56 protein-coding genes and 1 pseudogene (1 of these 57 only partly in view) are annotated in these 55,290 nt (G+C 73.7%); 19 read left to right on the forward strand and 38 right to left on the reverse strand.

Annotated elements, in window-relative coordinates:
* Positions 1-134, forward strand: a pseudogene (locus DEH69_RS04400) (ABC transporter ATP-binding protein); the annotation flags it as partial.
* Positions 131-2,698 (forward strand): ABC transporter permease, encoded by a 2,568-nt coding sequence (locus DEH69_RS04405; RefSeq protein ID WP_113685548.1) that lies wholly within the window; start codon positions 131-133, stop codon positions 2,696-2,698. The pseudogene DEH69_RS04400 and the gene DEH69_RS04405, both read left to right, overlap by 4 nt.
* Before the next feature lie 660 nt (positions 2,699-3,358).
* Here DEH69_RS04405 and proC read toward each other — a convergent pair.
* From proC to ilvD, 6 genes are all read right to left on the reverse strand, one after another.
* Positions 3,359-4,162 carry a pyrroline-5-carboxylate reductase gene (proC, locus tag DEH69_RS04410; protein WP_113685549.1) on the reverse strand — a complete coding sequence of 268 codons (804 nt, stop codon included), beginning with the start codon at positions 4,160-4,162 and terminating at the stop codon, positions 3,359-3,361.
* 16 nt (positions 4,163-4,178) lie between these two features.
* Positions 4,179-4,949 carry a class I SAM-dependent methyltransferase gene (locus tag DEH69_RS04415; protein WP_113685550.1) on the reverse strand — a complete coding sequence of 257 codons (771 nt, stop codon included), beginning with the start codon at positions 4,947-4,949 and terminating at the stop codon, positions 4,179-4,181.
* 178 nt (positions 4,950-5,127) lie between these two features.
* On the reverse strand, positions 5,128-5,385 hold the full coding sequence (locus tag DEH69_RS04420) for a hypothetical protein (RefSeq protein WP_113685551.1): 258 nt from the start codon (positions 5,383-5,385) through the stop codon (positions 5,128-5,130).
* On the reverse strand, positions 5,382-5,696 hold the full coding sequence (locus DEH69_RS04425) for a helix-turn-helix domain-containing protein (protein WP_113685552.1): 315 nt from the start codon (positions 5,694-5,696) through the stop codon (positions 5,382-5,384). The genes DEH69_RS04420 and DEH69_RS04425 overlap by 4 nt, the downstream gene beginning before the upstream one ends.
* Before the next feature lie 146 nt (positions 5,697-5,842).
* Positions 5,843-6,376, reverse strand: a complete 534-nt coding sequence (locus DEH69_RS04430; protein ID WP_113685553.1) for a hypothetical protein — start codon at positions 6,374-6,376, stop codon at positions 5,843-5,845.
* Positions 6,377-6,470: 94 nt separating this feature from the next.
* Positions 6,471-8,315 carry a dihydroxy-acid dehydratase gene (ilvD, locus tag DEH69_RS04435; protein ID WP_113685554.1) on the reverse strand — a complete coding sequence of 615 codons (1,845 nt, stop codon included), beginning with the start codon at positions 8,313-8,315 and terminating at the stop codon, positions 6,471-6,473.
* Between the two features lie 155 nt (positions 8,316-8,470).
* On the opposite strand from ilvD, the gene DEH69_RS04440 reads away from it, so the two are divergent.
* Positions 8,471-9,490 (forward strand): hypothetical protein, encoded by a 1,020-nt coding sequence (locus DEH69_RS04440; RefSeq protein WP_113685555.1) that lies wholly within the window; start codon positions 8,471-8,473, stop codon positions 9,488-9,490.
* 19 nt (positions 9,491-9,509) lie between these two features.
* On the opposite strand, the gene DEH69_RS04445 is transcribed toward DEH69_RS04440, so the two are convergent.
* On the reverse strand, positions 9,510-10,451 hold the full coding sequence (locus DEH69_RS04445; protein WP_113685556.1) for a hypothetical protein: 942 nt from the start codon (positions 10,449-10,451) through the stop codon (positions 9,510-9,512).
* A 36-nt stretch (positions 10,452-10,487) separates the two neighbouring features.
* Between DEH69_RS04445 and DEH69_RS04450 the strand changes: the two genes are divergently transcribed.
* A complete protein-coding gene (locus DEH69_RS04450; RefSeq protein WP_113685557.1) occupies positions 10,488-11,438 on the forward strand; it encodes a Ppx/GppA phosphatase family protein in 951 nt (316 codons plus the stop codon).
* 43 nt (positions 11,439-11,481) lie between these two features.
* Here DEH69_RS04450 and DEH69_RS04455 read toward each other — a convergent pair whose 3' ends face one another.
* Together DEH69_RS04455 and DEH69_RS04460 are read right to left on the reverse strand one after the other, a co-directional pair.
* Positions 11,482-12,219, reverse strand: a complete 738-nt coding sequence (locus DEH69_RS04455) for an ABC transporter permease (protein ID WP_113685558.1) — start codon at positions 12,217-12,219, stop codon at positions 11,482-11,484.
* Positions 12,216-13,067 carry an ABC transporter ATP-binding protein gene (locus DEH69_RS04460; protein ID WP_113685559.1) on the reverse strand — a complete coding sequence of 284 codons (852 nt, stop codon included), beginning with the start codon at positions 13,065-13,067 and terminating at the stop codon, positions 12,216-12,218. The genes DEH69_RS04455 and DEH69_RS04460 overlap by 4 nt, the downstream gene beginning before the upstream one ends.
* A 72-nt stretch (positions 13,068-13,139) precedes the next feature.
* Here DEH69_RS04460 and DEH69_RS04465 point away from each other — a divergent pair, with 72 nt between their 5' ends.
* Positions 13,140-13,982 carry a sugar phosphate isomerase/epimerase gene (locus DEH69_RS04465; protein WP_113685560.1) on the forward strand — a complete coding sequence of 281 codons (843 nt, stop codon included), beginning with the start codon at positions 13,140-13,142 and terminating at the stop codon, positions 13,980-13,982.
* Positions 13,979-14,671: a TetR family transcriptional regulator gene (locus tag DEH69_RS04470; RefSeq protein WP_113685561.1), complete on the forward strand. Its 693-nt coding sequence runs from the start codon at positions 13,979-13,981 to the stop codon at positions 14,669-14,671. The genes DEH69_RS04465 and DEH69_RS04470 overlap by 4 nt, the downstream gene beginning before the upstream one ends.
* 29 nt (positions 14,672-14,700) lie before the next feature.
* Here the strand turns inward: DEH69_RS04470 and DEH69_RS04475 are convergent, their stop codons facing one another.
* A complete protein-coding gene (locus DEH69_RS04475; protein ID WP_220131184.1) occupies positions 14,701-16,281 on the reverse strand; it encodes a sigma-70 family RNA polymerase sigma factor in 1,581 nt (526 codons plus the stop codon).
* A 137-nt stretch (positions 16,282-16,418) separates the two neighbouring features.
* On the opposite strand from DEH69_RS04475, the gene radA reads away from it, so the two are divergent.
* On the forward strand, positions 16,419-17,816 hold the full coding sequence (gene radA / locus DEH69_RS04480; RefSeq protein ID WP_113685563.1) for a DNA repair protein RadA: 1,398 nt from the start codon (positions 16,419-16,421) through the stop codon (positions 17,814-17,816).
* 44 nt (positions 17,817-17,860) lie between these two features.
* Positions 17,861-18,985, forward strand: a complete 1,125-nt coding sequence (gene disA / locus DEH69_RS04485; RefSeq protein WP_113685564.1) for a DNA integrity scanning diadenylate cyclase DisA — start codon at positions 17,861-17,863, stop codon at positions 18,983-18,985.
* A 227-nt stretch (positions 18,986-19,212) separates the two neighbouring features.
* On the opposite strand, the gene DEH69_RS04490 is transcribed toward disA, so the two are convergent.
* Complete coding sequence (locus DEH69_RS04490; protein ID WP_113685565.1) at positions 19,213-20,016, reverse strand: DUF4232 domain-containing protein; 804 nt, start codon at positions 20,014-20,016, stop codon at positions 19,213-19,215.
* A gap of 134 nt (positions 20,017-20,150) precedes the next feature.
* Here DEH69_RS04490 and DEH69_RS04495 point away from each other — a divergent pair, with 134 nt between their 5' ends.
* Positions 20,151-21,074, forward strand: coding sequence for an A/G-specific adenine glycosylase (locus tag DEH69_RS04495; protein WP_113685566.1), 924 nt, complete (start codon positions 20,151-20,153; stop codon positions 21,072-21,074).
* Positions 21,075-21,174: 100 nt separating this feature from the next.
* Here DEH69_RS04495 and DEH69_RS04500 read toward each other — a convergent pair whose 3' ends face one another.
* Entirely contained in the window at positions 21,175-22,047 is an 873-nt protein-coding gene (locus DEH69_RS04500) for an NAD(P)H-binding protein (protein ID WP_113685567.1), read from the reverse strand.
* A 79-nt stretch (positions 22,048-22,126) separates the two neighbouring features.
* Between DEH69_RS04500 and DEH69_RS04505 the strand changes: the two genes are divergently transcribed.
* Positions 22,127-23,014, forward strand: coding sequence for an AraC family transcriptional regulator (locus DEH69_RS04505; RefSeq protein ID WP_113685568.1), 888 nt, complete (start codon positions 22,127-22,129; stop codon positions 23,012-23,014).
* Here the strand turns inward: DEH69_RS04505 and DEH69_RS04510 are convergent.
* The 5 genes from DEH69_RS04510 to DEH69_RS04530 form a co-directional block, all read right to left on the reverse strand.
* Entirely contained in the window at positions 22,938-23,363 is a 426-nt protein-coding gene (locus tag DEH69_RS04510; RefSeq protein ID WP_113685569.1) for an ATP-binding protein, read from the reverse strand. The two genes, DEH69_RS04505 and DEH69_RS04510, sit on opposite strands and share 77 nt — an antisense overlap.
* A 140-nt stretch (positions 23,364-23,503) precedes the next feature.
* Complete coding sequence (locus DEH69_RS04515) at positions 23,504-24,358, reverse strand: prolyl oligopeptidase family serine peptidase (protein ID WP_113685570.1); 855 nt, start codon at positions 24,356-24,358, stop codon at positions 23,504-23,506.
* Between the two features lie 87 nt (positions 24,359-24,445).
* Entirely contained in the window at positions 24,446-24,856 is a 411-nt protein-coding gene (locus tag DEH69_RS04520; protein ID WP_113685571.1) for a hypothetical protein, read from the reverse strand.
* A 13-nt stretch (positions 24,857-24,869) separates the two neighbouring features.
* Positions 24,870-25,457 carry a DNA-3-methyladenine glycosylase I gene (locus tag DEH69_RS04525; protein WP_113685572.1) on the reverse strand — a complete coding sequence of 196 codons (588 nt, stop codon included), beginning with the start codon at positions 25,455-25,457 and terminating at the stop codon, positions 24,870-24,872.
* A 33-nt stretch (positions 25,458-25,490) separates the two neighbouring features.
* Positions 25,491-25,730, reverse strand: coding sequence for a hypothetical protein (locus DEH69_RS04530; RefSeq protein WP_147255415.1), 240 nt, complete (start codon positions 25,728-25,730; stop codon positions 25,491-25,493).
* A 74-nt stretch (positions 25,731-25,804) separates the two neighbouring features.
* Here DEH69_RS04530 and DEH69_RS04535 point away from each other — a divergent pair, with 74 nt between their 5' ends.
* Positions 25,805-28,954: an NACHT domain-containing NTPase gene (locus tag DEH69_RS04535; protein WP_147255417.1), complete on the forward strand. Its 3,150-nt coding sequence runs from the start codon at positions 25,805-25,807 to the stop codon at positions 28,952-28,954.
* 84 nt (positions 28,955-29,038) lie between these two features.
* On the opposite strand, the gene DEH69_RS04540 is transcribed toward DEH69_RS04535, so the two are convergent.
* From DEH69_RS04540 to DEH69_RS04600, 12 genes are all read right to left on the reverse strand, one after another.
* Positions 29,039-31,561 (reverse strand): ATP-dependent Clp protease ATP-binding subunit, encoded by a 2,523-nt coding sequence (locus tag DEH69_RS04540; RefSeq protein ID WP_113685575.1) that lies wholly within the window; start codon positions 31,559-31,561, stop codon positions 29,039-29,041.
* 544 nt (positions 31,562-32,105) lie between these two features.
* A complete protein-coding gene (locus DEH69_RS04550) occupies positions 32,106-32,453 on the reverse strand; it encodes an Lsr2 family protein (protein ID WP_113685576.1) in 348 nt (115 codons plus the stop codon).
* Positions 32,454-32,616: 163 nt separating this feature from the next.
* Positions 32,617-33,135, reverse strand: coding sequence for an amino-acid N-acetyltransferase (locus DEH69_RS04555; RefSeq protein WP_113685577.1), 519 nt, complete (start codon positions 33,133-33,135; stop codon positions 32,617-32,619).
* Positions 33,136-33,144: 9 nt separating this feature from the next.
* A complete protein-coding gene (locus DEH69_RS04560; RefSeq protein WP_258534427.1) occupies positions 33,145-33,555 on the reverse strand; it encodes a BlaI/MecI/CopY family transcriptional regulator in 411 nt (136 codons plus the stop codon).
* Positions 33,556-33,621: 66 nt separating this feature from the next.
* A complete protein-coding gene (locus DEH69_RS04565; RefSeq protein ID WP_113685578.1) occupies positions 33,622-33,813 on the reverse strand; it encodes a hypothetical protein in 192 nt (63 codons plus the stop codon).
* A gap of 386 nt (positions 33,814-34,199) precedes the next feature.
* Positions 34,200-34,997, reverse strand: coding sequence for a type III pantothenate kinase (locus DEH69_RS04570; RefSeq protein WP_113685579.1), 798 nt, complete (start codon positions 34,995-34,997; stop codon positions 34,200-34,202).
* A gap of 2 nt (positions 34,998-34,999) precedes the next feature.
* Positions 35,000-36,049, reverse strand: coding sequence for a carboxylating nicotinate-nucleotide diphosphorylase (gene nadC, locus DEH69_RS04575; RefSeq protein WP_113685580.1), 1,050 nt, complete (start codon positions 36,047-36,049; stop codon positions 35,000-35,002).
* Positions 36,036-37,772, reverse strand: coding sequence for an L-aspartate oxidase (locus DEH69_RS04580; RefSeq protein ID WP_113685581.1), 1,737 nt, complete (start codon positions 37,770-37,772; stop codon positions 36,036-36,038). Before DEH69_RS04580 ends, nadC begins: the two co-directional genes overlap by 14 nt.
* Positions 37,769-38,638 carry a pantoate--beta-alanine ligase gene (gene panC / locus DEH69_RS04585; protein ID WP_113685582.1) on the reverse strand — a complete coding sequence of 290 codons (870 nt, stop codon included), beginning with the start codon at positions 38,636-38,638 and terminating at the stop codon, positions 37,769-37,771. The genes DEH69_RS04580 and panC overlap by 4 nt, the downstream gene beginning before the upstream one ends.
* Entirely contained in the window at positions 38,635-39,603 is a 969-nt protein-coding gene (locus DEH69_RS04590; protein WP_258534430.1) for a Rossmann-like and DUF2520 domain-containing protein, read from the reverse strand. Before DEH69_RS04590 ends, panC begins: the two co-directional genes overlap by 4 nt.
* A gap of 111 nt (positions 39,604-39,714) precedes the next feature.
* Positions 39,715-40,419: a response regulator transcription factor gene (locus DEH69_RS04595; RefSeq protein ID WP_113685584.1), complete on the reverse strand. Its 705-nt coding sequence runs from the start codon at positions 40,417-40,419 to the stop codon at positions 39,715-39,717.
* Between the two features lie 94 nt (positions 40,420-40,513).
* Positions 40,514-41,725, reverse strand: coding sequence for a sensor histidine kinase (locus DEH69_RS04600; protein ID WP_113685585.1), 1,212 nt, complete (start codon positions 41,723-41,725; stop codon positions 40,514-40,516).
* Between the two features lie 99 nt (positions 41,726-41,824).
* Between DEH69_RS04600 and DEH69_RS04605 the strand changes: the two genes are divergently transcribed.
* Positions 41,825-42,802: an SAM-dependent methyltransferase gene (locus DEH69_RS04605; RefSeq protein ID WP_258534443.1), complete on the forward strand. Its 978-nt coding sequence runs from the start codon at positions 41,825-41,827 to the stop codon at positions 42,800-42,802.
* 89 nt (positions 42,803-42,891) lie between these two features.
* Here the strand turns inward: DEH69_RS04605 and DEH69_RS04610 are convergent, their stop codons facing one another.
* Positions 42,892-43,986: an NADH-quinone oxidoreductase subunit D gene (locus DEH69_RS04610; RefSeq protein ID WP_113685666.1), complete on the reverse strand. Its 1,095-nt coding sequence runs from the start codon at positions 43,984-43,986 to the stop codon at positions 42,892-42,894.
* A 314-nt stretch (positions 43,987-44,300) separates the two neighbouring features.
* On the opposite strand from DEH69_RS04610, the gene DEH69_RS04615 reads away from it, so the two are divergent.
* Positions 44,301-44,723, forward strand: a complete 423-nt coding sequence (locus DEH69_RS04615; protein WP_309302757.1) for a PH domain-containing protein — start codon at positions 44,301-44,303, stop codon at positions 44,721-44,723.
* Positions 44,724-44,728: 5 nt separating this feature from the next.
* Positions 44,729-46,102 (forward strand): PH domain-containing protein, encoded by a 1,374-nt coding sequence (locus DEH69_RS04620; RefSeq protein WP_113685667.1) that lies wholly within the window; start codon positions 44,729-44,731, stop codon positions 46,100-46,102.
* 9 nt (positions 46,103-46,111) lie between these two features.
* On the opposite strand, the gene DEH69_RS04625 is transcribed toward DEH69_RS04620, so the two are convergent.
* From DEH69_RS04625 to folP, 7 genes are all read right to left on the reverse strand, one after another.
* Positions 46,112-46,459, reverse strand: a complete 348-nt coding sequence (locus tag DEH69_RS04625; protein WP_113685588.1) for a hypothetical protein — start codon at positions 46,457-46,459, stop codon at positions 46,112-46,114.
* The gene (locus DEH69_RS04630; protein WP_113685589.1) at positions 46,456-47,067 is read right to left on the reverse strand and encodes a hypothetical protein; all 612 of its coding nucleotides are present in this window, start codon (positions 47,065-47,067) and stop codon (positions 46,456-46,458) included. The genes DEH69_RS04625 and DEH69_RS04630 overlap by 4 nt, the downstream gene beginning before the upstream one ends.
* A 57-nt stretch (positions 47,068-47,124) precedes the next feature.
* Positions 47,125-48,579 carry a hypothetical protein gene (locus DEH69_RS04635; protein ID WP_113685590.1) on the reverse strand — a complete coding sequence of 485 codons (1,455 nt, stop codon included), beginning with the start codon at positions 48,577-48,579 and terminating at the stop codon, positions 47,125-47,127.
* A gap of 2 nt (positions 48,580-48,581) precedes the next feature.
* Positions 48,582-48,866: a hypothetical protein gene (locus DEH69_RS04640; protein WP_113685591.1), complete on the reverse strand. Its 285-nt coding sequence runs from the start codon at positions 48,864-48,866 to the stop codon at positions 48,582-48,584.
* A gap of 39 nt (positions 48,867-48,905) precedes the next feature.
* A complete protein-coding gene (locus DEH69_RS04645) occupies positions 48,906-49,601 on the reverse strand; it encodes a hypothetical protein (protein ID WP_147255418.1) in 696 nt (231 codons plus the stop codon).
* A 113-nt stretch (positions 49,602-49,714) separates the two neighbouring features.
* Positions 49,715-50,227, reverse strand: coding sequence for a nuclear transport factor 2 family protein (locus DEH69_RS04650; RefSeq protein WP_113685593.1), 513 nt, complete (start codon positions 50,225-50,227; stop codon positions 49,715-49,717).
* On the reverse strand, positions 50,224-51,093 hold the full coding sequence (folP, locus tag DEH69_RS04655) for a dihydropteroate synthase (RefSeq protein ID WP_181727253.1): 870 nt from the start codon (positions 51,091-51,093) through the stop codon (positions 50,224-50,226). The genes DEH69_RS04650 and folP overlap by 4 nt, the downstream gene beginning before the upstream one ends.
* Before the next feature lie 170 nt (positions 51,094-51,263).
* Between folP and folB the strand changes: the two genes are divergently transcribed.
* The 3 genes from folB (at position 51,264) to DEH69_RS04670 (ending at position 52,837) form a co-directional block, all read left to right on the forward strand.
* Positions 51,264-51,623 carry a dihydroneopterin aldolase gene (folB, locus tag DEH69_RS04660; protein ID WP_113685594.1) on the forward strand — a complete coding sequence of 120 codons (360 nt, stop codon included), beginning with the start codon at positions 51,264-51,266 and terminating at the stop codon, positions 51,621-51,623.
* Between the two features lie 8 nt (positions 51,624-51,631).
* The gene (gene folK, locus DEH69_RS04665; protein ID WP_113685669.1) at positions 51,632-52,255 is read left to right on the forward strand and encodes a 2-amino-4-hydroxy-6-hydroxymethyldihydropteridine diphosphokinase; all 624 of its coding nucleotides are present in this window, start codon (positions 51,632-51,634) and stop codon (positions 52,253-52,255) included.
* Positions 52,256-52,333: 78 nt separating this feature from the next.
* Entirely contained in the window at positions 52,334-52,837 is a 504-nt protein-coding gene (locus DEH69_RS04670) for a DUF3180 domain-containing protein (RefSeq protein WP_113685595.1), read from the forward strand.
* A 61-nt stretch (positions 52,838-52,898) separates the two neighbouring features.
* On the opposite strand, the gene DEH69_RS04675 is transcribed toward DEH69_RS04670, so the two are convergent.
* A complete protein-coding gene (locus tag DEH69_RS04675) occupies positions 52,899-54,074 on the reverse strand; it encodes an ABC transporter ATP-binding protein (protein WP_113685596.1) in 1,176 nt (391 codons plus the stop codon).
* Positions 54,075-54,127: 53 nt separating this feature from the next.
* Between DEH69_RS04675 and DEH69_RS04680 the strand changes: the two genes are divergently transcribed.
* A complete protein-coding gene (locus DEH69_RS04680) occupies positions 54,128-54,865 on the forward strand; it encodes an ABC transporter permease (RefSeq protein WP_113685597.1) in 738 nt (245 codons plus the stop codon).
* Position 54,866: 1 nt separating this feature from the next.
* Positions 54,867-55,290, forward strand: the 5' portion of a protein-coding gene (locus tag DEH69_RS04685) for an ABC transporter permease (RefSeq protein WP_113685598.1). It continues 314 nt past the right edge of the window; 424 of the gene's 738 nt are visible here — the first part of the coding sequence; its start codon is at positions 54,867-54,869; its stop codon lies off the right edge, out of view.

The following is a 55,290-nucleotide window of genomic DNA, read 5'->3' on the forward strand; positions in this document are numbered from 1 at the left end:
CCGTCGCCGCCGCCCACGCGGACCGCATCGTCTTCCTGGCCGACGGCCGGATCGTCGACGACATGGCGCACCCGACGGCCGACCAGGTGCTCGACCGCATGCGGGGCTTCGACGCCAGGGGTCGTGTGTCATGAGCGTTCTCAAGACATCGCTGCGCAGCTTCTTCGCGCACAAGGGGCGGATGCTGCTCTCGGGCGTGGCGATCGTGCTGTCGGTGGCGTTCGTGTGCGGCACGCTGGTGTTCACGGACACGCTCAACACGACGTTCGACAAGTTCTTCGGGTCGACCGCGGCGGATGTGACCGTCGAGCCTGAGGAGGACGAGAACGCGCAGGAGACGGGGCGGGCCGACGCGTTGCCCGCCTCGCTCGCCGACCAGGTGGCCGCGGTCGACGGGGTCGCGTCGGCCGAGGGCGTGGTGTTCGACACCGGGGTCACGGTCGTGGACGGCGCGGGCGAACGGGTCGGCTCGTCGAACGGCGCCCCGACCATCGCCACGGGCTGGGGCCCCGACATCCAGCGGGCGATGGAGCTGTCGTCGGGTCGGGCGCCGGGGGCCGCGGACGAGGCGTTGATCGACGCCGACACGGCCGAGCGCGCGGACGTCGCGATCGGCGACGCGCTGGAGATCATCGCCGTCGAGGGCACGCACCGGGTGACGGTGACGGGACTCGCGGAGTTCCGTTCGACCAACCCCGGTGCGCCGCACGTGCTGTTGGAGGCGGGGGCGGCGCGCACGGCGCTGCTCGGCTCGCCCGACCTGATCACCTCGGTCAACGTCATGGCCGAGGACGGCGTGAGCGACGCGGAGGTGAAGGAGCGGATCGCGGCGGCGCTCGGCGGGTCGTACGACATCGACACGGCGGCGGACAACGAGGCCGCGATGAAGGACGACGTGGGCGGGTTCCTCGACGTCCTGCGCTACGCGATGCTCGGCTTCGCGGGGATCGCGGTGCTGGTCGGGATCTTCCTGATCGTCAACACGTTCTCGATGCTGGTCGCGCAGCGGACGCGGGAGATCGGCCTGATGCGGGCGGTGGGCGCGAGCCGCCGCCAGGTCAACCGCTCGGTGCTGACCGAGGCGCTGCTGCTCGGCACGGTGGGCTCGCTCGTGGGGATCGGCGCGGGCATCGGGCTCGCGGTGGGGCTGATGGAGCTGATGGACTCCGTCGGCATCACCATGAGCACTTCCGATCTGACGATCGCCGCGTCGACGCCCGTGGCCGGTCTTGTGGTCGGCGTGCTGGCCACGGTGGTGGCGGCGTGGCTGCCCGCGCGGCGCGCGGGGAAGGTGGCGCCGATGGCGGCGCTGCGGGACGCGGGCACCCCGGGCGACGGGGCGGCGGGGCGCGTGCGGACGGCGCTCGGGCTGCTGCTCACGCTGGGCGGGGGCGCGGCGCTCGTGGCCGCCGCGGGAGCGGACGAGGCGGGGGACGGGTCGATGTTCCTGTCGCTTGGGCTGCTGCTGACGCTGGTGGGCGCGGTGGTCGTGAGCCCGCTGCTGGCCTCGGGCGTGGTGCGGGTGCTGAGCGCGCTGGTGCTGCGGGTGTTCGGGCCCGTGGGCCGGATGGCCGGGCGCAACGCGCGCCGCAACCCCCGGCGCACGGGCGCGACCGCGGGGGCGCTGATGATCGGGCTCGCGCTGGTCGGGTCGCTCTCGGTGGTGAGCGCGTCGCTCGTCGCCTCGGCGTCGGACCAGCTGGATCGCTCGGTGGGGGCGGACTTCATCATCGACACGACGTCGGAGCAGCTGATCACGCCCGAGGCGGCGGATGCGGTGCGTGCGACGCCGGGCCTCGCACACGTCACGGACTACGCGGTGGTGCGGGTCGAACTGGTCACGCCCGACGGGGCGTCGGCGACGGAGGAGGTGATCGCGGCCTCGCCGACGTACGCGCGGGACCTGCGGGCGCGGACGGTGGCGGGCGAGCTGTCGGCGGCGTACGAGGAGGACCACCTGTCGGTGGGCGAGTCGTTCGCCGAAGAGCACGGCCTCGCGGTGGGCGACGAGCTGACCGCGCGGTTCGTGGGCGGCGACGAGGGCGTGCGGCTGACGCTCGCGGCGATCACGTCGGAGAACACGATGATCGACAAGGGCGCGATGTACATGTCGCACGCGACGGCGCGCGCCCATCTGCCCGAGGACGCGATGCCGTTGAACCTGGTGATGTTCGCGCGGGCCGACGAGGGGCGGAAGGCGGCGGCGTACGACGCGCTCAAGGCGAGCCTGGAGCCGTTCCCGCAGTACGAGGTGTCGGACCAGGCGGACTACAAGCGGGCGCTCGAGGACGAGGTCGGGACGCTGCTGAACGTCGTGTACGCGCTGCTCGCGCTCGCGATCGTGGTCGCGGTGCTCGGCGTCGTGAACACCCTCGCTCTGTCCGTGATCGAACGGACGCGGGAGATCGGCCTGATGCGCGCGATCGGCCTGTCGCGGCGGCAGATGCGGCGGATGGTGCGTCTCGAGTCGGTGGTGATCGCGCTGTTCGGCGCGGTGCTCGGCCTGGGCCTCGGCCTCGGCTGGGGCGTGGCGGCGCAACGGGTGCTGTCGCTCGAGGGGTTCGCCGTGCTCGACGTGCCATGGGCCACGATCGGCGTGGTGTTCGCGGGCTCGGCGGTGGTGGGCCTGATGGCGGCGATCGTCCCGGCGTTCAGGGCGGGCCGGATGAATGTGCTGCGCGCGATAGCGACGGAATAGCGGAGCGCGGGGCGCGGCGTTGCCGCGCGACGAGCCGCGGGAGCCGGGCAACGGCGCTCCGCGCCTGGCCCGGCAGACAGTGACCGCGCCACAGGCGCCCTGCCGGGCGTGCGACCAACCACGTTGCACAGCGGCTGGCAGCTGACAGCCGGGCATCTGCGCTCCGCGCGCGGCCCGACAGCGAACGGTTGCGCGGCAGGGCGCCCGCTGGGCGACTCATGTGGCGTGGTCACGGACCACAACGGACGCGCCCGGCCGCCGTAGGCCAAACGCACGGAACCCACTCCAGCCAGCCCCGGCGAAGCCACGGGCCACGGCCCACCCCGCCGAAGGCGAGGTGCACGCCACCAGCCAAAGGTCGGATGGCCCCGCCGAAGTATCGGACCACAGCCCGGCCCGCCATAGGCGAACGCCCGCCGCCAGGCAGCAACCCACGTTGCCCACCCACCCCGCCGCGGGCAAAATGCCCGCCGTCGGCGAAACACCCCGCCACCCCCGCCAGACCCCGAGCGACAGCCCACCCCAGCGCCGCAGGCGCGCGCACCACCCCGGCAGCAACCCGAATCACCCCGCCAGCCCGCCGCAGGCGAAGAAGCCCGCCGCAGGCGAAACACGCACCGCCCAGGGACACTCACGCCGTCGACCAGCCCGCCGCAGGCGTCAGGGCTGGGACAGTGACTCGCTCCGCCGCTTCGCCGCCTCGATCGCCGCGATCAGGGCCGCGCGGACGCCGTGGGTCTCAAGCTCGCGGATCGCGCTGATCGTCGTGCCACCGGGGGAGGTCACCGCCTCGCGCAGCTTCACCGGGTGCTCGCCGCTGTCGCGCAGCATGACGGATGCGCCGACGGCGGCCTGCACGATCAGGTCGTGGGCCTTGTCGCGTGGGAGGCCGAGGAGGATGCCCGCGTCCGTCATCGCCTCGACGAGGAAGTAGAAGTACGCGGGGCCCGAGCCCGAAAGCGCGGTCGCCGCGTCCTGCTGCGCCTCGGGGAGGCGCATCGTCTTGCCGACGGAGTCGAAGATCTCCTCGGCCAGGGCCAGGTGCCGCTCCGCCGCGTGCGTGCCGCCCGAGATGACGGACATGGCCTCGTCGACCAGCGCGGGGGTGTTTGGCATGACCCGCACCACCGGCGTTCCCGGGGTGAGGCGGGACTCCACGAACGCCGTCGTGATGCCCGCCGCCGCGGTGATCACCAGCCGGTCGGCCGGGGTGTGCGGCGCCAGCTCCTCCAACAGGGCGGGCATGTCCTGGGGTTTGACGGCCAGGATCAGGGTGTGCGCGGACTTCGCCGCCTCCGCGTTGGTGACGACCTCGACGCCGTGCCTGGCCCGCAGCGCCTGGGCGCGCTCGGCGCGCCTGACGGTGGCCAGCAGGTCGGACGGCGGCCGCCCGGCGCGGAGCATGCCGCCGAGCAGGGCCTCACCGATCTTTCCCGTGCCGAGGAAGGCGATCTTGTGGGTCATGCCCACCATCCTCCCATCAGCCGATGGGGGGCCGCCCGACGATCGTCAGCCGCACGGTGTACCGCTCCTCGACCTGCCCGTCGGGGAAGTCGACGGACAGCGCCTCCGCCTCGTCGGCCAGGATCGGCGCGGACTCCTCGGGCGGGAGGACGGCGAACGGCGAGTGCGTGGCCAGGGCCGCGACATGTGCGGCGAGCGGGATGGTGCGGCTCCACGTCAGCTCGCGGTAGACGGGCGAGAGGGCCGGGTCGAGCTCGCGGATGAGCCCGGGGGCGAGCGTGGTGACGCTGCGGCGGCGGTAGGCGGGCAGCCGTCGTTCGAGGCGTTCGAGCTGGGCGACGGCCCAGGGCGCGGTGCGGTCGGCGACGTTCCACCACAGGGCGAGCGAGCCGCCGGGGCGCAGGACGCGCAGGGCCTCGGGGATGGAGCGGGCCGGGGTCGTCCAGTGCCACGACTGGGCGTAGGTGACCAGGTCGAACGTGCCGGGCGCGAACGGCAGCGCGTCGCCGCTGGCCCGCACCAGGGTGACGCCGGGCAGCCGACGGCGCAGCTCGGCGCCCATGCCGGGCCCGGGCTCGACGGCGACGACGCGGGCGCCGCGCTCGTGCATGGGGCGGGTGCCTATGCCGGTGCCCGCGCCCACGTCGGCGACGGCCGCTCCGGCGAACGGGCGGCCCGCCAGCTCCTCCACCGCGTCGTAGAGGGCGGGCGGATAGGTCGGGCGGGCGGCGGCGTACTGGGCGGCGACGGCGTTGAACGAGCGTGCGAAGTCCTCGGTGGTGGTCATGGCGGTCAACTCCCCCGCCGTGACCGCCTTACACCGCGCGGGCCCGTGCCGCGCGGCGGCCTCGGGTGCTCGCGGGGGAAGCCGTCGTTGGCGTACTCGCCGCGCGGCACGGGCCGCAGGCGGCGGACGAGTCTGTGCAGGCCGCGCATCGGGATCTCCTTCTCGGGTCGTTCGGCGGTCAGTCGAGCTCGCGCATCATGCGTTCCATCGAGGCGACGGACTTGCGGGTCTCGGTCAGCTCGTCGGTGTAGCGGCGCAGGATCTCGGTGTTGTCCTCAAGCAGCTCGCCGTACTTCACGGCGAGCCGCCTGAACTCGTCCTCGCGCGAGGCCAGCATGCGGGCCCGCCATGTCGCGGCTATCCGCCAGACGACCACGATCAGGAAGGCGAACACCCCCGCGGGGTCGGAGGCCAGGGTGGTGGCTGCGTCGTTCACCGCGTTTCCTCCTTCTGGCGCTCGAGCGTGGCCGCCGCGTCCGCGATGGTGCGGGGGCTCAGCTCGTAGAGGAACGGGGCCACCTCGAAGAACTTCATGGCCTTGCCGTCCTCCGACAGCTCGAGCGACCCGATCACGAGCCCGGCCGCCTCGAGCCGCTGGAGGTGCGTGTGCAGCAGCGGGCGGCTCATGCCGATCTCGCGGGCGAGCTTGCTGACGTAGTTCCGTTCGGCGGCGAGCGCGGCGACGATGCGCATGCGGTGCGGGTTGCCGAGGGCGGTCAGAACCTTCAGCAGCTCGTCACCGCTCATCGCGGCCCTCCGTTCCGGGTGGTGCCAGGCCAGATTCTCAACGCCCTCCGCACCTGTCAATCGGAGCTGACACATGTCCGGGGCCGTTAAGGGGAGTCCCTAGGAACCCGTGCCGGACCCGTGCCCCGGGGCGGGCGGGAACGCCCTCAGGAGCGCCGGGGCTTGCGCCCCCCGGTGCGCGCCCGCCGTCCCGGGTGCCCCGAACGCTTCGCGGTACGCCGGTGGAATCGGGCCACCGCCGCCTCGTGGTCCGCCCGCAGCAGCCGCTCGCCCGGCGCCTCGACCGCGCTGCGCACCGCGTACGCAGCGAACACGCCGACGAAGCCCACCACCTTGATGCTGCGGAACGCCGACTCGTCCACGGCGTCCTCGCCCCGAGGGCGGCTGTACCCGGACCATGTGCGGATGAACGCCATCACGCTGCACATCACGAGCGCGACCACCACGAGCGCCCGCAGCCAGCCCGCGGTGCCCGAGCCCGCAAGGCCCGCGTACAGGAACCACAGCAGCAGCGCCCCCGCCACCGTCCCGGCTGCCGCGAGCCCGCAGAGCGCGGCGCGGCGTATGCGGTAGCCGCGGGTGTGCTCGACCCAGGACGTGCCGTAGAACCGGATGGGCTCGGGGCGCGGCTCGTCGTCGTCCGGCCCGCTCCGCGCGCCCCGCGGGGGTGTTGTGGACATACGGACGATTATGACGGCGGGGTCCGACAGCGATGTCCGCCGTCCCCCGCCGAAGCGGCCCGCGCGGGGCGCGCGGGAGGCGCGCGGGGCGCGGTCAGCCCTCGATCTTGCTGATGTCCCGCACCGCGCCCTTGTCGGCGCTCGTCGCCATCGCCGCGTAGGCGCGCAGCGCGAGCGACACCTTTCGGTCGCGCGCCACGGGCGCGAACCGGCCGCCAAGCGCCTCCCTGCGCGCCGCCAACTCCTCGTCCGAGACCTTGAGCTCGATCGCGCGGGACGGGATGTCGATGCGGATCGGGTCGCCGTCGCGGACCAGGCCGATCGTGCCGCCCGCCGCGGCCTCGGGCGAGACATGGCCGATGGACAGGCCCGACGTGCCGCCGGAGAACCGGCCGTCGGTGACCAGGGCGCACCTGGCGCCGAGCCCGCGGCCCTTGAGGAACGCCGTCGGGTACAGCATCTCCTGCATGCCGGGCCCGCCGCGCGGCCCCTCGTACCGGACGACGACCACGTCACCCTCCTTGACGCGCTTGGCGAGGATCGCCTCGACGGCCTCCTCCTGGGACTCCACGACCACGGCGGGGCCCTCGAAGGACCAGATCGACTCGTCCACGCCCGCGGTCTTCACGACGCAGCCGTCCTCGGCCAGGTTCCCGTAGAGGACGGCGAGGCCGCCGTCGGCCGAGTAGGCGTGGGCGACATCGCGGACGCAGCCGCCCGCCGCGTCGGTGTCGAGCGACTCCCAGCGCTCGGACTGCGAGAACGCCTCGGCCGAGCGCTTGCACCCTGGCGCCGCGTGGAACAGCTCCACCGCCTCGGGCGACGGCGAACCCCCGCGGATGTCCCAGCGCTTGAGCCACTCGCCGAGCGAGTCGCTGTGGACGGTGTGCACGTCCTCGTTGAGCAGCCCGCCGCGCTGCAACTCGCCCAGGATCGCGGGGATGCCGCCGGCCCGGTGGACGTCCTCCATGTGGTAGGCGCCGTTGGGGGCGACCTTGCACACGCACGGCACGCGGCGCGAGACGGCGTCGATGTCGGACATGCCGAAGTCGAGGCCCGCCTCCTGCGCCGCGGCGAGCAGGTGCAGCACGGTGTTGGTCGAGCCGCCCATGCCGACGTCCAGGGCCATGGCGTTCTCGAACGCGGCCCGCGAGGCGATCGCGCGCGGCAGGACCGTCGCGTCGTCCTGGTCGTAGTACCGGCGCGTGACGTCCACGACCGTGCGGCCCGCGGCCTCGTACAGCGCGCGGCGCGCGGTGTGGGTGGCGAGCACCGAGCCGTTCCCGGGGAGGGCCAGGCCAAGCGCCTCGACCAGGCAGTTCATGGAGTTGGCCGTGAACATGCCGGAGCAGGAGCCGCACGTGGGGCACGCGGCCTCCTCGATGCGCAGCAGGTCCTCGTCGGACGTGGTGTCGGCGACGGCCTCCGACATGGCGTGGATCAGGTCGAGGTTGGAGCGGACGGTGCCGTCGACGAGTGTCGTCTTGCCCGCCTCCATGGGGCCTCCCGAGACGAAGACCGTCGGGATGTTCAGGCGCAGGGCGGCCATCAGCATGCCCGGGGTGATCTTGTCGCAGTTGGAGATGCAGATCAGGGCGTCGGCGCAGTGCGCCTCCACCATGTACTCCACGGAGTCGGCGATCAGGTCGCGCGATGGCAGGGAGTAGAGCATGCCGCCGTGGCCCATGGCGATGCCGTCGTCGACGGCGATCGTGTTGAACTCGCGGGGAACGCCGCCCGCCGCCGAGATCGCCTCCGAGACGATCCGGCCGACCGGCTGGAGGTGGGTGTGGCCCGGCACGAACTCCGTGAAGCTGTTGGCCACGGCGACGATCGGCTTTCCGAAGTCCTCGCGCGCTACGCCCGCGGCCCTGAGCAGGGCGCGGGCCCCCGCCATGTTGCGGCCGTGGGTGACGGTGCGGGACCTCAGTGTCGCCATGGTGGAGACCCTCTCCTTCGGGGAGGCGGTACATCGACTGCTACCCGAGGCTACGCCTGCCGCCCGCGTTCCGGGATGCCGATACCGCGATACGAGACACATCGCGAGGGTGGCCGTTACCCTGGCATGTCCGCAGGGGCGACCGGGGGGTTGGCATGACCACGGGGGAACGGATTCGGATCGGCGCGCCGCGCCCCGTGGTGCTCGCGCACGCGGCGGCCACCGCGGGGTGGCTCGCGCTCGCTGTCGTGGCCTGGCGCGGGCAGCTCTCCGCGCTCCCGCTGGTGGCGACCGCCCTGGCCGCGCTGCACGCGCTGGCGGGCGTGCGCCTGGCGCGCACCGCGGTGATCCTCACGCCCACCGGGGTGCACGACCGGAGGCTGGGCGGCGCGGAAACGGTGACCGCGTGGTCGGACCTGCGGCTGATCACCGTCGCGCCTGGCGCCGTCGAGCTGGTGACCAAGCGCGGGGAACGCCGCAGGCCACCGGCCCTGCGCGGCGGCCCGGGGGTCTCGCCTCGGCGGTTCGCCGAGCGCGTCGCGCTGCTGCGCTCCGCGATACCCGAGGGCGTGAGCGTCCCCGTGGGCGAGCCGCCGTCCGGTGGCTGGAACGGACTCCGGCGCGCGGGGGCGGGCGCGGCGGTCCTGGCGGGCGCGTTGATCGTCACGGGCGCCGCCGTTCGCGCCGACGCGCCGTGGGAGGCCGACTGGTGGCCGGGCGGCGACGTGCTGGCGAACGCCCCTGACCCGTGCGCGCTGAGCGAGGGAACGGCGGACGCCCTCGGCCTGCGACGGCAGCCGCCGCCCGACAGGCCGCCGGGCCGGGACGACGCCGAGACCAGCGGCTGCGTGTACCACGGCGAACGGGGCGAGCTGTCCCTTGTCATCACCCTGCACCCGTGGGAGGGCTCCGCGGCCGAGTCCCCGGCCGACGCGGCCAGCTCCACCTACTACGGGCTCAAGCCGAGCACCCCCGAGGCCGAGGAGATCGCCGGGGCGACGTGGCAGGTCAGCAGCGACGAGCGCGGGCGTGAGATGTGGCTGCTCTCGTCCAACGTCTGGGCCGTCGTGCGCTACCACGACTACAGCCCCGACGAGGAGCCCGAGCTGCCCGCCGCGCTGGACGAGGAGCTGACCGCGCTGGCCGAGCGCGTGGTGGCGGCGCTCGACCGGTGAGCCGTCAGCCGGTGAGCCGTCAGCCTGGGTCGGCCGGGGCGACGGGGTCGGCGGGATCGGCCGGGGCGACGGGGTCGGCGGGATCGGCCGGGGCGACAGGGCCAGCCGGGGCGACAGGGTCGGCCGGGTGCGGGGCGAGCAGCGGGAGCAGCGTGGGCCCCGAGCCGATGCGCCGCGCGCACATCTCGGCCAGCTGGTCGTAGCCCTCCTTTCCCATCAGCTCGGTCAGCTCGGCGCGATAGGTGACATAGAGCGGCTCGGCCGCGCCGTGCGCGAGCGGGGCGCCGGTGCACCACCAGTGCAGGTCGTGGCCGCCGGGGCCCCAGCCGCGGCGGTCGTACTCGCCGATCGAGACGATCAGGCGCTGCTCGCCGTCCGGCTGCTCGACCCACTCGTAGGTGCGCCGCACGGGCAGCTGCCAGCAGACGTCGGGCTTGGTCTCCAGCGGCTCGCGGCCCTCGTCGAGCGCGAGCGTGTGCAGCGCGCAGCCCTCTCCCCCGGCGAATCCCGGCCTGTTGAGGAAGATGCAGGCGCCCTGGAAGCGGCGGGTGCGCCGCTCGCCGTCCTCGTCCAACTCGACCCAGCCGTCGGCCGAGTGGCCCTCCTCGTGGAACTGCCACGACGCGGGCGTCAGCCGCTCGGCATGCCCGGCCACGCGGCGTTCGTCGTCCTCGTCGGAGAAGTGCGCGCCCAGCGTGCAGCAGCCGTCGCTCGCCCGGCCCGCCTGGATGCCCTGGCAGCCGCGCCCGAAGACGCACTGCCAGCGGGAGGTCAGCCACGTCAGGTCGCAGCGGAAGACCTGCTCCGCGTCGGCCGGATCGGGGAACTCGACCCAGGCGCGCGGATGGTCGAGCGCCGTCTCGTCCCCCGCCGCGCGCCGGCGCGCGCCGTCGAACCTGGGGGGTGCGGGGGTGCTGGGTGGGGCGGTTCTGCCCGGCTTCGCCCTCTTCGTCTTGGCCACAAACGCCAGGGTAAGGGCACGGTAGCGTTGACGGTCATGAGGCTCGGAGTTCTGGACGTCGGTTCCAACACGGTCCACCTGCTCGTCGTCGACGCGCATCGGGGCGCGCGCCCCCTGCCCGCGTCCTCGCACAAGACCGAGCTGCGGCTGGCCGAGCTGCTCGAGGCGGACGGGTCGATCGGCGATGCGGGCGTGGAGCGCCTGATCGCCACGGTGCGCAAGGCACTTGAGGTGGCCGAGGACCAGGGAGTCGCGGATCTCCTGCCGTTCGCGACGTCAGCGGTCAGGGAGGCGACCAACGCCGACTCCGTGCTAGCGCGCGTCGCGGCCGAGACCGGGGTGACGCTGCGGGTGCTCTCGGGGGAGGACGAGGCGCGGCTGACGTTCCTCGCGGCGCGGCGGTGGCTCGGCTGGTCGGCGGGGCGGCTGCTGATGTTCGACATCGGGGGCGGCTCGCTTGAGATCGCCTTCGGCCTCGACGAGGAGCCGGACGCGGCGGCGTCGTTGCCGCTCGGCGCGGGGCGGCTGACGGCGGCGCGGCTGCCCGGCGACCCGCCGGACCCGGCGGACGTGCGGACGCTCCGGCGCCATGTCCGCTCCGAAATCGCCCGCATCGTCGGGAACTTCACCCGGCATGGCGCCCCCGACCGGGTCGTGGGGACGTCCAAGAGCTTCAAGCAGCTGGCGCGGATCGCGGGCGCGGCGCGTTCGGCCGACGGCCTGTATGTGCGGCGCGAGCTGGGCCGCGAGGACCTGAGGGCGTGGGGGCAGCGGCTGACCGGGATGCCCGTGCGCGAACGCCAGCAGCTCCCCGGCGTCTCCGAGGGCCGGGCCAGGCAGCTGCTCGCGGGGGCGCTGGTGGCGGAGGCGGCGATGGACCTCTTCGGCGTGGAGACGATGGAGATCTGCCCCTGGGCGCTGCGCGAGGGCGTGATCCTGCGGCGCCTCGACCGGATGCGGATGGCCGAGACCGCCGCCGCGGCCTGACGCCCTCCGTCGTTGACGCCCTCCGTCGTTGACGCCCCCGTCGTCATGGCGTGCGGCGGCGCAGGGTGACCGCGCCCAGGGCCAGGACCCCGGTGGCGACGCCGGAGACGACGACCACGTCCCGCCAGAAGTCGCCGGTGGCCTCGGCGTTGCGCAGCACCTGCGTCATGCCGTCGACGGCGTAGGACATGGGCAGCACGTTCGACGCGTACTCGAGCACCGGCTGCATCGTGTCGCGCGGCGCGAACAGGCCGCACAGCAGCAGCTGCGGGAAGATCACCGCGGGCATGAACTGCACCGCCTGGAACTCCGAGGCGGCGAACGCCGAGACGAACAGCCCGAGCGCGGTGCCGAGCAGGGCGTTCAGCAGGGCGACGAGCAGCAGCAGCCAGGGCGAGCCCGCGATGCGCAGGTCGAGGAACCACAGCGCGACCCCGGTCGCAAGCCCTGCCTGGACGACGGCGAACGCGCCGAAGGCGAGCGCGTATCCGGCGATCACGTCGCCCTTCCCCAGCGGCATGGTGAGCAGCCGCTCCAGCGTGCCCGATGTGCGCTCGCGGAGGGTCGCGATGGACGTGACCAGGAACATCGTGACCATCGGGAAGATGCCGAGCAACGACGAGCCGATGAACGCGAAACGGCCGCGGTCGGCGTCGAACACGTAGTACAGCAGGACCAGGAGCAGCACCGGCACCAGCAGGAGCAGCGCCATCGTGCGCGGATCGTGGCCCAGCTGGCGCAGCACGCGGCGGGCGGTGGCGAGGGTGCGGGTGGGGGTCACCGTTCGCCCTCCCCGCGCGCGTCCGCGTCCTCGCGCGCCCTATCGGCGTCCACCAGGCGCAGGAACGCCTCTTCGACCGACCCGACCCCGGTGCGTTCGCGCAGCTCGGCGGGGGCGCCCTCGGCGAGCAGGCGCCCGTCGCGCATCAGCAGCAGCCGCTGGCAGCGGTCGGCCTCGTCCATCACGTGCGACGAGATCAGCAGCGTCGCCCCGCGCTCGGCGGCGAGCCGGTGGAACAGCGCCCACAGGTCGCGCCGCAGCACCGGGTCGAGGCCCACCGTCGGCTCGTCGAGCACCAGCAGCTCGGGCGTGCCGAGCAGGGCGACGGCCAGCGAGACGCGGGAGCGCTGGCCGCCGGAGAGGCGGTCGACGAGCGCGTCGGCGTGCGGGGTGAGGTCCACGTCGGCGAGCGCGCCCGCGACCGCGCTGGCCCGGTCGGCGCGGCGGATGCCGAGGACGGCGGCGTAGTAGTCGAGGTTCTGCCGCACGGTCAGGTCGAGATAGACGGACGGGGCCTGCGTCACATAGCCGAGCCGGTGGCGCAGCGCGGCGCTGCCCGCGGGGGCGCCGAGCACCCGCAGGTCGCCCGTGACCCTGGCCTGGGCGCCGACGACCGCCCGCATCAGCGTCGTCTTGCCGCACCCCGAGGGGCCGAGCAGCCCCGTGACGCTGCCCCGCTCCACCGTGAAGTCGAGCCCCTTGAGTACTTGGGAGGCACCGAGTACTTGGGAGGCACCGCGCACTTGGGAGGCACCGCGCACGTGGGAGGCACCGCGGCGCACCCGCAGGCCACGGGCGCGCACGGCGGGCGGCGGGGACGGGTCCCCTACCGGACTTTTATTAATCATGCGTTTAATATCCTCCTCTCGCGGCCCTCGGTCAAGCGGGGAACTCGGCACACCCGACGTAGGCTTGGCGCCGTGACGGAACAGGTACCGATCCCGGAAGCGAAGGTCGCGCTCTCGACGGCCTCCGTCTATCCGGAGAACACCGCGGCCGCCTTCGAGATAGCCGGGAGCCTCGGCTACGACGGCGTCGAGGTGATGGTGTGGACGGACCCGGTGAGCCAGGACATCGACACCCTCCGCCGCCTGTCCGACGAGCACGAGGTGCCCGTTCTGGCCGTGCACGCCCCCTGCCTGCTGATCACGCAGCGTGTCTGGGGCACCGACCCCTGGCGCAAGCTGCTGCGCACGAACGACGCGGCGAAGCGGCTCGGGGCCGCCACCGTCGTCGTGCACCCGCCGTTCCGCTGGCAGCGCGGCTACGCCCGCGACTTCGTCTCCGGCATCCAGCGCATCGGCCAGGAGACCGACGTCCGATTCGCAGTGGAGAACATGTACCCCTGGCGTTACCGGGACCGCGAGATGCTGGCGTACGCCCCCGGCTGGGACCCGACCCAGGAGGACTTCCCGCACTTCACGCTCGACCTCTCCCACACCGCCACCGCCCGTGTGGACGCCCTGTCCATGGCCGACCGCATGGGCGACCGGCTCGGGCACGTTCACATCGCCGACGGCAGCGGCTCGGGCAAGGACGAGCACCTGGTGCCGGGGCGCGGCGCCCAGCCCTGTGGCGCGCTGCTCGAACGCCTCGCCGCCACCGGGTACCGGGGCCATGTCGTCGTCGAGGTCAACACCCGCCGCGCCGTCTCCGCCGCGGCCCGCCGCGCCGACCTCGCCGAAGCGCTGGCGTTCACCCGGCTCCACCTCGCGACCGCCGCCCCCTCACCGCCGCTGCCGGGCGGCGTGGACCCCGGATGAACGCGGACCAGCGCGGCCCGCGGATGAACGCCACGGCACCGGGCAAGCCCACCCGCAGACGCGGCCGCCCCTCGCAGGCCGAGGCCGCCGAGGGCACCCCCGGCACCAGGGACCGCATCCTCGCGTCCGCCCGGGCGGAGTTCGCCGAGCGCGGCTACGACCGCGCCTCCATCCGCGCCATCGCGCGCGGCGCCGAGGTGAACCCCGCGCTGGTGCACCACTACTTCGGCACCAAGGAGGGCGTCTTCGCCGCGTCCGTCGCGGCCGCCGCCGCGCCCGCGACGGACGGGCTCTCGCGGGGCGAGCGGTTCGATCGGGACGAGCGGTTCGATGTGGAGGAGTTCGGGGAGCGGTTCACGCGGCTGTTCTTCGGGATCTGGGAGAACCCCGCGACCCGCAGCCCCCTGCTCGCCATCGTCCGCTCCGCGCTGAACAACGAGACCGCGGCCCGCATCTTCCGGGGCTTCGTCACCGCGCAGCTGCTCGGCCGCATCACCGGCGGTCTTGACGCGCCCGACGCCCAGCTGCGCGCGGAGCTGGCCGCGGCGCAGCTGGTCGGCACGGTGCTGCTGCGCTACGTCCTGAAGGTCGAGCCGCTGGCCAGCGCCCCCGCCGAGGAGCTGATCGCGCGCCTCGCCCCCGTCGTCCAGCACCACCTGACCGGACCGGGGCCGCAGCCGCTGGTGTGAGCAGGTCGCTGGCGTGAGCCCGCCCCGGGCTACGGCTCGGGGGCGCCCTCGTCGGGCGGCGGGGTCGTGGGGTCGGGCGGGTCGGGCGGCGGATCGGTCGGCTCGGTGGGCGGGCCGCTGCCCTCCACGGTGATCACGGTGGAGGCCGGGTCGACCGTGATGCGGCCCTGCCAGGCGCCCGGCGGCTCGGCCGCGCGGTCGATCGTGACCTCGATCACGGCCGTCTCGCCGGGGCGCAGCGTCCCCGACGTCCGGCTGAGCGAGAGCCAGCCCACGTCGGCGGCCGCCGACCAGCTGACCGGGGAGCCACCCGAAGCGGTCAGCGTGATCCGGGTCCCGGCCTCGGTCGGCACCGCGTCGACCGACAGCTCGCCGGGCGCGGGCGCCTCGTCGCCGGGGCGCTCCCCCTCGGGCCGGTTCTCGCCCTCGGGCTCCCGGTCCGCGCCCCGGTCATCGGGCTGGGAACGCTCCCCTTCGCCGCCGTCACCGCCGTCCCGCCCGCCGGGGTCCGTGTCGCCCTCCTCGTCGGCGTCCTCGGCGCGCCCGGCGTTCTCGTAGGCGGGGGCGCCGCCGCCCGGGTCGCGCCGGTACTCGCCGTCCTCCTCGGTCGCGGTGGCGCCGCCGTGCCGCGCGGGCTCGCCCGCGTCGGGAGCGCCGCGCCACGCGGCCACCAGCGCGAGCACCGGCGCGACCACGGCCGCGGCGGCGACCGTGGTGGCCACGGCCCGGCCGCGCATCCGCTCGCGGCGGGCGGCCCTGTCTCCCTCCGGCACGGGGAACCCGGCCCGGTCGTAGCGCGGCGCGTGCTGCGCGCGGGCGCGGCCGATGGCGAGGCGCGCGGCGTGCACCGCGGCCCGCGGCACCGGCAGCACCGTGAGGCGCGCCGGGCCAGGCGCCCCCGCGGGCGGCCAGCCGAGCTCGACGGCGGCGCGCCGGGCGATCAGGCGGCAGGCCGCGCACTCGTCGACGTGCCGCAGCAACTCCCGCCGCAGCCCGGGCCCGAGCAGCACCCCGCGGTCGTCGCCCGAGAGCGCGGCGGCGGCCGGGCAGCCCGCGGCGGCCACGGCGGCCAGCGCGGCGCGGGTGCGTTCGACCTCGCGGGCCGCCGTGGTGACCAGGGCGTGCGTGGCCTGCGTGGGGAGCCGCAGCACGCGGGCGACCTCGCGCGCGGGCAGCTGGTGGCGGACCGTCAGCTCAAGCGCCTCGCGCTGCTCCGGCGTCGTGCCCGACGCCTCGGGCCAGGACAGCGCGGCCAGCTCGCGGCGGCGCCGGTCGTCGTCCGCCGCGGTGCGCGGCGCGGCAGGGGCGGCGCGCTCCTTCGCGGCCGCGAGGCGGCGCAGGCAGGCCCAGCGGGCCAGCGCGTACAGCCAGGGGCGCAGCAGCGTCGGGTCGGCGGGGCGCCTGCCGCGCTCGTGCCGCCGCTCGGCCTGCGCCAGCGCCTCGCCGAGCGCGGCGGTGGCCGCGTCGTGCTCGCCCATGAGGGACAGGCAGTAGGTGAACAGCCCGTCCAGATACGCGTCGTCGTACGCGCCATGACGCTCGGGGATGGTGGCGGCGGCGCGTGACGGGCGGGGGACGGTCGGTGCGGACGGTTCGCGGCTGCGGGTCATCACCCGCCGACGGTAGGCGCCCCGCGGCGCGTTGCGCATCCGGCGGGGCAAGGTTCCTCCTAACGGGTGACGGCGGCCCCAGGTCCTGCCGGGGCGCGGGGCGTTGGGTGTCAGTGGGCGGCGGTAGCGTTCCGTCCATGGCTCGAAAGACGGACCGTCCCGCGTACCGCTGCTCCGAGTGCGGCTGGACGACGGCGAAGTGGCTGGGCCGCTGCCCCGAGTGCCACGCGTGGGGCACGGTCGAGGAGGTCGGCGGGGCGCCCGCGGTGCGCACCGCCCCCGCGACGCGCGTGGCCTCGCCCGCCGTGCCCATCGGGCAGGTGGACGGGATGGCGGTGGCGGCGCGTGGCACGGGCGTGCCCGAGCTCGACCGGGTGCTCGGCGGCGGCCTGGTGCCGGGCGCGGTGGTGCTGCTCGCCGGGGAGCCAGGGGTGGGGAAGTCGACGCTGCTGCTCGACGTGGCGGCCAAGGCGGCCTCCGAGTCGCACCGGACGCTGTATGTCACGGGCGAGGAGTCGGCGGGCCAGGTGCGGATGCGGGCGGACCGCATCGGAGCCATCCACGACCACCTGTATCTGGCGGCGGAGACGGATCTGGGGTCGGTGCTCGGGCAGCTGGACGCGGTGAAGCCCTCGCTCCTGGTGCTCGACTCGGTGCAGACGGTCGCGTCGGCCGAGGTGGACGGCGCGCCTGGCGGGGTGGCGCAGGTGCGCGAGGTGGCGGGCGCGCTGATCAGGGCGTCCAAGGAGCGCGGCATGGCGACGCTGCTGGTCGGCCACGTCACCAAGGACGGCGCGATCGCGGGCCCTCGGCTGCTTGAGCACCTGGTCGACGTGGTGCTGCACTTCGAGGGGGACAGGCACGCCAGGCTGCGCCTGGTCCGCGGCCTGAAGAACAGATACGGCGCGACCGACGAGGTCGGCTGCTTCGAGCTGCACGACGAGGGGATCACCTCGCTCGCCGACCCGTCGGGCCTCTTCCTGACCCGCCGCGACGAGCCGGTGCCAGGGACGTGCCTGACGGTGACGATCGAGGGGCGCAGGCCCCTGGTGGCCGAGGTGCAGTCGCTCACGGTGGCCAGCCAGATCCCCTCGCCCCGGCGGACCACCTCGGGCCTGGAGACGTCGCGGGTGTCGATGATGCTCGCGGTGCTCGAGCAGCGCGGCCAGATATCGGCCCTCGGGAAGAACGACATCTACACCGCGACCGTCGGCGGGGTGCGCCTTTCCGAGCCCGCGGCAGACCTGGCGGTGGCCCTCGCGCTGGCCAGCGCCGCGAGCGACACCCCGCTCCCGCAGAATCTGGTGGCCATCGGCGAGGTGGGCCTCGCGGGCGAGGTGCGGCGCGTCACGGGCGTGCAGCGGCGGCTGGCCGAGGCGGCGCGGCTGGGGTTCACCCAGGCGCTCGTGCCCGCGGATTCAGGGGACAGGCCGCCGGGGATGCGGGTGCGGGAGGTGGCCGACATCGGGGAGGCGCTGCGGGTGCTGCCCGTCCGCGGCGGTGAGCCCGGCGGGCGTCAGGAGGTGCGCCGGTAGACTCGTGCGCACTTTCCAGCGCACATTCGTCCTCCGGAGGATTCATGGCAGCCAGCGACCGGCCGGCGAGCCCCGGCAGGGCCGGGGGCGGCTCCGGCGCGGACGGCCTGCTCCGGGCGGCGCTGAGCGCCGTCGCCCCGGGGACCCAGCTGCGCGACGGGCTCGAACGCATCCTCAGGGGGAACACCGGGGGCCTCATCGTCCTCGGCATGGACCGCACGGTGGAGTCGCTGTGCACGGGCGGCTTCGTGCTCGACGTGGAGTTCACGGCCACGCGGCTGCGCGAGCTGTGCAAGCTGGACGGCGCGGTGATCGTCGACCGGGACATCTCGCGCATCGTGCGGGCGGGCGTTCAGCTGGTGCCGGACCCCAGCATCCCCACCGAGGAGACCGGCACGCGGCACCGCACGGCGCAGCGGGTCTCGATACAGACGGGGTTCCCCGTGGTGTCGGTGAGCCAGTCGATGCGGCTGGTCGCGCTGTACGTGGACGGGCAGCGGCGGGTCCTCGAGGACTCGGGCGCGATCCTCTCCCGGGCGAACCAGGCGCTGGCCACCTTGGAGCGGTACAAGCTGCGGCTCGACGAGGTGACGGGCACGCTGTCGGCGCTGGAGATCGAGGACCTGGTCACCGTGCGGGACGTGGCCTCGGTGGCGCAGCGCCTGGAGATGGTGCGGCGGATCGCCGCCGAGATCGCCGGATACGTCGTGGAGCTTGGCACCGACGGGCGGCTGCTCTCGCTCCAGCTCGACGAGCTGATCGCGGGCGTCGAGCCCGAACGGCACCTGATCGTGCGCGACTACCTGCCCGACTCGGTCGGCAAGCGCTCGCGGAAGGTGGGCACGGCGCTGGCGGAGCTCGACGGCCTCGGCCATGCGGAGCTCCTCGAACTACCGCTGGTGGCCCGCGGGTTGGGCTTCGGCTCGGCGCCCGAGTCGCTCGACACGGCGGTCTCGCCGCGCGGCTTCAGGCTGCTGGCCAAGGTGCCGAGGCTCCCAGGGCTTGTCATCGACCGCCTGGTGGACCACTTCGGCGGGCTCCAGAAGCTGCTCGCCGCGAGCGTGGACGACCTCCAGGCCGTGGACGGCGTGGGCGAGACCCGCGCCCGCTCGGTACGCGAGGGACTGTCCCGCCTCGCCGAGTCCTCGATCCTCGAACGCTACGTCTGAGACACCGCGCACGCTTGCCGCGTGCCGCGTGCCGCTTGCCGCTCGACCGACCCCGTGCGCCCCCCTCCGGCTCGGACACCGAGCGCCACCGCCCCCGCGATGCCATCGGAACCCCGCCCACAGGACCGCCGCCTCGGCAGCCAGCCGATCGAGGCCACGCCCGTGATCCGCCGCCGCACCCCGTCGGCCCACCGCGCCTGAGGCGTCAGCTCACCGCGCCTGAGGCGTCAATCGTTGTCCAGGACGAACGAGATCTGGGCCACCGGGTGGTCGGGCAGCTGGGCCTTGGCCACATAGGTGCCCGCGGCGGCGGCGCGGCCCCGCGAGCCTTCGCAGTCCTCGGGCGAGTGGCGCCGGTCCCAGGTGAGGGTGTGGGTCACGGAGCCGCCCGCGGCCACGGCCACCGGGTCGGAGCCCGGGCCCTCGGGGCACCGCGCGGACGACCACACCTCGTTGTCGTCCTCGTCGGTCACCAGCACGGTCAGCGCGTCGTGCCCGAAGTCCAGGCGGCACGCGGAGCTCGAGCCGTTCTCCGCGGTGAGCCGCAGCTCGGGCTCGTCGCCCGCGGCGTACTCGTTGCTCGCGCTCGACAGCGTCACCGTCACCGCGCCGGTCGTGCACGCGGGAACGCCCGCCGGGTCGAGCCCCGCCCCGTCGCCGTTCCCCGAGCCGTCGCCGTCCTCTTCGCCTTCGCCCGAGGTGTCGCCCGTGGCGTCGTCCCCCTCGCCGCCCTCGCTCCCGGCCTCGCCGTCGCCCTCGCCGTCCTCGTCGTCGTTCGGCGGATCGTCGCGCCCACCGGGGCGCTCGTCGATGAGCGACTCCGATGGCGTGGGTCCCGGCGTGATCGACTCGGCGGGGCCGCCCCTGCCGTCGTCGCCCCCCGCCGTCTCCTCCCCGTCCCCGCCCCCGCCAGGACGCAGCGCCCAGATGATGAGCAGGGCCACCACCGCGATCAACAGCAGGAGAACGCCCCGGCGCCGCCAGTAGATCGACGACGGCAGCGGCCCGACCGGAGTGCGCAGAGATCCCACGCGGAAACCTTACGAGACTTCCGTCACCCCGGTGCGCCCCAGCCCCCGCTTGCCAGGGCACTGTTGGGTATCAACACGCGCGGGGAGCGGGCCGCTTTGTGCCGTGCCGCCGCCGTGCCAGGATCGCCTTTGCCATGACTGCGACGACTGCGACGACAGCAACGAGTACGACGCCGCCCACCGCCCTGCACACCCCGGTCATCGACTGGTTCGCCCAGCACGCCCGCGACCTGCCCTGGCGTCGCCCCGAAGCGGGCGCCTGGGGCGTCATGGTCAGCGAGTTCATGCTCCAGCAGACACCCGTCAGCCGCGTGCTGCCGGTCTACGAGGAGTGGCTGCGCCGCTGGCCGCGCCCGGCCGACCTGGCCGCCGAACCCGCGGGCGAGGCCGTGCGCGCCTGGGGGCGCCTCGGCTACCCCCGGCGCGCGCTGCGCCTGCACAGCGCCGCGGCGGCCATAGCGGAACGGCACGGCGGCGAGGTGCCGACGGACCATCACCAGCTGCTCGCGCTCCCGGGGATCGGCGAGTACACCGCGGCGGCGGTGGCCTCGTTCGCCTACGGCCAGCGCCACGCGGTGCTCGACACCAATGTGCGGCGGGTGTTCGCGCGCGTGGTCAGCGGCACCGAGTACCCGCCGAACGCCACGACCGCCGCCGAGCGCAAGCTCGCCAGGATGCTGCTGCCCGAGGAGCCCGCGATCGCCGCCAAGTGGGCCGCGGCCACGATGGAGCTTGGCGCGCTGTTGTGCACGGCGCGCGGCCCGGAGTGCGGGCGCTGCCCGATCGCCGAGTTGTGCGCCTGGCGCAAGGCGGGCTCCCCGGCGCACGAGGGCCCGCCGCGGCGCGGCCAGACGTACGCCGGGACGGACCGCCAGGTGCGCGGCAGGCTCCTTGCGGTGCTGCGCGAGGCCGCGGGTCCCGTCGAGCGTTCGCTGCTCGACCGGGTGTGGCACGACCCGGAGCAACGCGCCAGGGCGCTGGGCGGTCTGGTCGGCGACGGCCTCGCCGAGCGCCTGCCCGACGGCCGCTACCGGCTGCCGGGCACGGCGGCGGGCTGACCGCCGCCCACCCAGTGGCTCAGCGGGGGCAACGCCGACCTCGTGTCGGCGCCCTCGCCGAGCCACGGCCCGACGGCGAACGGTCGCGGGCCAGCTCACCCTAGGGCCTGGCCACCGCCCAAGCCCCCGCAGCGGCGGCGCGGACCGCGTAGGTCTCGAACGGCGTGGCCTCGCGCCCGAGCACCCGGCGCACGCCGTCGACCGGCTCGGCGACGGCGCCGGTGCGCATCACCTCGAACATCGCGTTCAGCCCTTCGGCCGCCTCGGCGGGCCAGCCATCGGCGAGCAGTTCGGCGCGGTACTCATCGGGGGTCAGCTCCACCGAGGCGATCGGCCGCCCCGCGGCGCGCGCCACGATGTCCACTGCCTCGGCGAACGTCAGCGCCCGCGGCCCCGACAGCTCGTACGTACGCCCGTGGTGGCCCTCGCCGGTCAGCAGCGCGACGGCCACGTCGGCCACGTCGTCGAGGTCGACGAACGGCTCGGGGACCCCGCCCGTCGGCAGCGCGAGGCGGCCTTCGACGAGAGGGCGGTGCCAAAGGTCCTCGTCGAAGTTCTGGTTGAAGTTATTGGGCCGGATCACGGACCACTCGACGCCCGAGGCGCGCACGGCCCGTTCGGCCTCGGTGACGCCCGCGGCGAAGGAGGCGCCGTCGAAGAGGTCGGAGCCGCGCCCCGAGAGCAGCACGACGCGTCGGGTGCCCGCGGCGACGGCCGCCTTGACGAAGTCGCCGGTGGGCGCGGGGTCGTCGGGGGCGACGAGGTAGACGGCCACGGCCCCGTCGACGGCCCGCTCCCAGGTGGCGCGTTCGGCCCAGTCGAAACGCACCTCGCCCGAACGGGACGCGGCGCGGACCGTGTGGCCCGCGACGCGCAGGCGGGCGGCCACACGGCGGCCCGTCTTGCCGGTGCCGCCGAGGACGAGGAACGCGCCGGACGAGGAAGAAGGGGAAGTTGAAAGGGAATCAGTCATGGCTGCCAGCCTGGTCTGCCGGGGCCGTCGCGCCCATGGGCGACCGTACGGACCGCATGCGCGACCGTACCGTTGACGCATGGATCCCTTCGACGACCTGCTGCGCGGCGTGCGCACCGACGGCGCGCTGTTCGACCTGTCACGGCTCGGGCCCTCGGCGCCGGGGCCCCTGGGTGAGGGCGCGGCGCTGACGCTGTGCTCCACGCTGCGGGGCGAGGCGTGGGTGGCGGGGCGGCGGGTGCCGGTGGGCGAGGCGGCGGTGGTGAAGGGGCCGGAGCCGTTCGAGGTGCGCGGCGACGGGCTGCTGCTCACCGGCGTCTACCGGCTGAGCGGAGAGGTGCCGCGCCGCCTGCTGCGGGTGCTGCCCCGGATGCTGGTGGTGCCGGACGACGACGGCTGCGCCGAGCTGCGCGGCTTTCTGGAGGCGCAGCTGTGCGCGACGCGGCCGGGGCGGCAGATCGTGCTCGACCGGATGCTGGACTGGCTGCTGGTGTGCGCGCTGCGTGACTGGTTCGACGGGCCCGATTCGGAGCCGCCCGGCTGGTATGTGGCGCTGGGCGACCCGGTGGTGGGCGCGGCGCTGCGGGCGATGCACGAGGCGCCGGGCGCCGCCTGGGCGCTGGCGTCGCTGGCCGCCGAGGCGGGCGTCTCGCGCACGACGCTGGCCAAGCGCTTCACCGAGCTGGTCGGCCAGGCGCCGCTCGCCTATCTGACCGAGTGGCGCATGGCGCTTGCCGCCGACCTGCTGACCGGGGAGCCGGGAGCGACCGTGGGCAGCGTCGCGCGGCGGGTCGGGTACGCCGATCCGTTCGGCTTCAGCGCGGCGTTCAAGCGGGTGCGGGGCGTCAGCCCGTCCGCCTACCGGGCGGCGGGGACCGCGGGGGCGGCGGCTACAGCTGGAACCACACCGTCTTCCCCGGCCCTGGCACGTGGTGGCACACCTCGAGGCGCCGTGCGCAGCGGGTGACGAGCAGCAGGCCGCGGCCACTCTCCCACGTCGCGGGCGGGGGCCGCTCGGGAACGGCCGGGTCGCCGGGCGCGCGGTCGTGGACCTGTACCTGGAGGTCGCCCTCGGAGGACCAGCAGGCGTGCACGTCGACCGGGGGCGGCGTCCGGCAGCCAAGGGAGGCGCGCACGGCGTTGCTCACCACCTCGGATGTCAGCAGGATGGCCGTCTCGATCAGCTCGGGGTTGGCCGGGACCACCGTGGTCAGGGCCGTGCGCATGGCCTGGCGGGCGTTGCGCACCCACACGGGCTGGGCCGGGAAGCGCAAGGAGAAGTCCGCGGTCCCGGACCGCACGGGGACAAGACACATGAGACGCTCCTCCGTGGCGACCGCGATGTGTCGCACATCACTCTTCACGAGTGCCTTCTCCGGCGGTCCCCAACCCCCTGAACGACCGACACATCCCGCCGGAAATCAGTGCGTCAGGCCCCGCTGGACATCCACGGCGATCAGCGCATGGACGGGCCCGGCGGGTGGCGCGTGAACCACTCCGCGATCACCTCCTCGACCCGCTCGGCCACCGGCAGCTGGGGCGCGGGCTCCTTGCCAGGCCGCTCGGCCAGCGGATGGCCGAGGCCGGGTATGGATGCGAGCCTGACCCGCCCCGGATCGGCGTACCGCCCGCGCAGCGCGGCGGTCAGCTCGTCGGCGTCCCGCCGCAGCCCCGCGTGGTCGAGCTCCCCGCTCACCACAAGCAGCGCGGGCGCCGGGTCGAGCGCGGCGATGTCCCCGGCCCGCGCGACGAAGTCGAGCCGGTCGGCCGCCTCGCGCGACCGCTCGGTCCAGGGGTGCGGGCGCCCGGTGTCGGTCTCGACCAGCTCCGCGACGGAACGCGCCCTGATCGCGGGGTTGACCAGCGCGACCGCGGCGACCGGGACCGGCGCCCCGGTCAGCACCCGCAGGGCGACGCCGCCCCCGAGCGACCCGCCGACCAGGCCGATCGGCCCCTCGTCCACGGGGAAGCGCGCGCGCAGCGCCGCGAGCGCCGCGGGGAACTCCTCGGCGCCCTGCCGCGTCACCGGGTCCGCGTAGTCCAGCACCGCGTCGCGGCGGATCCGCTCCGTGACGGCGGCCTCCCCGCCCGGCAGCGCACGCTCCCCGCACCACGGCAGCCCCAGATGAACGCGCCAGGCCCGCACCCCGGTCAGCGGCAGCGCCGCGGCGAACGCCCCATGCGTGCTCGGCGCGTCCATCATGTGCCAGGTCACCACCAGCGGTGCCCGCTCATCGCCGCCCCCCGCGGGAGGCAGCGCCGTGAACGGCACCCCGGCCGCCTCGCCCGTGATCGCGCTCCCGGTCGTCATGACGGCACCGTAGCCCCCATCGGGGCGTCCCCGGCCGCCGCTCTGCCACGGGCGAATCCCCGCTCGCCCCCGCTCACCCCGCGCACGTCAGGCCGCCAACTGCCGCGGCAGGGGCCCGAGCGAGGCCGCGACCCGCTCGCGCAGCAGCCGGTATTCCGCCCTGCGGCGACGCGGCGGACCCGGTGGGCGCACCACCACGCGGGCCCCCGTGATGACCTGGCCGAGCCGGAACTGGTCCCGCGTCAGATCGATGTCTATGCCGCTGGCCAGGCGATTCCACCAGTGGTAGCCAGCCCGCTCGCCGTCGAGGGACACCTCCCCCACCACCAGGTCGCCGCCGAAGATGTCGTGCACCACGAGCGCGGTGATGTCGCAGTGCCCCCACGCGGGATTGTCGGGGGTCCAGGGGGCGCGCAGCACGTCGTCGGGCGAGCACGTGTCGGCGGCCCAGGCGGTGCGGAGGGCCGCGGCGATCTCGGTCAGGGTCCACGGAGCCATCGCGCGCGCCCTCTCACATCTCCGCGCGGACGCAGCAGTCCGCCAGGTGGTCGTTGACCAGGCCGCACGCCTGCATCAGCGCATAGGCCGTGGTGGGCCCGACGAAGCGGAACCCGCGCGCCTTGAGCGCCTTCGACAGCGCCACCGACTCCGGCGTGGTGGCCAGGATGTCCCCGGTCGCCCGCGGCACCCGCACGCCGTCGGGATCGGGCGCGTGCGACCAGATCAGCTCCGTCAGCTCGCCCTCGGCCCACCCGGCGGCCACCTTGGCGTTGCCGATGGCGGCCTCGATCTTCAGGCGATTCCTGATGATCCCCGCGTCGCCGAGCAGCCGCTTCACGTCCTCGCCCGTGAACGCCGCCACCTTCTCGATGCTGAACCCCGCGAACGCCGCCCTGAACCCCTCCCGTCTCCGCAGGATCGTCAGCCACGAGAGGCCCGACTGGAACGCCTCGAGGCACAGCCGCTCGAACAGCGCGTCGTCCCCGCGCACGGGGCGTCCCCACTCGGTGTCGTGATACTCGCGGTAGTCATCGGGCGCCACCCCCCAGGGGCAGCGCCGTCGCCCGTCGGGCCCGGCCACGGTCAGCGTCGTCTCCATGGCTCCGAGTCTGCCGGAGGGGTCTGACAATCCTCAGGTCCCGAGCGGCTGGGAGGGCACTTCCCGCAGGTAGAGGGCCCCGCAGCTGTGGCAGAACACCTCGTCGGTGCGCCCCCAGTCCGTCCCGGGCCGCGTCTCGGCGTTCTCGCGGAGCCGCCGCCCGCACATCGCGACATGGCCGATCTCGCCGTTGTTGCGCTCCCTCACCATGTGCCAGGTCTTCACCTCGTCCGGCGCGTCGTACCGGTACTCGGCGCGCACCACGTGTCGCACGCGGCCACCTCCGTCCTCGCCTCGTCCCATGGTCACCCCGCCACGCCACCCCTGCCACCGCTACGCTCGGGCGCATGGATCTCGCGGGGGGTGTGGGGCTCAGGCTGGCGTCGGCCGCGGTCGCCCCACTGGTCAAGAAGCTGTTCGCGCCCGCGGCCCCTGGCGCGGGCCTGGTCGACAAGCCGGTGCGGATAGCGGCGCTCGTGTCGTTCAGGGGCGAGAAGCGCACGGTCGTCGAGCGCGACCTCGCCAGGGTGGCCAAGACCCTGGTCGAACGCGCCGAGCCGGTCGGCCACCCCCTCGAAAGCGACGAGAAGGCCCGGGTCGCCGAGGAGCTGGTCGCCACGCTGATGGCGCTCGGCGACCTCGCCATGGACGATGTGCAGGCCGTCCAGCTGGGCCACCGCGAGCTGGCCGCGCGGCTGCTCGCGGCAGGCGAGGACGCGCCCGGCGCCCGTGACTTCCCCACGCGCCGGGCCGATGAGCTCTTCCACGACCTCCTCGACACCGCGTGCCTGCACATACTGGACTTCTTCACCAAGCGCTCGACGTTCATCGCCCGCACCCTGGTCGAGCAGAGCCGCCAGCTGGGCCGCCTGGTCCGCACGGTCGACCTGCTGGTGGAACGCCTGGGCGACCGGACGGCCGAGGACGCGGCGTTCGAGGAGCGCTACGCCGCCTATGTGCGCGGCGAGCACGGCACCCTCACCATCTACGGCCTCGACCTGGCCCAGTCCCGCGAGTGGCCGCTCGACGACGCCTACCTCAGCCTGGAGACCCACCGCCCCGACCGCGTCGAGGACGGCGGCCTCGCCGAACGCGCCCCACAGCGCGCCGAGCGCGCGCTCGGCGGCCTCGACCGGGTGCTGCTGCGCGGCCACGCCGGATCGGGCAAGACGACGCTGGTGCAGTGGCTCGCGGTCTCCGCCGCCCGCCAGGACGCCGCAAAGGATCTCGAACACCTCGTGGGGCGCGTTCCGTTCGTGCTGACGATGCGCACCCTGACCAGGGCCGGGGGGCCGCTGCCCGACCCCGGGCGCTTCCTGGCCGCCGTCGACTGCCCGCTGGCGGGCGCGCAGCCAGCGGGCTGGACGGACCGCGTGCTCGCGACGGGGCGCGGGCTGCTCCTGGTCGACGGAGTCGACGAGGTCCCCGAGGGCGAACGCGAGGGCGTGCGCCGCTGGCTGCGGCGGCTGGGCACCACCTACCCGGGCAACCTGTGGCTGGTCACCGCCCGCCCGTCCGCCGTCCGCGAGGACTGGCTGCACGCCCTGGGGTTCACCGAGCTGTCCCTCGCGCCGATGGGCCACACCGACCTGCACGCGTTCGTGCACCGCTGGCACCGCGCCGTGGGCGCCGCGCCCGAGGCGGCCGACACGCTGCTCGACCTGGTCCAGGGCCGCGGCGACCTGGCCGCCCTCGCGACCAACCCCCTGATGTGCGCAGTGATCTGCGCCCTGCACCGGGAGCGCAACGGCTATCTGCCGCGCGGCCGCAAGGCCCTCTACGACGCCGCGCTCTCCCTCCTGCTCGAACGCCGCGACCGCGAGCGCCCCGACCCCCCGCGCGTGGAGGTCGACCTGGACGCCGACACCCTGGTCTCGCTGCTCCAGCAGCTCGCCAACTGGCTGATCATCAACGGCCGTTCCGAGATGTCCGCCGAGGTGGCCACCGCCCAGCTCGCCCAGAGCCTCCCCCTGATCCACCGGGGCGACCGGCTCGGCCCCGCGACCACCGTGCTGCGCCACCTCATCGAGCGCTCGGGCGTGCTGCGCGAGCCGGTGGATGGCGCGGTCGACTTCGTGCACCGCACGTTCCAGGACTACCTGGGCGCCCGCTACCTCGTCGAGTGGCACCACTTCCCCGCCCTGGTCGCCCACGCCCACGAGGACCAGTGGGAAGACGTCATCCGCATGGCCGTCGCGCACGCCCAGCCCGTGCAGCGCGGCGAGCTGCTCACCCGGCTGATCGAGCGCGGCGACGCCGAGCCCGAGCACCGCGTGCGGCTGCACCTGGTGGCCATGGCCTGCCTGGAGCACGCCACCCAGCTGTCCCCCGACGTCAGGGCCGAGGTGACCGCGAGGGCGCGCGCGCTGCTGCCGCCCAGGACGCGCGAGGAGTCCAGGGCGCTCGCGGGCGTCGGCCAGGTCGTGCTCGACCTGCTCCCCGGGCCTGACGAGCTGTACGACGACGAGGCAGACGCGGTCGTCTACGCGGCGACCCGCGTGGGCACGGACACCGCGCTGAACAAGCTACGCCCGTTCAGGAGCCGGGCGACCGGCTCCGTCAGGCACCTGCTGTCCGTCAACTGGCAGCGCTTCGACACCCGCCGCTACTTCGACGAGATCCTGCGCCACCTCCACGACGACGACACGCTGATCCGGTTCGCCAGGACCGACGAGGAGCTGCGGCTGCTCTCAGGACTCGCCGGGATGCGTGGCATCGACCTGAGCGGCGACTTCACCGAGGCGGCGCTCATCGAGGCGCTGACCGGGCACCCGCTCGGCCTCATCCACCTGCGGAGCTGCCCGGCCCTCCGCGACATCGCCTGGGTGCGCCGCTTTCCCTCCCTGACCACCCTCCTTGTCGACACGTGCCACGGAATCACCGATCTGACCCCGCTCGCCGACACCGGCGTCCAGCGGCTGCACCTCTACAACGACGAGGCCCCGGCCGTCATGCGCGGGCTCGACCGCCTCGACGGGCTGACCGAGCTGACGGTCGGTTCGAGGACACGGCTCGGGACGCTGGCCGAGTTGCCTGGCGCGGCGGAGCTGGCCTCCCTCACGCTGCCGAATGACGTGCCCGACCTCGGCGGCATCGGGGCCTGGCCGACGCTCACCCAGCTGTGCCTGCACTTCACCACGCGTGGACCGAGCCGGGAGGAGTGGGAGGCCGTCGCCGCGCTGCCCCGGCTCACCACGCTCGTCCTGCACGCGGGCGCGGTCCGCAGTCTGGCCGACCACGGCATGGCGCTGCCCCGGGTCAGGTCTCTCCAGTTCTTCCCCGACGATCCCGAAGGCCCGGTGCCCGCCGACGACGTGGCCAGGGTGGCGGCGGCGTTCCCCGGCGCGGCCTGGCTGCTGTTCAACACCGACCCGGCCGACTTCGCCCCGCTGGCCGCGCTGCCGGGGCTTGAGACGGTCAGGACGTTCCCGCCGAGCGCGCGGCGGAACGTTCCCGACCACATCGAGGTCATCGCCCCGCCCGCGCCCCGCTACTGAACGGGCCCCGGCACGCGAACGCCCCCGCGGCGGGCCCGCGGGGGCGTTCGGCGTGATCGGACGGGGCGATCGGGCGGAGTGCCATCACTCCTTGGTGAGGTTCGGGCCGCCCTTGGCCGCCTGCTCCACCGGCGGGGCGTCAGGCAACGAGGACTTCTCCTCGCCGCGGAAGGTGAAGGACTTCTCCTTCCCCTCGCCCTCGGTGTCCACGACCACGATGTGGCCGGGGCGCAGCTCGCCGAAGAGGATCTTCTCCGACAGCACGTCCTCGATGTCCCGCTGGATGGTCCGACGCAGCGGCCTGGCGCCGAGCACGGGGTCGTATCCGCGCTTGGCCAGCAGCTGCTTGGCGTCCGTGCTCAGCTCGATCGCCATGTCGCGGTCCTTCAGGCGGTCGTCCACCTGCGCGACCATCAGGTCGACGATCTTGATGATGTCTTCCTGCGTCAGCTGGTGGAACACCACCGTGTCATCGACACGGTTCAAAAACTCGGGGCGGAAGTGCTGCTTCAGCTCGTCGTTGACCTTGGCCTTCATGCGCTCGTACCCGGTGGCGACGTCGCCGGCCACCGCGAAGCCCATGTTGAAGCCCTTGGAGATGTCCCGCGTGCCGAGGTTCGTCGTCATGATGATGACGGTGTTCTTGAAGTCCACGACCCGGCCCTGGGAGTCGGTCAGGCGACCGTCCTCCAGGATCTGCAACAGGGAGTTGAAGATGTCCGGGTGGGCCTTCTCCACCTCGTCGAACAGGACGACGGAGAACGGCTTGCGGCGCACCTTCTCGGTCAGCTGGCCGCCCTCCTCGTACCCGACGTAGCCGGGCGGGGAGCCGAAGAGGCGGGAGACCGTGTGCTTCTCGCCGAACTCCGACATGTCGAGGGAGATCAGCGCGTCCTCGTCGCCGAAGAGGAACTCCGCGAGCGTCTTGGAGAGCTCCGTCTTGCCGACGCCCGAAGGCCCGGCGAAGATGAACGATCCGCCCGGGCGCTTCGGGTCCTTCAGGCCCGCCCTGGTGCGGCGAATGGCCTGCGAGAGCGCCTTGATGGCGTCCTCCTGCCCGATGACGCGCTTGTGCAGCTCGTCCTCCATGCGGAGCAGCCGCGAGGACTCCTCCTCGGTGAGCTTGAAGACCGGGATGCCCGTGGAGGCGGCCAGGACCTCGGCGATGAGCTCCTCGTCCACCTCGGCGACGACGTCCATGTCGCCGGACTTCCACTCCTTCTCGCGCTGCGCCTTCGCCGCGAGCAGCTGCTTCTCGTTGTCCCGCAGGGACGCGGCCTTCTCGAAGTCCTGCGAGTCGATCGCGGACTCCTTCTCGCGGCGCACCCCGGCGATCTTCTCGTCGAACTCGCGCAGGTCCGGCGGCGCGGTCATCCGGCGGATGCGCATCCGGGAGCCCGCCTCGTCGATCAGGTCGATCGCCTTGTCCGGCAGGAAGCGGTCCGAGATGTACCGGTCGGCCAGCTGCGCGGCGGCCACGAGCGCGGAGTCGGTGATGGAGACGCGGTGGTGCGCCTCGTACCGGTCGCGCAGGCCCTTGAGGATCTCGATCGTGTGCGGCAGGGACGGCTCGGCGACCTGGATGGGCTGGAAACGCCGCTCGAGGGCCGCGTCCTTCTCCAGGTACTTGCGGTACTCGTCGAGCGTCGTCGCGCCGATGGTCTGGAGCTCGCCGCGGGCCAGCATCGGCTTGAGGATGCTGGCGGCGTCGATCGCGCCCTCGGCGGCACCCGCCCCGACCAGCGTGTGCAGCTCGTCGATGAACAGGATGATGTCGCCGCGGGTGCGGATCTCCTTGAGCACCTTCTTCAGGCGCTCCTCGAAGTCGCCGCGGTAACGGGAGCCGGCGACCAGGGCACCGAGGTCGAGGGTGTAGAGGTGCTTGTCCTTGAGGGTCTCGGGCACCTCGCCCTTGACGATGGCCTGGGCCAGGCCCTCGACGACGGCGGTCTTGCCGACGCCGGGCTCGCCGATGAGCACGGGGTTGTTCTTGGTGCGGCGGGACAGCACCTGCATGACCCGCTCGATCTCCTTCTCGCGCCCGATGACCGGGTCGAGCTTGGATTCGCGGGCCGCCTGGGTGAGATTCCGGCCAAACTGGTCGAGCACCAGGGAGGTGGACGGCGTGCCCTCGGCGGGCGCGCCCGCGGTGGCCGCCTCCTTGCCGCCTGAGTAACCGGAGAGCAGCTGGATGACCTGCTGCCGCACTCGGTTGAGGTCGGCGCCCAGCTTCACCAGGACCTGGGCGGCCACGCCCTCGCCCTCGCGGATCAGGCCGAGCAGGATGTGCTCGGTGCCGATGTAGTTGTGACCGAGCTGGAGGGCCTCGCGGAGCGAAAGCTCCAGCACCTTTTTGGCCCTGGGGGTGAAGGGGATGTGTCCGGACGGGGCCTGCTGGCCCTGGCCGATGATCTCCTCGACCTGCTGGCGAACCGCCTCGAGCGAGATCCCGAGGCTCTCCAGGGCCTTAGCGGCGACACCCTCACCCTCGTGGATCAGGCCCAGGAGGATGTGCTCGGTGCCGATGTAGTTGTGGTTGAGCATCCGGGCTTCTTCCTGAGCCAGGACGACAACCCGCCGCGCGCGGTCGGTGAACCTCTCGAACATCGTTAATCGCTCCTCAGAGCGGTCAGGCAGTAAAGGGGTCGGTCCCCTCCCTGTCCTTCCGCAGCTTAGTCCCGCAACGGGGGACCGCTCATTCCAACTGTCCACTCCTGTCCTCGGCGCCGTGCCCCGAACAGGCGACAACAGTTCCAACCCGATGGTGCGAGACGATGTTCCCGCAGGCCACGCGCTGGCACGTCAGATGACTACGCCGTCGGCGAACGCCGCTCGGCGACATGCCAGGGCCCACTCCCACCGCCCCCCACCCATGAGTGACCCATCATCCGTCAAGAACTGCCTACCCCTCCAGGCTGACACTCCATGCCGCACCAGCCATGGACATCCGCTACAGGCGAACGCGGCCACGCCGCGCGAGCGGACGCGGACCGTGCGTCACCCTCCCGCACGGGGGCGGGCCACCCGCGGCATGACACCCCGGAGGACGACTTCGGGGGGCCGCGCACCGAGTGCGGCCCCCCGGACAAGGACGCGAACGGCCGTCGCGCCTGGCTCGCCGGAGATCATCGCGCCGGTGAGCCGCGCGGCGTCAGACGCCGGCCTTCTCGTAGGCCTCGCGAATGTTGGCGGGAACACGGCCCCGGTCATTGACCTCGTATCCGTTCTCCTTGGCCCACGCACGGATTTTGGCGGTGTCCTGGCTGCCGCCCCCGCCACCGCCCGCCGTGGTGGCGCGCGCCCGGCCACGGGCGGCCCTCGCGCCACCGGCGCGACGACCGGCCTTGACATAGGGCTCGAGCGCGTCGCGGAGCTTGTCCGCGTTTTCGGAGTTGAGGTCGATCTCGTAAGTCTTCCCGTCGAGCGCGAACGTTACGGTCTCGTCCGCCTCGCCACCGCTGAGGTCATCGAGGAGAAGGACCTGAACCTTCTGTGCCACCGGGCTACTCCCCATTCATAGTCGCCGAATACCAATGACTGTTGTACTGCGGTGTAATCAAACCGCCATGGCCGGGAAAACACAAACCCCGGGAGCCCCATTACGCGGCGATCGTTATGACACGGCGGGACGATTCGGACATAACAACCACCTGTTGCGTCAATCAGAGATGGAGCAGCATCCGAGTGTTACCCAAAGTGTTGGGCTTCACCCGTTCCAGCCCCAGGAACTCCGCCACTCCCTCGTCATAGGAACGCAGCAGCTCGCTGTACACATCGCCATCGACCGGGGCGTCACCGATCTCGGTGAAGCCGTGCCGGCCGAAGAACTCCACTTCGAAGGTCAGACAGAAAATGCGCCGTACGCCCAGCCAGCGGGCCGTGGCGAGCAGCTTCTCCAGCACCAGGTGGCCGACTCCCCCGCCCCTCAGCAGGGGGTCAACCGCCAGGGTGCGCACCTCGGCGAGGTCTTCCCACATCACGTGGAGCGCGCCGCAGGCCACCACGCGGGCGTCGTGGTCCCGCTCGGCGACCCAGAACTCCTGAATGTCCTCGTAAAGCGTCACGGTCGCCTTGTCGAGCAGGATGCGGTCCCGGGAGTAGACCTCGATCAGGCCACGCACGGACGGCACATCTGTAGTCCTGGCGCGGCGGACAGTAACTTCAGTTGAGGTATCCGGCACGGGCCGAGGCTATCGCTGCGGCCCTTCGCCTTGGCCTTCGGGGGCGGCGACCTGTACTCCCGCGACATCGCCAACGCGCAGGGCGTCGCGCAATGCCTCGGTCTGCTCGGCCGACATCATGCCGAAGAAAGCGACGAGCGCGGCGGCGGGGTTGTCGCTCTCCGACCAAGCGTCATTCATCAATGCCGCAGAGTACGCGGCCCGTGTGGAGATGGCCTCATAGCGATAGGCCCTGCCCTCCTGCTCGCGCCTGACCCAGCCCTTCTGATGCAGGTTGTCCAGGACAGTCATCACCGTCGTATAGGCGATCGAACGCTGCTGCCTGAGGTCTTCGAGAACTTCCCGCACCGTGACGGGACGGTTCCACTCCCATACGCGGCTCATCACCGCGTCTTCAAGCTCTCCCAATGGACGGGGCACAGGAGGAAGAATAACCGCGCCGCGACAAAACGGGCGGGTGTGGCGTTTGGTGCGGGCCGCCCGCTGTCAGGCGGAGCGCTCGGGCGCGTTCTCGCCGTTCTCGCCGTTCGCGGCGGAACGGGCCGCGAACGCCGCGTCGACGGCGGCGTCCTCCTTGTACTTGTTCGCGCCACCCTGGGACTTGATGATCGTCACGATCAGCCAGGTGAACGCCGCCGCCATGACGAACGGCGGGAAGAGAGCTGCGGCGTAGTCCACAGTGATCGGCCTCCTTGGACGTGCTCGGGTGAGCCGTCCCCCAGACTACCGACCGCCCTGTGCCGCGCTTCCCCCGCTCCTGCCGCCCCGGGCCCCTTCCCCGCCCGCCTCGCCCCCGCCGCCGCCCTGCCCGCCCTGGCCCTCCGGGCCGCGGGGCTGGCCGCCCGACTGCGACGCGGGGCGCTTGCGGCGCGGGGGGAAGACCTCAGCCGGGGTCGGCACCGGGCGGCGCGCGGGCCGGCGAGGCGACTGCTGCTGCTCACCGTTCTCGTCTCCGCCACCGCCTGGGGTGCCGGGACCCTGGGAACCGTTGGACGTAACCATAAACCGACATTAAGTGGTAAACAGACAATTCGCCGTCTATTCGCCGGGCCCGGCGTGTTCCCTCAGGAGCGCGCGACGTTCCGCTCGTAGACCAGGCGCAGCCCGACCAGGGTCAGCCACGGCTCGTGCTCGTCGATCACCGTGGACTCGCGCAGCACCATCGGCGCGAGCCCTCCCGTGGCGATCACGGTCACGTCGTCGGGGTCGTCCGCCAGCTCGCGCGACATCCGCTCGACCATGCCGTCGACCTGCCCCGCGAAGCCGTAGAGGATGCCGGACTGCATCGACTCCACGGTGTTCTTGCCGATGACATGGCGCGGCCTGGCCAGCTCGACCTTGCGCAGCTGCGCGCCGCGCATGCCCAGGGCCTCCACGGAGATCTCGATGCCGGGCGCGATGGCGCCGCCCGCGTACTCGCCGCGCGCGGAGACCGCGTCGTACGTCGTGGCGGTGCCGAAGTCGACCACGATGCAGGGCCCGCCGTACAGCTCGACGGCGGCCACGGCGTTGATGATGCGGTCGGCGCCGACCTCCTTGGGGTTGTCCGTGAGGATCGGCACCCCCGTCTTGACGCCGGGCTCGACCAGCACCGCGGGGATGTCGCCGTAGTACCGCCGGGTGACCTCGCGCAGCTCGTGCAGCACCGAGGGGACGGTGGAGCAGATGGCGATGCCGTCGATGCCGTCGCCCAGCTCGTCGCCGAGGAGCGGGTGCATGCCCATGAGGCCCTGGAGCAGCACCGCGAGCTCGTCGGCCGTGCGGCGCGCGTCGGTGGAGATGCGCCAGTGCTCCACGATCTCGTCGGCGTCGAACAGGCCGAGGACGGTGTGGGTGTTGCCGACGTCGATGGTGAGCAGCATGGTCAGTCGCGCCTCTCGGGGCGGAGGTCGAGCCCGATGTCCAGGATCGGGGCGGAGTGGGTGAGCGCGCCGACCGCGAGGTAGTCGACGCCCGTCTCGGCGTAGGCGCGCGCGTTGTCCAGGGTCAGGCCGCCGGACGACTCGAGGGCGGCGCGGCCCGCGACCAGGGCGACGGCCGCCCGCGTCTGGTCGGGCGTGAAGTTGTCGAGCAGGATCAGGTCGGCGCCCTCGGCGATGACGGGCTCGATCTGGTCCAGGCGGTCCACCTCGACCTCGACGGGCACGCCGGGGAACTCCTCGCGCACCCTGCGGAACGCCTCGGCCACGCCGCCCGCGGCGACGACGTGGTTGTCCTTGATCAGCGCGGCGTCCGAGAGCGACATGCGGTGGTTGACGCCGCCGCCGCGGCGGACGGCGTACTTCTCCAGGGCGCGCAGCCCAGGCGTCGTCTTGCGGGTGTCGCGCACCGCGGCGTGGGTGCCCGCCAGGGCGTCGGCCCAGGCGCGGGTCGCGGTGGCGACGCCGGAGAGGCGGCACAGGAGGTTGAGCGCGCTCCGCTCGCCGGTGAGCAGGTCGCGGACGCGCGTGGTGACGGACAGGAGCACCTGCCCGGGCTCGACGCGGTCGCCGTCGGCCACGTGGCGTTCCACCTCGAACTCGTCGGTGCACACGATCGAGAGCACCGCCTCGGCGATGTGCAGCCCGGCGACCGTGCCCGCCTGGCGCGCGGTGAAGTCGCCCGTGGCCACGGCGTCCTCGGGAACGGTGGCCACGGTGGTGATGTCCACGCCGCCGTCGAGGTCCTCCTCGATCGCCAGGTGCGCGATGTCCTCGACCTGGACGGGGTCGAGCCCCGCGTCGGCGAGCAGCTCGGCCAGGTCGGGGTCGAGGCCGCACTCGAGCGGGTCGTGGGCGAACGCCTCCTCGTGCCCCGCGCCGCAGCCGCACCCGGCGCCGCAGCCACCGGCCGACTCGGCCTCGCCCGGCCTGGCGCCGATGGGCAGCAGGGTGAGCTCGACGGGCGTGGCTCGGGGGATGTCAGGGCTGGTCACGGACTGCTCGTTCTCCTCGTGGGCGCCGCGCCGTCGCAGGGAACGCGGTCGTGTCGGTGGTACGGACGGCGAGGGCCGAGCCCTCGGGGGTGGGGCGGAGGGTGACGACGAGGTGGCGCCGCCAGTGGGCATCGTCCCGCTCGGGGTGGTCCTCGCGCCAGTGACTACCGCGGGTCTCGGGGCGGAGGGACGCCACGGCGGTCAGCACGCGGGCGACCAGGTGCAGATTAGCCGTCTCCCACGCCTCGGCGCCCGGCTCGGCCGGTTTGCGGTCGACGTCAGAGGCCAGCGCGTCCAGGGCCACGGCGGCCTCCGCCAGGCTGGCGCTCGAACGCAGCACCCCGGCGCCCGCGGTCATCACGCGCTGGATCGTGGCGCGCGCCTCGGGCGGCAGCAGGCCCGGGCCGGACGCGGGGGCGGGGGCCGAGGCCGCGGGGGCGGACGCGGGGGCGTCGTCGGCGATGGCGGCGGCGATGCGCTCGGCGAAGACCAGGCCCTCGAGGAGGGAGTTGGAGGCGAGCCGGTTGGCGCCGTGCACGCCGGTGCAGGCGGTCTCGCCGCAGGCGTAGAGCCCTGGCACGGTGGTGTGGCCCGCCAGGTCGGTGCGGACCCCGCCCGAGGCGTAGTGCGCGGCCGGGGCGACGGGGATCGGCTCGCGCACCGGGTCGATGCCGTGCGCGCGGCACGCGGCCAGGATGGTGGGGAAACGCCGCTCCCACTCATCGGCCCCGAAGTGCCGGGCGTCCAGATACATGTGGGAGACGTCCTGCTCGCGCATGCGCCGCGTGATCGCCCTGGCGACGATGTCGCGGGGGGCGAGCTCGGCCAGCTCGTGCCGCCCCCGCATGAACCGCGTTCCCCCGGCGTCGACCAGGTGGGCGCCCTCGCCGCGCACCGCCTCGGAGATCAGCGGCTGCTGGCCCTTGGCGTCCGCGCCGAGGAACAGGACGGTCGGGTGGAACTGGACGAACTCCAGGTCCGAGACCTCGGCGCCCGCGCGCAGCGCGAGCGCGACGCCGTCACCCGTGGAGACCGCGGGGTTGGTGGTGGCCGAGAACACCTGGCCCATGCCCCCGGTGGCCAGCACCACGGCGGGGGCGCGGACGGCGCCGACGCCGTCGTGGCGGCCCTCGCCCATGACGTGGAGGGTGACCCCGGCGGCCCGGCCATCGGCGTCCTTGAGCAGGTCGAGGGCGAGGGCGTTCTCCACCGTGTCGATGCCCGCGGCGCGCACCGCTGCGACCAGGGCCCGGGAGATCTCGGCGCCCGTGGCGTCGCCGCCCGCGTGCGCGATGCGGCGGCGGTGGTGGCCGCCCTCGCGGGTCAGCGCGATCCGCCCCTCGGGGTCCTCGTCGAACCTGGCGCCCAGCGCGATCAGCCGCCGCACGGCCCGCGGGCCCTCGGTGACCAGCGCCTCGACCGCGGCCTCGTCGCACAGCCCGGCCCCGGCGACCAGGGTGTCGTCGCGGTGCTGCGCGGGGGTGTCGCCCTCGCCGAGGGCGGCGGCGATGCCGCCCTGGGCCCAGCGCGTCGAGCCGTCGTCGAGGCGGGCCTTGGTGACGATCACGGTGCGCAGGCCCGTCGCGGCGCAGCGCAGCGCCGCGGTCAGCCCGGCGATGCCGGAGCCGACGACGACCACGTCGGCGTCGATGGACCAGCCGGGGGCGGGCGCGGGGAGCGCGGCGGGCAGCGGAACGGCTATCGGGGGGTGGGCGTCGCTCATGCGCCCGCTCCCAGCGTGAGGCGGACGTTGTCGATCAGCCGGGTGGCGCCGACGCGGGCCGCCACCGCCAGGATCGCCTCGCCGGTGTGGGTGTCGGGGACCTCGGTGAAGCCGACGGGGTCGGCGAGCGCCAGATAGTCGAGGACGAGCGGCGGATCGGCGAGCGCGGCGGCCTCGAGCACGGCGGAGGCGGCGGAACGCGCGGCCTCGGGCGTGGCGTTCGGCATCCGGGCCGCGGCGGAGAGCGCGCGGTGCAGGGCGAGCGCGGTGGCGCGCTCGGGGGCGCTCAGGTAGCGGTTCCGGCTGGAGAGGGCCAGGCCGTCGGGCTCGCGCACGGTGGGCACCCCGGTGATCTCGACGGGGAAGCTCAGGTCGGCGACCATGCGGCGGATCAGGGCGAGCTGCTGCGCGTCCTTCTCGCCGAACATCGCGTGGTGGGGCCTGACCAGGTGCAGCAGCTTGGCGACGACGGTGAGCACGCCGTCGAAGTGCCCCGGCCTGAACGCGCCTTCGAGCCGGTCGCCCACCGGGCCAGCGGCGATCCGCACCTGGGGCTCGCCCGCGGGGTAGACCTCGTCGTCCGTGGGCGCGAACACCAGGTCGGCCCCCGCGGCCTCGGCCAGCGCCACGTCGGCGTCCAGGGTGCGGGGGTAGCGCTCGAAGTCCTCGCCCGCGCCGAACTGGAGGGGGTTCACATAGACCGTGACCACCACGAGGCCGCCGGGCGCGAGGCGCTTGCGGGCCGCCTCGATGTTGGCCGCGTGGCCCTCGTGCAGCGCGCCGAGGGTCATCACCACGGCCCGCTCGGCGCCGGGGGCGCAGCGCGCGTGCAGCTCTGCGGCGCGGCGCGCCACGGCAATCGTCATCGTTGTCCTCCATCGGCGCCCGCGCCGCCCGCGCCCGCGGGGCCTTCCGTGCCGCCCTGGGCCAGGACGCCGAGCAGGGCCTCGGCGAGCTCGGGCTTGAGCAGGCCGTGGTCGAGGGCGCGGTCCGCGGTGGTGCGGGCCATCGCGAGATAACCGGCCAGCGCGTGCGGGGCGTGCGCGCGCAGCTCGGCGACATGGGCGGCGACGGTCCCCGCGTCGCCGCGGGCCACGGGGCCCGTCAGGGCGGCGTCGCCCGAGCGCAGGGCGTTGTCGAGCGCGGCGCCGAGCAGCGGGCCCAGCATGCGGTCGGGGGCCGCGACCCCCGCGGCGCGCAGCAGCTCGAGCGACTGGGCGACCAGGGTGACCAGGTGGTTGGCGCCGAGCGCGAGGGCCGCGTGGTAGAGCGGGCGGGCCGACTCGTCGATCCACTCGGGCTCGCCGCCCATCTCGATCACCAGCGCCTCGGCCGCGAGCCGCAGCTCGGCGGGGGCCGTGACCCCGAACGAGCAGCCCGCGAGGCGCTGCACGTCCACCGGGGTGCCGGTGAACGTCATCACCGGGTGCAGCGCGAGCGGCAGCCCGCCCGCGCGCAGCGCCGGGTCGAGCACGGCCGTGCCCCAGCGCCCCGAGCAGTGCGCGACCAGCTGGCCCTGGCGCACCGCGCCGGTCTCGGCCAGGCCCACGACCAGGCCCGCGAGCGCGTCGTCGGGAACGGTCAGCAGCACTAGGTCGGCGCGCGCGAGCACCTCGTCGGGGGCGACCAGCGGAACGCCGGGCAGCAGCGCCTCCGCCCGCCGCCGCGACGCGTCGGACACCCCGGAGACGGCCACCGGGCGGTGCCCGGCCAGGCTGAGCGCGGCGGCGAGCGCGGGGCCCACGCGGCCCGCGCCGACGACGCCGACACGGAGCCGGGCGGGGCGGTCCCGGGCGTCGGTGGCGCGCGGGGCGTTGACGGCGGCGTTCACGGCGGGGCGTGCCTCTTTCGATCGAGCGTTCCGGTCCTTCGGTCCGGTACCGGACGTCGCTCCCATGCTACGACCGCCCGCCGGGGCGCCCGCTCGGCCCTCGCGCCCGGCTCAGCGCCCCCCGGCCCGCACCAGGCCCGTCTCATAGGCCAGGACGACGGCCTGCACCCGGTCGCGCAGCCGCAGCTTGGCGAGGATCCGCCCGACATGGGTCTTGACGGTCGCCTCGGAGACGAACAGCTCGCCCGCGATCTCGCCGTTCGACATCCCCTGGGCGATCAGCATGAGCACCTCGCGCTCCCGCTCCGTGAGCTGGTCGATCTCGGGGTGCGCCGAGCGGTCGGGCGTGGGCAGCAGCGTGATGAAGCGGTCGAGGAGGCGGCGCGTGGTGGACGGGGCGACGACCGCGTCGCCGCTGCGCACCGCGCGGATCGCGGCCAGCAGCTCGTCGGGTGGCACGTCCTTGAGCATGAAGCCCGCCGCGCCCGCCTTCAGCCCGGAGAACGCGTACTCGTCGAGGTCGAACGTCGTCAGGATCAGCACCTTGGGCGCCCCTGGGCCGCCCGCGCCGCCCTGGCAGATGCGGCGCGTGGTCTCCACCCCGTCGAGGCGTGGCATGCGCACATCCATCAGCACGACGTCGACCGATATGGAGCGCAGCACGTCCAGCGCCTCGACGCCGTCGCCCGCCTCCGCGGTGACCTCCATGTCCTCCTGGGCGGCCAGCACCATCTTGAACCCCGTGCGCAGCAGCACCTGGTCGTCCACCAGCATCACCCGGATCGGCCCCCCGGCCGCCCCCTCGGTCTCGCTCATGCTTCCTGCCCTCGCCTCCCGGCCTCGCGGCCCTCGCCGGTCGCCCGCCCCGGTCATCCTGATCATCCTGATCGCCCTGATCGCCCGCGGCGCCTCACTCGCCGCCGGTCAGCGGGAGCGTCGCGCTGATCCGGAAGCCGCCGCCGGGGCGAGGCCCCGCCAGCAGGACCCCGCCGACCATGCCGACCCGCTCCCGCATCCCGATCAGCCCCTGGCCGAGGCCGTCGGCGCCGCGCTCCTCGTACAAGTCCCGCTGCGCGCCGCGCCCGTCGTCCTCGGCGAGCACGGTGAGCGCGTCGCTGCCGTACTCCAGTGTGACGGTCGCGCCGACGTCGGGGCCGCCGTGCTTCCGCGAGTTGGTCAGGGCCTCCTGGACGATCCGGTACGCCGTCAGCTCCACGCCGCTCGGCAGCGGCCTCGGGGTGCCCGCTATGCGGAACTCCACCGGCAGCCCGGTGTCCCGTACCTGGTCCACGAGGTCGGCGAGCTGCTCGACGCCCGGCTGCGGCACATAGTCCTGGCCGGTGGCCGAGGCGTCCTCGCTGCGCAGCACGCCGAGCAGCCTGCGCATCTCCGTCAGCGCCTGGCGCCCGGTGCCCGATATCGTGCGCAGCGCCGTCCTGGTCTGCTCGGGCGCGGTGTCGAGCACATAGGCCGCGCCGTCCGCCTGGACGACCATCACCGATACGTTGTGCGCGACGACGTCGTGCAACTCCCTGGCGATGCGGGCGCGTTCGGCGGCCACGGCCATCCTGGCCTGGGTCTCGCGCTCCTGCTCGAGGCGGTGGGCGCGCTGCTCGAGCTCCGCGTAGTACGCGCGCCTGGTGCGCAGCGAGTCGCCGAGCACCCAGGCGAGGCAGAAGGCGACGGTCAGGAAGACGGCGCCGAGCACCGCGTTCGCCATGGACTCGTCGGCGTCCTCGGTGGGCCAGCGGAGCGAGGCGACGGTGGGCGCGAGCAGCGACATCAGCAGGGCGAGGCGGGAGGCACAGCGGGCGCTGCCCGAGGCGTTGGTGTAGATGACGACGAAGAACGCGAAGTTCGCCGGGAGGGGCGGGACGTCGCCCACGACCTGGAGCAGGCCGATGCCGCCGGCGGCCAGCAGCGTCCGCTCGGGCCAGCGGCGGCGCAGGGTCATCACCCCGGCGAGCAGCACGGACACCAGCAGGGCGCCCCACTCGGGCCCGGCGTAGGCGTCCTGCTCGGGCAGCGCGATGACCATGAAGGAGGTGAAGAGCAGGACGAACGCCCAGAAGCCGTCCACCCAGGTCGGGTGACGGCGCAGGAATTCGTAAAGCCGGTTCACGTCACCCAGAGTAGGCACGGTGTGCGACTCGGGAGTCAACCGGACGGCCGATACGTGATGCCTCCACCTACTCCTCAAGGTGGACGGCGGGTGGTGACGATGGTCAGGGATGGGCGGCCCGATGGATGGCGGGCGGCGATGGAGCGGGCGCTGTACGGGCCTGGTGGCTTCTTTCTGCGGCACGCGCCCGCCGCGCACTTCAGGACGGCGGTGCACGCGTCGCCGCTCTTCGCCGTGGCGGTCGCGCGGCTGCTCGAACGCGTGGACGTGGCGCTCGGGCGGCCCGGCGAGCTGGCGTTCGTGGACATCGGGGCGGGCCGGGGGGAGCTGGTGACGGGCGTGCTCGCGGCGTTGCCCCCCGACGTGGGCGCGCGGGTGCGCCCGTACGCCGTGGAACGCGCCCCCCGCCCGCCGGGGCTCGACCCGGCGATCGTGTGGCGCGCCGAGGCGCCGCGGGGCGCGGTGGGGCTGCTGTTCGCCAACGAGTGGCTGGACAACGTCCCGCTCGACGTCGCCGAGGTCGGCCCCGACGGGGTGGCCAGGACCGTGCTGGTGGACGGGGACGGCGCGGAACGGCTCGGCCCCCCGGTGGCCGGGGCCGACGCGGCGTGGCTGGCGCGCTGGTGGCCGCTGGGCCCCGAGCCGGGGGCGCGGGCGGAGATCGGGCTGCCGCGCGACGCGGCCTGGGCCGACGCCGTGGCCACCCTCGCGCGCGGCTGCGCCGTGGCCGTCGACTACGCGCACACCAGGGACGCGAGGCCGCCGCTCGGCACGCTCACGGGCTACAGGGACGGCCGCGCCGTGCCCCCGGTGCCCGACGGCGACCGCGACCTGACCGCGCACGTGGCCATCGACGCCTGCGCGGGCCCAGGGTCGGTCCTGCTGACGCAGCGGGGCGCGCTCGCGGCGCTCGGGGTGGACGGGCGGCGCCCGTCGCTCGACCTCGCGAGCGCCGACCCGGTGGCGTATCTGCGGGCCCTCGGCGCGGCGGGCGAGGCGGCCGAGCTGACCGACCCCGGCGGGCTCGGCGGCTTCACCTGGCTCGTTCAGCCCGTCGGCATCCCCGCGCCCCTGTAGAACGGGCCGCGGGCGCCGCCCACTTGTCGACTCACTCGTCGTGTCGCTCCACTCGTCGCTCCACTCGTCGTGTCGCTTCACTCGTCGCTTCACTTGTCGATGTCGCCGACCACGAAGAAGAACGACCCCAGGATCGCCACCATGTCCGCCACCAGCGTCCCCGGCAGCAGCTCGCCCAGCGCCTGGATGTTGTTGAACGACGCGGAGCGCAGCTTGAGCCGGTACGGCGTCTTCTCGCCCTTGGACACCAGGTAGTAGCCGTTGATGCCCAGGGGGTTCTCCGTCCAGGCGTAGGTGGCGCCCTCGGGGGCCTTGAGCACCTTGGGCAGCCGCTGGTTGACGGGCCCTGGCGGCAGCTCGGCCAGCCGGTCGAGGCACGCGTCGGCGAGGTCGAGTGAGTTCTTCGCCTGGTCGAGCAGCACCTCGAAGCGGGCCAGGCAGTCGCCCTCGTCCCTGGAGGCCACCCGCAGGACGTCGCCGAGATCGCCATAGGCCAGATACGGCTCGTCGCGGCGCAGGTCGAAGTCCACGCCGCTGGCCCGCGCGATCGGCCCCGACACCCCGTAGGCGTGCACGGCGCCCGGCGCCAGGACCCCCACGCCGCGCGTCCTGCCGCGGAAGACCTCGTTGCCGAGCACCAGGTCGTCGAAGCGCGTCATCCCGCCGCGCACCGCCGCCACCGCCTCGCGCGCCCGGTCCGTCCAGCCCGCGGGCAGCTCGTCCTTGAGGCCGCCGACCCGGTTGAACATGTAGTGCATGCGCCCGCCCGAGACCTCCTCCATCGCGTGCTGGAGGCTTTCGCGCTCGGTGAACGCGTAGAAGATCGGGGTGATGCCGCCGAGCTCCAGCGGATAGGAGCCCAGGAACATCAGGTGGTTGAGCACTCGGTTCAGCTCGGCGAGCAGCGTGCGCAGCCACACGGCGCGCTCGGGGACCTCCATGCCCAGCATGCGCTCGACGGCGAGGACGACGCCCAGCTCGTTGGAGAACGCCGACAGCCAGTCGTGCCGGTTGGCCAGGACGATGATCTGCCGGTAGTCGCGCGCCTCGAAAAGCTTCTCCGCGCCCCGGTGCATGTAGCCCACCACCGGCTCGGCCTTCGAGATGCGCTCCCCGTCGAGTGTCAGTCGCAGCCGCAGCACGCCATGGGTCGCCGGGTGCTGCGGGCCGATGTTGAGCACCATGTCGGTGGTGCCGCCCTGGCCCTCCTCCGCGCCCGCGGCCCCGCCCCCGATCCCGACCGTCGCTCGCGTGGTGCCCGTGGCGTCCGTCATCACGTCTCCCAGCTGCCCGAGGTGCGCGTGGCCCGGCGCCAGTCTGTCACCCCGAACGCCTTCCCGCGCCGGGTGGATTCGGTGAGCATCCTCGTAAGCTTCAAGGCATGGACACGGTGGCTGAAGGACCGCGACCGGACGGGGGGTCCGAGGTGGCCGAGGTGGCCGAGGTGGCCGAGGTGACAGGCGAGCACTGGCGCCCGGTCCAGCCGGGCCTGCTGCGGATGCGCAGGCTGCTGCTCGCGCTGTGGCTGACCCCGCTCACGCTGGTGGGCGCGCTGCTCCCGCCGCTGCTGGGCGCGGGCGCGCTGGGAGCGCTCGGGCTCGTTCCGCTGGCCCTCGGCCTGTGGGGCTGGCGCGCCCTCGGCCGGAACTGGCGCTCGTGGCGCTACCGCGAGCGCGACGACGACCTGCTGATCAGCCGGGGCGTGCTGTGGCGGCAGCTGACCGTCGTGCCCTACGGGCGGATGCAGCTCGTCGAGGTCACGTCGGGGCCGCTTGAGCGCAGGTTCGGCCTGGCCAGGCTCCAGCTGCACACGGCCGCCGCGGCCACCGACGCCACGATCCCCGGGCTGACCCCGCCGGACGCGGAGCGGCTGCGGGACCGGCTCACGGAGCTGGGCGAGGCCCGCTCGGCGGGGCTGTGAGCGGCATGGCGGCGGGGACGGCCGAGCCATCGGGGCCCCTGGACGACTTCCCCGAGTACGGCTTCCCCGAGGGGCGAGGCAAGCGCCTGCACCCCCTCACGCCCTGGCGGCGGGCCTGGGCGTGGCTCGCCGGTCTCTTCGCCGTCGGGGTGCAGAACGCGCAGAACGTCAGGTCGTGGTCGGGCTCCGTGGGCGTCGGCTGGCTGCTCGCTGCGCTCGCCGCGGTCGTGCTGTGCGCGGCGGCCTACGGCTGGCTCTCGTGGCGCGCGACGCGCTACCTGGTGACGGACACCGAGCTGCGGATCCGCACGGGCCTGGTCTTCCGCCGCACCGCGCACCTGCGCCTCGACCGCATCCAGGCCGTCGACATCACGCGCCCGCTCGTGGCCAGGGCGCTCGGCGTGGCCAAGCTCAAGATGGACGTCGTCGGCTCGGGCTCGGGCGACGAGCTGGCGTTCCTCGACGAGCGGGAGGCGCGCGACCTGCGGGCCGAGCTGCTGGCCCGCGCCGCGGGGATCGCCCCCGAGGCGGCGCCGACGGCGGGCGAGGCACCGGCGAACGCGCTGTTCACCGTGGACTCCGCGACGCTGGCCAAGGCGCTTGCGCTGCTGGGGAGTTCCTGGGGGCCGACGCTCGTGGGCGTCGTGCTGACGCCGTTGATCTGGGCCGGGACCGCGAGCGTCTTCGCCGCGCTCGTCGTGATCCTGCCCATGCTGGCCGCGATCTGGCGCGGCGGGCTCGGCAGCTTCCTCACCCAGTACGGCTGGACCGTCAGCGAGTCGCCCGACGGGCTGCGCCTTGACCACGGCCTGCTCCAGCGCGACCACGCCACCGTCCCGCCGGGCCGCGTGCAGTCGGTGCGCGTGCTGGAGCCGTTGCTGTGGCGCCCGCGCGGCTGGGTGCGCGTGGAGCTGTCCGTCGCCGGGGCCGGGAACGAGGGCGGGCTGCTCCTGCCCGTCGCGCCGCGCCCCGTGGCCGCCGCGCTCATCGCCAGGATCCTGCCCGATGTCGACCTCGACAAGGCCATGGCCGCCGTGCGCCCCGCCCCCGACCGGGCCCGCTTGGCGGTGCCCGTCTGGCACAGGGGATACGGCTACGGCGTGACCGGCGCCGTCTTCGTCGCGCGCCGCGGGCGCCTTCGCCGCGAGCACACGCTCGTGCCGCACGCCAAGGTGCAGAGCGTGCGGCTGACGCGCGGACCATGGGCGCAGCGCCTCGGCCTCGCGGACATCCATGTGGACCACGGCGCGGGCGGCACGGCGACCGCCCGCCTCCAGGACGCGGCCTACGCGGCCTCCGAGGTCGCGGCCCAGGCCACCCGCTCACGCCTCGGGCGCCGCAGCGCGGCCCCCGAGCGCTGGCTCACCGGCGGCCGGTGAGCGCGGCGATCACGCCTTGCCGCCATTGGCCGCGATCAGCGTGAGGAGCGCCTCGGCGGCCGTCTTGACATGACCCACGTCGCCGAGCTCGAACGCCCCGCGCGCGCCCCAGCCGGGTGCGACGTTGTACTTGTTGCCGTTGCCCAGCGTCAGGGACACCGTCTTGCCGCCGGTGAAGCGGATCTTGGACGCGGTGATCTGCGCAAGGGGCGAGCTGTCGATGGGCTGCCGCTCGGTGCCGAGCAGGCTCAGCACGCCCTGGTTGTCGATCACGATGAAGCCGTGCTGGGCCAGGGGCCGCAGCCCCTTGCCGATCTGCACCTGCTCGAAGACGTACCGCGGCTGGGAGCTGGTCATCCCTCACCTTCCTCTGGTTCACGGCTGACGGTCAGGGTGGCCGCCATCTCGTCTGCGGTCTGGGCGAGTTCGGGCCCGATGGCGGGGCTCGCCCAGGTGACGGTCATCTCGAAGACGCCCTTGGGGTAGTCGGGCACGATCACATAGTGCGAGACGTACTCCATCAGCACCCGGCGTTCGTCGTCGCCCTCCTCGTTGACCACCAGCTCGTGCACCCGCAGGGCCTGGCCCGCGGGCAGCTCGACCTCGTCGATCAGCGGCTCGCGGTACCTGAAGTCGCGCGGCTTGCGCACCTGTCGCGCGATGTTCTCCAGGGTGCGCTCCTCGCCCACGTCCACGGGCGCGACAAAGACGGTGACCACCACGAGCGGCCGCGAGAGCGACGGGACCTCGGGGACGAAGACCATCACGGGCGAGGCGCCGCGCTCCAGCGCCCCGTCCCTGATGGCCTTGAGCTCGGGATAGGCGAGCTCGGCGTACTCCTGGTTCTCCGCGCCGCCGCGGTCGGCGATCCGCTGCGCGGCCTCCTCGGCGGCGTTGATGGACTCCATGTCGAGGGGGATCCACCCGCCCTCGGGGTGCTCGAACGCGGCCACCCACTCGGTCATGACGTCGTGCCCACTCTCTCTTCCGACTCTTCCGAAGGGTGCCCGGCGCGGCGCGGCTCAGCGCGCGACGGCCTCGGACGGCTGGTACGTGAACTCGCCCGCCCCCACGGGCTCCTGGACGAAGCCCTCGGGCAGCTCGGCGCCGCCCTCGGCGTACGAGGGCCAGTCGCCGAGGGAGCCGATGCCCTCGACGCCCCACAGGCCGACCTGGCCCGAGCCCGCGCCGAGCGCGTTGTTGGCCATCTGGAAGCCGCCCGCGCGGCCGAGGCCGCCCACGTCGGCGCCGAGGTCCCCGGCCCGGTTGAGCGAGGCGAGGGCGCTCGCGGAGTCGGTGGAGCCCAGGATGCGGTGGATGCCGCCCTGGAGCCCGCCGCCGCGGAACGCGCCGCCCGCCTGGCTGAACGCCTGGCCCCAGTTGGAGCGCGACAGCACCGTGCCCGCGTCGCGCACGAAGTCGCTGCCCACGCCGCGGAACGTGGCGCGGCCCCAGCCCATCAGCCCCGAGGGGCCGCTGCGGGAGAGGGCCAGCAGGTCCCCGCCGCTGTCGCCGAGGACGCGGGCGGCGTGCGCGTTGCGCGCGGCCCTGTTGCCCGCCGTCGAGATGCGCATGACGTTGCGGAACGCCTGGAAGCGCGCGCCGCCACCGGCCGCCCTGGCCGCGACGCCGAGCGAACGGCCCAGGCCGAACGTGACGATGCCGATGATGTCGAGCGCGGCGTTGAGCCACTTGCCCTGGATGATGTTGCCGATGAGCGAGAACACGCTCGCCACCAGGGCGATCGTGCCGAGAATGCCCGCGAGCGCCTGCCCGATGATGGGTATCCAGCCCACGAGCAGCGCCAGGACCCCGCAGATGGCGGCGATTCTCCCGGCCCACTCGCCGATCACCACCAGGACCTCGCCTACCTTGTCCCAGAAGCCGTCCTTCAGGCCGTCGCCGCCGATGAAGTCGCCGATCGCGTCGGCCGCGCGCTGGGCGGCCGAGTCCTTGTTCTCGACCAGCGTGGCCAGTCGGCTGCGCAGACTCGCCAGCTCCGCCTCGGCGTTGCCCTGGGCGGTGCGGGCGTCGTTCTGCTGCTGCTCGTTGGTCTCGCGGTCCGCGTCCTCCATGTCGTCGTTGTCGGCGGCGTCCTCGAGGTTGCCGAGCTGCGCGGCGGCGGCGTCGGCGCGCTCCTTGGCGTCCTGGGCCTGGGTGCGGAGGGTGAGGCTCTCCTCCTGCGCGTCCTGGAGGTGCGGCCAGTAGTCCGCGAGGGCGCTGGCCGCGGCGTCGTAGCGGCCGTACGCCTTCCAGATGTCATCGGACAGCTCGGTGGACTTCTCGCGGAACGCCTCGCCCGCGGGCGACTGCCAGCCGTTCTCGGCGTTGGTCACCTCGCCGAGCAGGGTCTTGGCGCGCTGGATGGCGTCCGCGGTGCGCCGGTAGCGGGCCGCGGCCTCGCGGACCAACTCCCAGTCGCCCGGGACGGGGTCCTCGCCCTCGGTCAGCGGATACCAGTCGGCAGGGCGCGTCATCGTCAGTTCCCCTCGAGGGCGTTGGTCAGCTCGAGCTCGACGCCGTCGTACCCGTCGGCGGCCGCCTTCGCCATCTCGACGAACGACTGGAGCGACTCCATCAGCTTGTTGCGGTGGATCCGCCAGTTCTCGGCGAACTGCTCGAGCTCGTGGGCGAGATCACCGTGGCTGACCTCCTCCGCGTAGTCCGAGGCGATGTCCTCGGACCCCTCGAACTCCGTGGCGACAAGGCGGAGTTTGTCGCTCAGCTCCCTGACCTCGCCAATGGTCACGATCAGATCAGACATTCCCACCCCTTTCACTCATGGCCGGATGACCGGCGAGCGCTACCTCGACCAGCGGAACGAGGAGGCGACGGCATCGAAGAGCTGCATCTGCGCGTCGGCCAGCTCAAGAAGGGGCGCGCTGAACGTCAGCAGCAGCCACGCGGTCGAGTGGGGGACGGGCAGATAGAACTCCAACAATGTGCTCGGACGCTGCTTCGGCGCTCCGAGTTCCCTCGTGGAGTCACTGGTTTCGAGCCGGCGGCAGCGAACGGCGTTGCCCGAGGGAAGCCGCACCACCGAGACCTCGGCGTCCTTGCCGTACTTGTCCCTGATGCCGTCGGCCACCATCACCGCGGGAATCTGCCGCGGCTGGGCCGGGTCCTCGGGCTCGGCGGTCACGAGCAGGCTCGCGGGGATCGGCACGCCGAGCGCCGCCTGGGTGGAGACATACAGCTCGACGCCGTCGCGCTGGGCGCTGCTTTCGGTCACACTCGTCATCAGATCGAGCAATTCGCGCCGCTTGAGCGCGAATTCGTCGCGATTCGGATAGGTGATGTCCAGCAGTGCCCGCAGCGCCTTGCCGCGCTTATCGCCGTCGCGCAGGGGTATCCGGAACCAGTCGGTCGGCGTGGTCATCCGGTAACCGGTCGGCGGCGCGGGCTTGTCCGGCTCGGCGGACTCGCCCCGCCCGTCCCGCTCCCCCGCGTCCTCGACGGCGTCCCCGACCCCCGCCTGCCGCTCATCCGCCACCGTCACGCGGAACTCCCCGTTCACATCAGCACACTGGACATCGTCGGACTTCCATCCGATGCGTCAAGGTACCGTATCCGGCCACTCAGGAAGGGGGCAATGAAGGCGAGGTGAACGCCTCAGCCGATTTCCGTGATGCCCCCGCCGCCGCCCTCGCCGTCGCCGCCCTCGTCGGCGCTCCCGCCTTCGTCGTCCTCGTCGTCGTCGCGGTCGATGAGCACGGGCGAGCCATGGTGGCTCCACACCTTCCACGCGCCCCGCCCGTCGCGCCGGAAGACGTTGGTCGCGACGACGAGGCCGCCCACCAACGGGCCCGCCGAGCCGTCCTCTTCGGCCGGACCGCCGCTGAGGATGTTCTCGGTGCAGGTCACCACCGCCGTGTCGCCGAGCACCGAGACCTCGACGTCGGTGAGGAAGAACTGGATGTAGTCGGTGTTCGCCATGATCAGGGCGTACGACCTGATCACCTCGCCGCGCCCGCTGATGACCGGCCAGCCGGGGTGGACCACATGGACGTCCGCGTCGAGCCAGGTGGCGGCGAGCGCGTCGAGGTCGCCACGTTCAACGGCGTCGTACAGCGCGGTGTTCGCGGCCGAGACCGCCTCGACGTCCGTGCTCGCGCCCCCGCTCACGCGGCCTCACCGCCCGCGCCCGCGACGGCGCGCACCACGCGCACCGCGTCCGCGCTCGCCGCCACCTCGTGCACCCGCACCGCCCACGCCCCCGCGCGCGCGGCCAGCGCCGTGACGGCCGCGGTCGCCGCGTCGCGCTCGCGCGCGGGCGGCGGCGTGCCGCCGGGCTCCGAGAGCACCCGGCCGAGGAAACGCTTGCGGGAGGCGGCGATCAGCAGCGGGCGCCCGAGCTCGGCGCGCAGCCGCGCGGCGGCGGCCACGAGCGCCAGGTCGTGCTCGGCCCGTTTGGCGAAGCCGAGGCCCGGGTCGGCGATGAGCCGGTCGGCCGCGATCCCGCCCGCCACCGCCCGGTCCAGGCTCTCCCGCAGCTCGGCCACGACCTCGGTCACCACGTCCCCGTAGACCGCCCTGTCGTTCATGTCCACGCTCTGGCCGCGCCAGTGCATCACCACGAACGGCACCCCCGCCGCGGCCACCACCGGCACCATCCGGGCGTCGGCGCGACCGCCGCTCACGTCGTTGACCAGGAGCGCGCCCGCCTCGACCGACCGCTCGGCGACCGAGGCCCGCATCGTGTCCACGCTGACCACCACGCCGCCCGCGGCCAGCTCCCGCACCACGGGGATCACCCGGCGCAGCTCCTCGGCCTCGTCCACCCGCGTCGCGCCGGGCCGCGTGGACTCCCCGCCGACGTCGACCAGGTCGGCGCCCTGGGCCACCAGGTCCATGCCGCGCTTGACCGCGGACTCGGCGTCGAACCAGCGGCCGCCGTCGGAGAACGAGTCCGGTGTGACATTGACCACGCCCATGACCGCGCAGCGGTCCCACCGGGGCAGGCCCGTCACGCGGCCGTGCGAGATGCTCATGGCACCAGGGTAGGGGCTGGATCCCGCCACCCGACCTCGCTCGCGGCGGGAACACGGGACCGTCCCGAGGCGCTGAGAAGGGCGCCCGAGCCTCGCAGGTAGATTCGATCGCCCATGCCGATACCGTGCTGGCACGCGCCGTCGGCCACCCGACCGAGGGGAGTTCCGCCATGGACCGCATCACCCTGCGCGGCCTGCGCGCCACGGGCTTCCACGGCGTTCTCCCGAGGGAGCGCGCCGAGGGACAGCCCTTCGTCGTCGATGTCGTCCTCGGCGTCGACACCCGGGCCGCGGCCGCCTCCGACGACCTCGCGCGGACGGTGGACTACGGCGTGGTGGCCCAGGAGGTCACCGGCACCGTGACCGGCCCGTCCTGCGACCTGCTGGAGACGCTGGCCCAGCGGATCGCCGACCGGTGCCTGGCGCACGAAGCGGTGCGCGAGGCCGAGGTGACCGTGCACAAGCCGCGGGCGCCGATCGCCGTCCCCTTCGACGACGTGACCATCACCATCAAGCGGAGCCGAGCATGACCCCGAGCATGTCCCCGAGCACGCCCCCGCCCGACGGGGCGTCCGCCCCCGACCCGACCGTGCAGCCGGTGCCCGCCTCCGTCGTCCACCAGGTCGATGCCGCCGACACCACCCTGCACAACCCCAAGTACGCCGTCCTCTCCCTCGGCAGCAACCTCGGCAACCGGCTGGAGAACCTCCAGGGCGCCGTCGACGCCTTCGCCGACACCCCGGGTCTGCGCGTCAAAGCGGTCTCCCCCGTCTACGAGACCGAGCCGTGGGGCGTCGAACCCGGCACCCAGGCCGCCTACTTCAACGCCGTGGTCGTCATCAGGACCACGCTGCCCCCGGCCTCCCTGCTCGAGCGCTCGCACGCGATCGAGGAGGCGTTCGCCCGCGTGCGGGACACCCGCTGGGGCCCGCGCACGCTGGACATCGACATCGTCAGCTACCAGGGTGTGGTCTCCGACGACCCGGCGCTCACCCTGCCGCACCCCCGGGCCCACGAACGGGCCTTCGTCCTGGTCCCGTGGCACGATGTCGAGCCGGGTGCCGAGGTGCCGGGCCGGGGCCGGGTGGCGGAGCTGCTGCCGGGGCTCGCCGACCAGGGCGTGACGCACCGCGGGGATCTCACGCTCGTCCTGCCGGACTGACGGGACCGACCGGCCCGACCGGCCCGACCGAACGGGCGTGGCACAGGAAGAACTTCACGACGAGGGGCGCGTAGAGCGGTGAACCAATTGCGGATCGGGACCCTGGCCGGGCTGTTCGCCGCGGCCATGGGTCTGTGCTGGGCGGGGGCCGGGCTCTGGGAGTCCTTCGGCAACACCCCGCCCGCCGTGCCCCTCTTCTCCCCCGTCATCCTCGGGCTGATCGCCGCCGTCCTCTTCGCGACCGCCCTCTCGCTGCGCTCGCGGCTGCGGGCGTGGCGGGAGCGGCGCCCCGGCGCGCGCCCGGTCGACCGGTTGATGGCGGCGCGCGCGGTGGTGTTCGGGCAGGCGAGCGCGCTGGTCTCCGCGCTGGTCGCGGGGTGCTACGGCGGCTTCGGGCTGTTTCTCGTGATGGAGCGGCTCGATGTCCCCAACCGCCGTGACCAGGCCATCTACGCCGGGCTCGCCGTGCTCGCGGGCATCGCGGTGGTCGCCGCGGCGCTCTTCCTCGAACGCGTCTGCCGCCTCCCCGAGGGCGACGACAACGGCGAGGGCGGCAACGGCCCGATGCGCTCGGCCGCCTGAGCCGGGGGCGCGCTCGGGGCGTTCCGGCGGGGCGTTCGGGCGGGGCGTTCGGGCGGAACGTTCAGGCGCCCGTCACGCTCTCCAGGGCGACCTCGGCGCGCGCGATGTCCTGCGCGTCCGCGTCGATCGAGCGGCGCAGCGCCTCGTGCAGGCTCGCCGGGGTCAGCACGCCGAGGAAGCGGTCGTCGCCGTCGAGCACCGCGATCCAGCCCGCGTCGTACTGGAGCATCGTGCTGAACGCCTGCTTGAGCGACGCGCCAAGCGGCAGCCACGCCTCCATCCGCCGCGCCCGCGCCGCCACGGGCCCCTCGCCCTCCGGGCCGCCCGCACCGTCCTCGGCCGGGATCGGCACCCAGCCGTGCAGGAGGTCGTTCTCGTCCAGGACCACGGCCCAACGCGCCCCCTCCGCCCACATCCTGCGCACGGCGACCGGCATCGGGTCGGCGAGGTGCACGACAGGGGGCTGCTCCAGGTCGCCCTTCTCCACGGGCGTGACCGAGAGCCGCTTGAGCCCGCGGTCGCTGCCGACGAACGAGGCCACATAGTCGTTGGCCGGAGCGCCGAGCACCGCCGCGGGGGAGTCGAACTGCTCGATCCTGCCCTGCCCGTACACCGCGATGCGGTCGCCGAGGCGCACCGCCTCCTCGATGTCGTGCGTGACGAACAGCACGGTCTTGCGCACCTCGGCCTGGAGCCGCAGGAACTCACTCTGAAGCCGCTCGCGCACCACCGGGTCCACCGCGCCGAACGGCTCGTCCATCAGCAGCACCGGCGGATCGGCCGCGAGCGCCCTGGCCACGCCGACGCGCTGCCGCTGGCCCCCGGAGAGCTGGTCGGGGTAGCGCCCGCCGAACACGGCCGGGTCAAGGCCCACCAGGTCGAGCAGCTCGGCCGCCCGCGCCCGCGCCTGCGAACGCCGCCTGCCAAGCAGCGTGAGAACGGTCGCGGTGTTGTCGAGCACGGTCTTGTGGGGGAAGAGCCCGATCTGCTGGATGACATAGCCGATGCGGCGGCGCAGCGTGACCGGGTCGTAGTCGGCGACGTCCCTGCCGTCGAGCAGCACGCGGCCCTCGGTGGGCTCCTCAAGGCGGTTGACCATGCGCATGGTGGTGGTCTTGCCGCAGCCCGAGGGCCCGACCAGCGTCACCAGCTCGCCCGCGGCCACCTCGAGGTCGAGGTCGTCCACGGCCACCGTGCCGTCGGGATAGCGCTTGGACACATGCTCGAACCGCAACATGTTCATGATTCTGACAGATACGGGGTCTAGGGTGGGGGAACATGAGTGCGGTTATGGCGGAGAGCTGCCTGACGCGAAACGAGTGGATCTGCGGGGAGTACCTGCGGTCGCGTTCCGAGGAGCTGACCGACGCCACCGTCGAACATGTGACGATCACGCTGGTCGCGATAGCCCTGGCGCTGCTGGTCGCGTTCCCCCTGGCGCTGCTCGCCCGCCGCTGGCGGCTGGCCGCGGGCCCGATCCTCAGCCTGACGACCGTGCTCTACACCGTTCCCTCGCTCGCCATGTACGCGCTGCTGCTCCCGGTGTTCGGGATCTCGGTGTCGGTCGTGGTCTGCGGCCTGGTCCTCTACTCGCTGACCATCCTCGTGCGCAACATCCTGACCGGCCTCGACTCGGTCCCCGACGAGGCCCGCGAGGCGGCGCGCGGCATGGGATACGGGCGCGCGCGGCTGCTGTTCGGCGTGGAGCTGCCGCTCGCGCTGCCCTCGCTCATGGCGGGCGTGCGGATCGCCACGGTCTCCGCCGTCTCGCTCACCACCGTCGGCGCGATCGTGGACCACGGCGGCCTGGGGAATCTGATCTACACCGGCATGGACAGCTACTTCAAGGCACAGGTGCTCACCGCCTCGGTGCTGTGCGTGCTGCTCGCCGTCGCCGCCGACGTGCTGCTCCTGGGCGCGCAGCGGCTGCTCACCCCCTGGACCAGGGCGGGCGGGCGCGCCGGACGAAGAGGGGCGGCACCGATCCCCAGGGACTCCGTCATCGACGCGCCGGGGACGGTGGTCTGACATGGGCGTTCTCCCCGACACCTGGACCTGGCTGACCACGGCGGAGCACTGGTCGGGCGACGGCGGCGTGTGGGCCAGGCTGTCCGAGCACCTCTATCTCACCGGCGTGTGCCTCGCGCTCGCCTGCGCCATCGCGCTGCCGCTCGCGATGTGGCTCGGCCACGGCGGTGGCCGCCGCTTCGGCGGCGCCCTGGCGATCAACATCTCGAACGCTGGCCGCGCCGTCCCTACGTTCGCGGTCCTCGTCCTGCTGAGCCTGGGCCCGCTCGGCGACCACGGCGACCTGCCGACGATCGTCGCGCTCGTCCTGTTCGCCGTCCCGCCCCTGCTGACCAACGCGTATGTGGGGCTGTCCGAGGCCGACAGGGACGTGGTCGAGGCCGCCAGGGGCATGGGCATGTCGCGCTGGCAGCTGCTGGCGCGCG

The sequence above is a fragment of the Streptomyces sp. PT12 genome, from assembly GCF_003311645.1.
In the GTDB taxonomy this organism is placed as follows: domain Bacteria; phylum Actinomycetota; class Actinomycetes; order Streptomycetales; family Streptomycetaceae; genus Streptomyces.

Coding starts and splice junctions, on each gene's coding strand:
- DEH69_RS04405 (WP_113685548.1), top strand. CDS start 131: ATGAGCGTTCTCAAGACATCGCTGCGCAGCTTCTTCGCGCACAAGGGG.
- proC (WP_113685549.1), bottom strand. CDS start 4,162: ATGACCCACAAGATCGCCTTCCTCGGCACGGGAAAGATCGGTGAGGCC.
- DEH69_RS04415 (WP_113685550.1), bottom strand. CDS start 4,949: ATGACCACCACCGAGGACTTCGCACGCTCGTTCAACGCCGTCGCCGCC.
- DEH69_RS04425 (WP_113685552.1), bottom strand. CDS start 5,696: ATGAGCGGTGACGAGCTGCTGAAGGTTCTGACCGCCCTCGGCAACCCG.
- DEH69_RS04430 (WP_113685553.1), bottom strand. CDS start 6,376: ATGTCCACAACACCCCCGCGGGGCGCGCGGAGCGGGCCGGACGACGAC.
- ilvD (WP_113685554.1), bottom strand. CDS start 8,315: ATGGCGACACTGAGGTCCCGCACCGTCACCCACGGCCGCAACATGGCG.
- DEH69_RS04440 (WP_113685555.1), top strand. CDS start 8,471: ATGACCACGGGGGAACGGATTCGGATCGGCGCGCCGCGCCCCGTGGTG.
- DEH69_RS04450 (WP_113685557.1), top strand. CDS start 10,488: ATGAGGCTCGGAGTTCTGGACGTCGGTTCCAACACGGTCCACCTGCTC.
- DEH69_RS04460 (WP_113685559.1), bottom strand. CDS start 13,067: ATGATTAATAAAAGTCCGGTAGGGGACCCGTCCCCGCCGCCCGCCGTG.
- DEH69_RS04470 (WP_113685561.1), top strand. CDS start 13,979: ATGAACGCGGACCAGCGCGGCCCGCGGATGAACGCCACGGCACCGGGC.
- DEH69_RS04475 (WP_220131184.1), bottom strand. CDS start 16,281: ATGACCCGCAGCCGCGAACCGTCCGCACCGACCGTCCCCCGCCCGTCA.
- radA (WP_113685563.1), top strand. CDS start 16,419: ATGGCTCGAAAGACGGACCGTCCCGCGTACCGCTGCTCCGAGTGCGGC.
- disA (WP_113685564.1), top strand. CDS start 17,861: ATGGCAGCCAGCGACCGGCCGGCGAGCCCCGGCAGGGCCGGGGGCGGC.
- DEH69_RS04495 (WP_113685566.1), top strand. CDS start 20,151: ATGACTGCGACGACTGCGACGACAGCAACGAGTACGACGCCGCCCACC.
- DEH69_RS04500 (WP_113685567.1), bottom strand. CDS start 22,047: ATGACTGATTCCCTTTCAACTTCCCCTTCTTCCTCGTCCGGCGCGTTC.
- DEH69_RS04505 (WP_113685568.1), top strand. CDS start 22,127: ATGGATCCCTTCGACGACCTGCTGCGCGGCGTGCGCACCGACGGCGCG.
- DEH69_RS04510 (WP_113685569.1), bottom strand. CDS start 23,363: ATGTGTCTTGTCCCCGTGCGGTCCGGGACCGCGGACTTCTCCTTGCGC.
- DEH69_RS04515 (WP_113685570.1), bottom strand. CDS start 24,358: ATGACGACCGGGAGCGCGATCACGGGCGAGGCGGCCGGGGTGCCGTTC.
- DEH69_RS04520 (WP_113685571.1), bottom strand. CDS start 24,856: ATGGCTCCGTGGACCCTGACCGAGATCGCCGCGGCCCTCCGCACCGCC.
- DEH69_RS04525 (WP_113685572.1), bottom strand. CDS start 25,457: ATGGAGACGACGCTGACCGTGGCCGGGCCCGACGGGCGACGGCGCTGC.
- DEH69_RS04535 (WP_147255417.1), top strand. CDS start 25,805: ATGGATCTCGCGGGGGGTGTGGGGCTCAGGCTGGCGTCGGCCGCGGTC.
- DEH69_RS04540 (WP_113685575.1), bottom strand. CDS start 31,561: ATGTTCGAGAGGTTCACCGACCGCGCGCGGCGGGTTGTCGTCCTGGCT.
- DEH69_RS04570 (WP_113685579.1), bottom strand. CDS start 34,997: ATGCTGCTCACCATCGACGTCGGCAACACCCACACCGTCCTCGGCCTG.
- DEH69_RS04580 (WP_113685581.1), bottom strand. CDS start 37,772: ATGAGCGACGCCCACCCCCCGATAGCCGTTCCGCTGCCCGCCGCGCTC.
- panC (WP_113685582.1), bottom strand. CDS start 38,638: ATGACGATTGCCGTGGCGCGCCGCGCCGCAGAGCTGCACGCGCGCTGC.
- DEH69_RS04595 (WP_113685584.1), bottom strand. CDS start 40,419: ATGAGCGAGACCGAGGGGGCGGCCGGGGGGCCGATCCGGGTGATGCTG.
- DEH69_RS04605 (WP_258534443.1), top strand. CDS start 41,825: ATGGTCAGGGATGGGCGGCCCGATGGATGGCGGGCGGCGATGGAGCGG.
- DEH69_RS04610 (WP_113685666.1), bottom strand. CDS start 43,986: ATGGTGCTCAACATCGGCCCGCAGCACCCGGCGACCCATGGCGTGCTG.
- DEH69_RS04615 (WP_309302757.1), top strand. CDS start 44,301: ATGCGCAGGCTGCTGCTCGCGCTGTGGCTGACCCCGCTCACGCTGGTG.
- DEH69_RS04620 (WP_113685667.1), top strand. CDS start 44,729: ATGGCGGCGGGGACGGCCGAGCCATCGGGGCCCCTGGACGACTTCCCC.
- DEH69_RS04625 (WP_113685588.1), bottom strand. CDS start 46,459: ATGACCAGCTCCCAGCCGCGGTACGTCTTCGAGCAGGTGCAGATCGGC.
- DEH69_RS04630 (WP_113685589.1), bottom strand. CDS start 47,067: ATGACCGAGTGGGTGGCCGCGTTCGAGCACCCCGAGGGCGGGTGGATC.
- DEH69_RS04635 (WP_113685590.1), bottom strand. CDS start 48,579: ATGACGCGCCCTGCCGACTGGTATCCGCTGACCGAGGGCGAGGACCCC.
- DEH69_RS04640 (WP_113685591.1), bottom strand. CDS start 48,866: ATGTCTGATCTGATCGTGACCATTGGCGAGGTCAGGGAGCTGAGCGAC.
- folP (WP_181727253.1), bottom strand. CDS start 51,093: ATGAGCATCTCGCACGGCCGCGTGACGGGCCTGCCCCGGTGGGACCGC.
- folB (WP_113685594.1), top strand. CDS start 51,264: ATGGACCGCATCACCCTGCGCGGCCTGCGCGCCACGGGCTTCCACGGC.
- folK (WP_113685669.1), top strand. CDS start 51,632: ATGTCCCCGAGCACGCCCCCGCCCGACGGGGCGTCCGCCCCCGACCCG.
- DEH69_RS04675 (WP_113685596.1), bottom strand. CDS start 54,074: ATGTTGCGGTTCGAGCATGTGTCCAAGCGCTATCCCGACGGCACGGTG.
- DEH69_RS04680 (WP_113685597.1), top strand. CDS start 54,128: ATGGCGGAGAGCTGCCTGACGCGAAACGAGTGGATCTGCGGGGAGTAC.